Raw genomic sequence first — 57,671 nt, 5'->3', positions numbered from 1 at the left:
ATCTCCTTTGCTTTATCAACTGAAGCTACGATTAAGCGGATTTTAATCGTTAATAACTCTACATCCGCTATCCCAACTCGAATATCTCCAGCGATCACAACACCTTTATCCAGTACGGTTTCCAATACATCTACAATACTATTTCCTCGAGTGGAATGTTCGATGCCATTGTTGTCGATAGCCATTGTTGGTCACTCTCCTTTCTTATAGCAGATTTCCGAGTGGACCTAGATCTATATTTAAGTCTTCATCTTTCAGGTCAAAGATGTCCTTTAACTCATCCATTTTTATCTCTAAATTCATGAGTGCAACACCAAGATTCTCGATTTCTTCTTCTGTAAGGGTTCCACCATCAACACGGCGTATGGCATGACGTTCCACCAGCTGCCTTAACAACTCAATCACCGTTAAAACGAGCTGAGCTAGTCCCTGCTCTGCCCCTTCTGGATCTAAGTTAATCCGCCCGCTTTGAGGTGGTTGATGTTTAAGATCGCTCTGTGGCATAGGTTAACTCCTCCTTCTCTTGATCGAATCGTTCGGATGATAATTTCTGTGAATCCATGTTCGACTGCACGAGCGTCTCAACAGCTGAAATGAGCACACGTAAATCGAGATACACTAAATCGATCCCTGCAATCGAGATAATGATGTCTCCCTTAATGGCGACACCTTTATCCAAAACGGTATCCAGAATATCGATCAATCCTATTTCTTTGTTTTCATAGGTCTCTCTATGTGACATCGCTGACGCCTCGCTTTATTATAATTTTGCAAAATGATAAGCCGGCCATGGACCCGTTGCTTCAAATATCCATCCTGCCTCCTGGTGGGTTTTTTTAGCCTCTGTCACTAACGCTAAGAAGCTCTCCACCTTCTCAATGGGGACGAGATAAGCACTGTTCCAGCACATTTCTTCATCTCTTCCTGTCACATCACGATTCCAGTTTTTCTTAACCGTGTCATCCACGCTGTATTCTGTGAGTTGATCATGGATCTTAGAAGAAAACTGTTCTTGCTCCTTTTCAACTTCTTGCTGGATATATTGGTCTAACTTTCTTGATTCTAAATATTGCCGGCCTTTCGACAGTTGAGCAATTTCTTCTTTTTTCTTTTTTATATTTAAATTGTGATCACCAACATTTTCAGTAAGCTTGTCGCGATCGCAATATATTTTCAAGTTCCATTCTTCCTTACCTTCCAGCTGCTGAAGGAGATCCTTCATCTGTTGATGGTAGGAATCAATCATGCTTTGAAGATTTTGTTCCGTTTTATAAATTGTGCAAAATTTCATCGGAATAATGGTTGCATTTTCACGCAGCTTTATAAGCATCTCATGATGATGAAATGCTTTTTCCTGCACCCATTCCATCTGATTTGTTTTTTCTTCAAGGACCTCTTCCCCAAATTCTTCTTCATCGACATAACAGAACACAGCTGATAGTTCACCGTATTCTTTTACTTCAAGTTCATGTTTTTTATCTATCCCTTGATAAGATGAGAAGAGGTTCTTTTGATCATTAGATGAAGAAATGATTCCGTATAAATAAAATAATTGACTCATCGTAAAAGTCTCCCCTGTTTTACCGCTTCGTTAGTTCTTCCCACTGCTCCATTTCGAGTTTCTTAGCTGTCTCATATCTCATGAGCAGTTCTTCCTCTTGTTTCTTATACACTTCCTCTGAGACCTCATCCAATTCGTACATCATTTGAAGGTGGATGAGCTTTTGTTGGATGTGCTCCAAGTCATAATATTCCTTATCCACTTCTTCCTTGACGTGCTCACCAATTTTTACAATCATGTCAATCGGAAAAGTGAATAGTTTTTGTATCATGTGCTTTCCTCCACTTTTAATTTAATATTAATAAAGTTATAAGCTGGCCAAGGACCTGTGTACTTAAAATCGACTTTATCTAGCCATTTATCGTGAAGTTCATTCACCTTATTATCAAACTGTTCCTCTTTACTTCGATCGATTAGGTAAGAGCCATTGAGTAACATCTTCTCACCAATAGGATCATTCGATTTAGCAGAAGCAGAAAGTTTAACTAACGGATCATGAATGTCTTGTTCAATTTCTTTCTGTAACGATTGAAAGAACTTCTGTGCCATTTCACCCAGCTTCATGCGATCGAAATAGCCGGCGTCTTCCGACTTCTTCGCTACTGTACTTTTTTGTTCCATTACTTTAGAATTTTTAGAAATTTGACTTTCCAACCATTCTTTCTTCCCAACGACTTTTAAGCCTACTTCAATTTTCCCTTTGATCTGCGGGAACAATTTAGATAGTTGTGGGTAAAGGTTTTTTAATAAAACTTCTACATCTTCCTCTGATTGAAACACGTTCCCAAAGCTGATAGGTACTACGGTATCTTCATTAGCCATTACGTTTGAAATCACCTGCTGATGAAGCATGAGGTTCTCTTTATTGGGATGGTAAATTTTCATCGGTACTTCTGCAGCAACCATGGCCGCATCTTGATAATGAATCGTAAATGTTTGACGATCTTCTCCTTCAAAATGAATCGTGCCAAATTCTTTCTTCTCATTCGTTTGAATACTGCAAAATATATAAATACCGGTTTCTTGTTCCACTTTAGCTCCCCCTATACTTCCTTACATTCAACTAAAATTTTCTCTTTTAACTCTTCCAATGATTCTGTTTCGTCTGAACATGCTTGTAATGGAAATAAAGTAATATCCGTGCAGACATCCTGAAATTCAGAGTTATCACCTTTAACTTTTATATTGTAACGCTCTACGACTTGAGCAATCATAATGGAGGATCGTAAACTTAAGCTTGCCACGTCATTCTCACATAAACCTCTGACCCGATTAACAAAACCAACGATGGCTGAAGCTTTTTTCTCGCTGATTTTTGTTTTCTTCATGACAATGGCAGTTTCCGCTTCCTCATCCATATACTCAACGGGCAGCGTCACCATTCGATCTAACAATGCATCTTGAGACTGATAGACGCCCGCATACTCCGCCGGATTACTTGTAAAAATGATGGAGAAATCCGGGTGAACATCAATAAAAGATTCTGTGCGTTTCGTTCCATACAGCGGGAGAATCTTTTCCTCTAAGATTGATAAAAATAAATTGTTGGTTTCTGGCTGAGACCGAGTAAATTCATCATAAACTACGGTATAACCTTCCTTAACTGCTTCATACAAACGCCCGTTGACCCATTCCTCTGAGATATTTTCCTCTATTTTATGAACGGTACGAACAAAGTTATCATTGAGCTTTTTCCGTCTATAACCGGTATAAGCACCAATAAGATCCTCATTCGATAAATCCTTATTTCCGTTTATTAGGAGGACGGGTCTTTTTCGCTGTTTTGCGATATGGAGAGCAAGGGTGGTTTTCCCAATCCCTGAAGGTCCGGTAAAATGAACAGGATAGCCAGTGGAAAGATAGCGTAAGGAACGTTTAATTAAACTTTTAAAATAGGGATCGTTATAGACGTCCTGCTGTGATTGAGGTTTGATGCTTCCTGTTAAACTCGTCATTCTCTGCCCTCCCTGCTCTATTCAGCTTGCTGCTCTTCAAGATCACTGCGGAAACGAAGGCTTATTCGTGTGAATTCTGTCACTTCTTTATCGTTATCCACCGTCACTTCATATAGCCCGATCATTTCGTCATGGGCATATCTCCGCATGTATTCTCGTTCTTCAATCACTTCTACAAGCACTCTCCAGCCTTCATTTTCTTCCTGTTTTTTAACAGATATAATCTTATGAGGCGGAGCGATATGCTCTTTAAAAAACTGCGTGACATTGTCCATAATTTTCATCTTTTCCAACACCTTCCGAAATAGTAAATAAGAAGGCTAGAGCTTCTCCTCTAGCCCTCCTTTACTTTAAATGTTAAATTGCGCTCGTTCATTCTCCTGTGAATTCGACTCGGAGTAGTCCTGATCAGCTAAGCGCCCGCCCAGGCCTTCTTCTTCTACCTCATCGCGAAGCAATCCAACTGCTTCTGCATAACGAAGCCATGTGTCAACACTTGCCACTACTACACGAGCCTCTACAGTGATAAGTTCGATTCCCACTACGTTAATTCGAACAAATGCATCGATTACAATTCCTTTATCTAGAATACGGTCAATTACTTCTGCTAAGCTTGAACTATCTGTTGATTTTTGAATAGCCATAATTGTTCTCCTCTCTCCTTTTTAAAAATAAGTTTTTATATTTTCAATTCCTTTTACATCTTTAGGGCCTTTCACTTCATCGTAACTTTTAACATTAGAAACGCCTTTAATATCGTTCGTACCTTTGACTTGATCGTACCCTTTAATATTAGAAACGCCTTTGATATCCTGAGCGCCTTTTAGCTTATTGTTACTATTAGAATTACTTGATTTTTTATTCTCGTCTATTTTTTCCTGCAGTTCTTCCCCGGATTCTTTAAATGAAGCTAATCCCTCTCGAACTTCTAATAAATTTTCCTGCATTTTACCTTGAGCTTCTTCAGCTTTTTCGTGGACTTTTTCAGCATTCTCTTCTTTCTTCTCTTGCAGGTTTTCACTTAGTTTATTAGCTTTCGATTGCAATTGCTTTTTAAATTGCTCACGAATTTGATCGCTCATTTCGTCTTTTACTTCTTCTTCAGCATATTCTTTGGCTTCAATTGGATCATCGGATTTTTTTACAACTCTAGAAACGCGGGGCCACTTGTTTTTAACAGCTCTTGCTGTCTTCTTCATACCCCCTTCAACTTTGCTCAACATCCCTTTTGATTCGTTGTTCTCGTTTCCATTTTGGGTCAAATTCCACCATCCTTTATGACACCATAGTAATTGATCTACATAGGGTCTCTTCCCATAAGTAAAAACTTAAAAACCTACTTCCCGGTGCTTTTTTCAGAAATTGGAATATTATTCATGTATTGTTACAGGGCACCACAGATACCATCTTAATTAAATGCAATGACGTTCTCACTTTTTAAGAGCATTGTTACAAATATTACTAAAATATTTTATTTTAAAATAATGTTTCTCCAATAAGTTTTAGTTTGAAAATTGAACGACGTGGAATCAATGTAAAAGAATAGCAATTCAACCAAGGAGGAATAAGAAATGGATCGTATGGATCGACAAACACAAGGTCAGCCAGGACAAGAACAGGAGAGACAGCCTGGCGTAGAACCCAAGATGGATCCCTTGCCGCTGCAAGCTGACGATGATTATCGTAGTGGAAATAAACTCGTAAATAAAATTGCACTAATTACGGGAGGAGACAGCGGCATTGGCCGTTCAGTTGCCATTGGTTATGCAAAAGAAGGGGCCGACGTAGCCATTTCCTATCTCGATGAACACGAAGACGCTGAATATACGAAGGAAAAGGTTGAAGCTGAAGGAAGACGGGCGATTTTAATTCCTGGGGATGTTGGTGAAGAATCCGTCTGTCGAGATGCGGTGGAGCGTACCGTAAATGAGTTAGGCGGTTTAGACATTTTAGTGAATAATGCAGCTGAACAACACCCGACGGAAGATATTATGAACATCTCTACAGAACAGCTGGAAAGTACCTTTAAAACGAATATTTATTCCATGTTCCACTTAACGAAAGCTGCCCTTCCTCACTTGAAGAGCGGAAGTGCGATTATTAACACGGCGTCTGTGAACCCTTATAAAGGAAACGCTCAGTTAGTCGATTACACAGCAACGAAAGGCGCTGTTGTTGCTTTTACACGATCAATGGCTGAGCAGTTAGTAGATAAAGGGATACGTGTAAATGGAGTAGCGCCAGGACCAATTTGGACGCCGCTTATCCCGGCTACATTCCCTGAAGATAAAGTAGAAAAATTCGGAACCAATACGCCGATGGGACGACCGGGTCAGCCGGTTGAACATGTTGGAAGCTACGTTCTGCTCGCTTCTGATGATTCCACTTACATCACCGGCCAGTTTATTCATATTAACGGCGGAATGATTATGACAAGCTAATTAGTGGTAGTGAAATGGAACCTGATACGCTTCAGGTTCCTTCATTTTTGATTGAAGAAAAGGAACTAGAAAAAAGCGCCGCTTTCAGCGAGGCATGACGAAAGCCTCCTCAATCACTTCGAGAGGCCACTGAAAAAGTTCTTTCTAATCTATAGGAGCTTTCAAAGTATGTCGTGATTCAACGGATCGCTTGTCGGTGGATGCTTGCCGCGGGCGTCACCACCGACCGCTCATCGTGAAATCAACAGAGTCCTATCTAGCTTTCTGTTTAGTTCTCAATAGCTACTATTGAAAAAGGGTTAAAGGAAACGGCGAGACTCCTAAGGGTGATACGAATAAGGTGTGACCCCTGAAGGCGCAGCCTGAAGAGGCACACCATTCGCCCTTGGAAAGCAAGTCGTTTCCTTCCAGGAATAAATGAAGGATCTTTTATGAACTTAACCTATTACCGCGATTAAGTTAAAAGGTTTAGGGAAGTAGAAAAAGAAATGATGTGAAGGAGAACACGCTTATGCCTGAAGGACCAGAGATACGACAAGCGGCAGATCAAGTTGAAAAAGCTTTAAAAGATCGAACCGTGCTTGATCTTCATTTTGCTTTTTCACATTTACAAGATTACGAAGATTTATTAAAAGGGCAAAAAGTAACCCATGTCGATACAAAAGGAAAAGCCATGCTCATTCAATTTTCGAATGACTATACCATCTATTCCCACAATCAGTTGTACGGAAAATGGTATGTTCGCAATGCCTACAATTATCCAAAGACCAACCGGCAATTACGCTTAGCGATCCACAACGAAAAGAAATCGGCCTTGCTATACAGTGCTTCAGATATAGAAGTGCTGCGTCATGATGAGGTCGAGCACCACCCTTTTATTGCAAAAATAGGACCAGATTTATTAAGCGAACCGATTACGGCTAATGAACTTGTAAAATGCTTTGAAAGTGATCGTTTTCGACGAAGAAGATGGACCGCTCTCTTACTAAACCAGGCTTTTATAGCGGGGATTGGCAACTATTTACGCAGCGAGATCTTATTTACAGCTGGCATTCACCCCGACCTCAGACCGATGGATTGCACCCCTTTTCAGCTCGAAAAGGCTGCTAAGGCAAGTCTTGACCTTATGTGGCGTTCCTATCAGCACAAAGGGGTAACTAATGATTTGCAATTAGCTGAACGTCTAAAAGCACAAGGGGCTAAGCGCTACCAATATCGTCATTGGGTGTTTAACCGTGAAGGAGATCCTTGTCGAATTTGCGGAACCGAGATTGTAAAATTCAGAGCTAGTTCAAGACGATGTTATTACTGCCCCCACTGTCAAAGTAAAGAGGAATAAAAATGATGGGAGGCACGCATTTCATCCTTAATGGTTAGTTTACCAAAAGAATAATAAGGCAAGCGCCGCTTATCTGTAGCCGATCCAGGATTGAACAGCATCGTCTTTTTTACGAAACGAAGCAGTGGAAGGTGAGAATGACCGAAAATAATCAGGTCTACTTCTTCATCTTCGAATTCCTCGATCACCCGCTTCTCTGTCGTTTTCTTTTCCCCATGACCATGCACAACTCCGATGGTAAAACCATTAATTTGCAACATTTCTTTTCTGGGTACGAGATCCTTCATCTCAGTGCCATCTACATTTCCATAAACACCAACTAGTTCACCAAATTGCTGAAATTGTTCATATACTTCAGGCGTTTGCCAATCACCGGCATGAATGACTAAGTCCGCCTTTTTCATTTCATTTTTAAGTACAGTGGGCACACCTTTGTTCTTTTTAGGTAAATGAGTATCCGATACAACGATAATTTCCATTACAGCCTGCCTCCTCTATCCTTTATTTCATTAAGAATACATAAAAGTTTACCATTCGCAAAGCAGGGAAGATTAATATGGAAGAATTTATAAAAGGAGTTTGATGGGATGTCACATTCAATAGAAGTCGATCACCACGTTGAATTGTTCGTACAAGATATTGGAGAAGGTCAACCCATTGTGTTTATTCACGGTTGGCCCGTCAATCACCAAATGTTTGAATATCAAATGAATGAACTGCCGAAGAAAGGCTATCGTTTTATTGGAATTGATCTACGAGGATTCGGCCAATCGGACAAGCCGGCTTTTGGCTATGATTACGATACGCTCGCGCATGATATTAAAGTAGTAGTAGAATATTTACAGTTGAAAGATTTTTATTTAGCTGGATTCTCTATGGGAGGTCCGATCTCAATAAGGTATGCGACAAAATACGCCAATGACGAATTAGCTAAATTGATTTTAATTGGTGCGGCTGCCCCCAGTTTTACGCAACGAGAAGGGTACAACTATGGCATGCCAAAAGAAGAAGTCACTGGACTGATCCATGCGATTAAGCAGGACCGTCCCGCTGCACTTACAGAATTCGGCAGCAACTTTTATGAAACGACGATCTCAGAAGCGCTGCAGGAATGGTTCCTTGGTTTAGGGCTTCAGGCTGCTGCGCACGCTACGATTGCCTGTGCAGAATCTCTAAGAGACGAGGATTTACGGGGAGAACTTGATCAAATTAATGTCCCAACCTTACTCATGCATGGGAAAAAGGACGAAATTTGCGACTATCAATTTGCGCTGGAGCTGCAAAAAGGCATTCCAGACACCGAGTTAATTACGTTTGAAGAGAGCGGCCATGGTCTTGTGTATGATGAACGAGATAAGTTTAACGAAAAATTGCTGAAATTATTATAGTACGATAAAAAAGTCCAGGACATGGGCAAAGCAGTGGTTTCAAAAACAGACGATTGAATAAACGCAGATCATAGCGTAGTCAAAATACCGCAACAGTGGAGCAGCTCTATTTCAGCAAGGGAGCATAAGGGTACCAGGTTGCGAAAAGCTGTAAAAGAGCGAAGTGTCAAGTGTGAATTTCGGTACCTGGTACCCAGCGCGAGAGGAAGCTGAGGCCGTGCCCACGGAAAGCGAAGTATTTTGACGGAGCGATGGTATAAATGCTTTTAACAAAAAAATAATCCGAACGATTTTGTAGAAATCAGTTCGGATTATTTTTTTCTTTATTTAGTTTTGTTGCATCCTGAATTCATTTTATTCAATCGGTGCTTTATTTGGTGTTCCCGCTTTTCGCGGGTATTTTTTTGGCGTTTTGCGACGTTTTTCAATTAACGCAATATTACGCTCGCTGCCTTCCTCTGGAAGCTCAAACGTGTGGACGTCGATTAACTCACCGCCAACGGTTTGAATGGCTACTTTTGCATCCTGCAGTTCTTCTTCTAAGTTTGGCCCCTTCATCGCCATAAAGACGCCGCCTTTTTCCGTTAAAGGTAAGCAAAGCTCACTTAGGACTGACATGCGAGCAACAGCACGTCCCATCACGAGGTTGTAGCCTTCACGGAACTTCGGATTTTTGCCGAAGTTCTCTGCGCGATCGTGATAAAAGGCGACATCATTCAGCCCTAATTCATGGGCTAAGTGATTCAAAAAGGTGATTCGTTTCTTTAATGAATCGACAATCGTCACTTTTAAGTGAGGGAAAACGATTTTTAATGGAATACTAGGAAATCCAGCTCCCGCGCCAACATCACAAATGCGAAGCGGCTGAGTGAAATCATAATAGAACGCAGCGGTTAATGAATCGTAGAAGTGCTTTAAATACACGCCTTCCTCATCCGTGATCGCTGTTAAATTCATCTTTTCATTCCACTCCACCAGGATCTCAAAATAGTGCTGAAACTGTTTCTCCTGCTGCTCATTTAGTTCGATTCCTTGTTCTTTTAGTGCGGTTAGAAAGGTCTTCGTATCCATACAGTCATCCTTTCCTTATTCGCCGGAAACGCGGGCAATTTTTCCTTGCTCAATATAAACAAGCAGGATGGAAACGTCTGCTGGATTAACTCCAGACACACGAGAAGCCTGACCGACTGATAATGGGCGAACTTCTTTCAAACGCTCGCGTGCTTCCGTTGCTAAACCATGTACGTCATCGTAATCAATGTCTTCAGGTATTGTTTTTGTTTCCATTTTACGCATACGTTCAATCTGTTCAAGCGCCTTTTTAATATAGCCCGTGTATTTCACCTGTATTTCTACTTGTTCAGCTACATCGTCGCTTAAAGGTACTTCACTCGGCGTCAACTTTGCAATTACGTCATATTTCATTTCAGGACGACGAAGAAGATCCATGGCTCGAACGGCTTCTTTTAGCGGGCTCCCGCCTGAAGCTTCAATCGCTGCTTGTACGTCTTCGGTCGGTTTTAAAATAACGTTGTCTAAACGTTTTTTCTCATCTTCGATCAAACGCTTTTTCTTAAGGAAGCGTTCGTAGCGTTCATCTGAGATCGTTCCGATACGGTGACCAATCTCGGTTAGTCTTAGATCCGCATTATCGTGACGAAGCATTAAGCGGAACTCAGCGCGAGACGTAAGCAATCGATATGGCTCATCCGTTCCTTTTGTTACTAGGTCGTCGATCATAACGCCGATATAGCCTTGAGAACGGTCTAAGATTAAGGTCTCAAGATCAAGAGCTTTAGCTGCAGCATTAATTCCCGCCATTAAGCCTTGACCCGCTGCTTCTTCATAACCTGAGGTTCCATTAATTTGCCCTGCTGTAAACAGGCCGCTGATTTTCTTCGTTTCAAGCGTCGGCCACAATTTTGTTGGGACGACAGAATCATACTCAATGGCATACCCTGCACGCATGATTTCTGCTTTTTCTAAACCAGGTACCGTCTCCATCATTTGCTTTTGAATATACTCAGGCAGTGATGTGGAAAGCCCTTGAACGTACACTTCTTCCGTGTCACGCCCTTCTGGTTCAAGGAAAATTTGGTGACGCGGCTTATCGTTAAAGCGTACAATTTTATCTTCAATGGATGGGCAGTAACGAGGCCCTGTTCCTTTAATCATTCCAGAATACATGGCGGATAATCCAAGATTATCGTTAATGATTTTATGCGTTTCTTCGTTTGTATACGTCAGCCAGCAAGGGATTTGATCGGTAATAAAGTCCGTCGTTTCATAAGAAAAGAAACGCGGCTCCTCTTCTCCTGGCTGAATTTCAGTTTTAGAATAATCAATCGTACGGCTGTTTACACGCATTGGCGTTCCTGTTTTAAAGCGTACCATTTCAATGCCAAGCTCTTCTAATTGCTCAGAAAGAGATACAGACGTACGCTGGTTGTTTGGTCCACTTTCATAAGAAAGGTCACCAATGATGACACGTCCGCGCATAAATGTACCTGTTGTAACGATAACAGTTGGCGCGTAATACGCAGCTTTTGTTTCAGTTACGACCCCTTTAATTTGGTCGTCTTCAACGAGCAGTTTCTCCACCATCCCTTGACGAAGCGTCAAGTTCTCCTGGCTTTCTAGTACTCGTTTCATTTCTTTAATATATAAAGGCTTATCTGCCTGCGCACGAAGCGCACGTACAGCTGGTCCTTTTCTTGTATTTAAAAGACGCATTTGAATATGCGTTTTATCAATTACCTTGCCCATTGCACCGCCTAAAGCGTCGATTTCACGGACGACAACACCTTTTGCCGGTCCGCCAATGGACGGGTTACACGGCATAAAAGCAACCAAATCTAAGTTTAGTGTCAGCATAAGCGTTTTTGCACCGCGTTTAGCAGCGGCAAGCCCAGCTTCCACTCCAGCATGACCGGCACCAATTACAATTACATCATAATGCCCTGCATCGTAAGTCATTTTGGTCGTCTCTCCTTTTATAAATTTATTTCCCTAAGCAAAACTGTGAAAACAGTTGATCAATTAAACTTTCGTGAACGGCATCTCCAATGATCTCTCCGAGCAGCTCCCACGTTCGCGTGACATCAATCTGCACGACATCAATAGGAACACCCATATCCATACCGTTTTGAGCATCTTCTAAAGCCTGCTTGGCTTGCTTCAACAATTGGACGTGACGAACGTTGGAGACATACGTCATATCGCCGGCATCCAAATCGCCTTCGAAAAACGTGTTTGCGATGGCGTTTTCGAGCTGATCGATGCCTTCTTCACGAATGAGTGCTGTCGAAATGACGGGGTGATCAGCCGCTAACCTTTTAACTTCATCAAGATCCAGCTTCTGATCAAGGTCCATTTTATTAACGATAACGATCACGTTCATATCGTGAACCGCTTCAAAAAGCTTTCGATCTTCTTCGGTCAATTCATCTCCATAGTTTAACACGAGAAGAATGAGGTCTGCTTCTTTTAATACTTGTCTTGAACGTTCAACGCCGATTCGTTCGACAATATCTTCCGTTTCACGAATTCCCGCTGTATCTACTAATCGCAACGGCACACCGCGGACGTTGACGTATTCTTCAATAACGTCTCGCGTTGTCCCCGGAATCTCCGTTACGATGGCTTTATTTTCGTGGACGAGTGCGTTCATAAGAGAAGATTTACCAACGTTCGGTCTGCCAATGATAGCTGTCCCGAGTCCTTCTCTTAAAATTTTACCTTGGCGAGCCGTTTCCAGGAGGTTGTCTACTTCTTCTAAAACTTCCTTCGTTTTCTCGCGCATCATGTCATTCGACATTTCTTCGACGTCATCATATTCAGGGTAATCGATATTAACCTCCACGTGAGCGAGTGTTTCAAGCAGCTTTTGGCGAAGGTCTTGAATAAGATGGGATAATCGGCCATCCATCTGCTTTAAAGCGACGTTCATCGCGCGATCTGTTTTCGCACGGATCAGATCCATAACGGCTTCCGCCTGGGAAAGGTCGATTCGGCCGTTCATGAAGGCACGTTTCGTAAATTCTCCAGGCTCAGCTAAGCGGGCTCCGCTGGCTAATGCTATTTCTAATACACGATTGACGGAAACAAGTCCACCATGACAGTTGATTTCAACAACATCTTCTCGTGTAAAAGTTTTCGGGGCCCTCATAATTGAAACCATGACTTCTTCAGCCACTTCATCCGTTTGTGGATCAATTAATTTTCCATAGTGCATCGTATGGGAATCCACTTGATTTAAATCTTTTCCTCGAAATAGAGTATCTGCAATGGGTACAGCCTCAGGACCGCTTAATCGAACGATAGCGATAGCGCCTTCTCCCATTGGTGTTGATATCGCCGTAATCGTATCCATTTCCACACGCGGTCACCTCCTTTAATTTTTATCATCTATCATTATCCACATGGGGATAAAAGCAGGTAAAGAACTGCTACTATTTAAACTCACTAACATAATAGATTATCACATCAAGGGGTATTTTGGGAAGACTTAAGAAGAATTATCCACATGGGGATAACTTTCTATACCACTAATCCTTGGCAAGAACAAAGGCGCAAGCGCACTGGTAGACACGAAACGCATAAGCAAAACGGTCGGAGGAAGCCGGCCTTCCCTTCCGCAGGGTGGATTGCTTATGACGTGAGTGTCTGGGCGCTGAAGCTGGATGTCGCTCTGTTAAAAAAGATACCCACAGTTTGGAATTTTATAATTTCCTACAACAATAAAAAATACTTCTGCCAATTTTGACAGAAGTATTTCTATTAAACCGGACGGATCACAATATGCCGCTTCGGTTCATTTCCTGCAGAATCCGTTTCTACTTTATCGTTATCTTGCAATGCAGCATGAATAATCTTTCTTTCATAGGACGGCATTGGTTCTAACTTTACGTCTTCTCCGATCCGAAGCGCCTTATCCGCTAATCGATGAGCTAAGTTTTCAAGTGTTTCTTTACGTCTAGCTCGATAGTTTTCTGCGTCGAGTACGATCGTATAATACTGATCTGTTTCTCGGTTGACGGCTAATTGAGCTAGATATTGCAGTGAATTAAGAGTTTGTCCACGTTTACCGATCAACATGGCGATTTTCTCACCTGTCATCTCAATAAATATGTCTCGCCCGCTTGTCTCTGATTTCACTTGAACAGGGGCCCCCATTTGTTCTGCTACTTCTAAGATGAATGACTCGGCGTCCTGCACAGGATCCTTCTGAATGGCGACTTTAACGATCGCTGGCTTTGTTCCAAATACTCCAAAAAATCCTTTTTTACCTTCATCAATGACTTCAACATTTACTTGGTCCTTTGATGTTTGTAATTGTTCTAGTGCTGATTGGACCGCTTCTTCAACTGTAGTTCCAGTAGCAGTCAGCTGCTTCACTTGGCAGTGCCTCCCGTCGTATCTTTCATCATTGGCTTACGTATAAATAATGTTTGTAAGATCATAACGATGTTACCGACGATCCAGTATAACGCTAGTGCGGATGGGAAGAAGAATGCAAACGTACCGATCATTAACGGCATAATATAAAGCATCATTTGCATTTGCGGGTTTTGCGCCGCCGCTCCTCCGGCCATCATTAGTTTTTGCTGTAAGAATGTAGTGGCAGCTGTCAATATCGCTAAGAATGGATCAGCTGTCCCTAGCTGTAACCACAAGAAATCATGCGTTTGAATCGTCTCAGTCCGCATAATCGCATGATAAAACCCAATTAGTACCGGCATTTGCACCACAATTGGTAAACACCCAGCCAGCGGGTTTACTCCATTTTTCTGGAATAACTGCATGGTTTCCTGCTGAAGCTGCTGTTGAGTTTTTTGGTCTTTCGAACTATATTTTTGGCGTAATTCTTGAAGCTGAGGTTGTATTTCCTGCATTGCTTTTGAACTTTTCAGCTGCTTTACGTTTAGTGGAAGTAATACTAATCGAATAATGATCGTTACAATAATGATCGACAATCCATAGCTTCCGTTTGTCGAATCTGCAAAGAATTGTAGTGTTTGAGATAGTGGATAAACGATATATTCATTCCAAAAACCTGAACTATCCTCGGTGATTTCCTGATTAATTTCGGTACACCCGGATAAGAACGTAAGCACACCTGTCATCGCAAGTAATGCTATCCATTTGTTACGCAACGTCCTTCCTCCTTATACATTCACTGTCACTATAAGATAGTGTAGCACTTTTTAATAGGTAATGACTATATAAAAATGTCAGTTTCGCGACTTCTTCTTTAGCAGCCTGGATTTATGAAGAACATGTGTCAAGCTGCTCTTTATTTCATGAAACCCCATTTGATGAGTTGGTTTTCTTGCAATAATAACGAGGTCATATTCGGATTGAATTTGATCCTCCAATTCATGAAAGGCTTGTCTTAAGTATCTTTTAATTTGGTTCCTCATAACGGCATGTCCAATTTTTTTACTTACCGATAGACCAATTCGAAAATGGGACTGATCCTTTTTCTTTAAATAATAAAGGACAAGCTGCCGATTTGCGAATGACTGACCATGGTGAAAGACTTGTTGAAATTCTTTATTTTTTTTAATTCGGTAAGTTTTCTTCATGATCTCATGCCCCTCCGTAAAGAAAAGCGCTCTCGCCCTCATCTAAACTTTAACTAGAAAAAAAGACCACTGAGGATTTCAGTGGCCTATGCTGATAATACTTTTCTTCCTTTGCTGCGGCGACGAGCAAGAACTCTACGACCATTCTTCGTGCTCATGCGGCTGCGGAAGCCATGTACTTTCTTGCGTTTACGGTTATTTGGTTGAAATGTGCGTTTCATTATATATACACCTCCTGAGGAAAATTCCAATTACATTACATACATCTAAAAGGCAGTCCCGATAATTATAATCAATTGCTATTTTTATGTCAATCCTAAATCAGGAGAATTCGAAGCATATGAAATAGAAACAGTTATATAACAGCAGCTGTTACATAACAATGATTAGTGTGAAAAATGGACTGATTTAGAGAACATTCACACCCGTTGTGCATAAGTTTTTTGACCAAATTAGAGTATCCACAACAAATATCGACAAGATAATCACAAAATCTAGTATTGTGGAAGAACATTATCTACAAGTTGTGGGGCTTGTGGATAAGTTTGTCCAAAGCATTGCATGAAGTGATTTTATCTGGTATTATATTTGTGTTTAACCGTGAATTAATTTCATGAACCTAAAAAACTATACACAGACTGTGGATAACGTGTGGACATTTATTAACACACTTGTTTAAACACTTATCAACAACCGTGTGGATAATGAAAATAACATGGATTATCCTGCTTGGTGCAAGTATAAAAGCATCCACACTTTTTACTAAGTAAGAGTCATTTACACATTAAACAAACATTGTACAATAGCCTTTCGATCTTTTGGTGTCGTTCGAAAAAGAGAACGGAAGGCTTTTTTGTTTTCTTTAAACGGAAGAAAGGGGTGAAATCTTGGAGAATATACACGAATTATGGGACAACACGTTAGAGAAAATGAAAGAAAAGATTAGTAAACCGAGCTTCGAAACTTGGTTGAAAGCTACAAAAGCAGATTCTCTCAGTGATAATACCTTAACGATTGTAGCTCCAAATGAGTTCGCACGGGATTGGCTGGAAAATCAATATGAAGGTCTAATCGTCGAGACGTTACATGAAGTAACTGGAGCTGAACTATCTACTAAATTCATTATTCCAGAGACCAAAGATGATAGTCTGGATGATGTGAAGTTAGCAGATAAAAAAGTACCTGATGTTAGAAATTCAGGAAATGATGAATCAACACAAAGCATGCTTAATTCGAAGTATACGTTTGACACATTCGTGATTGGTTCGGGCAACCGATTCGCACATGCCGCTTCGTTAGCCGTAGCCGAAGCGCCAGCAAAGGCCTATAACCCATTGTTCATCTACGGGGGCGTAGGACTTGGGAAAACTCACTTGATGCATGCGATTGGTCATTATGTATTGGATCACAACCCCAATGCGAAGGTTGTTTATCTATCGTCTGAGAAATTTACGAATGAGTTTATTAATTCGATTCGAGACAACAAAGCCGTCAATTTTCGAAATAAATACCGAAGTGTCGACGTTCTATTAATTGATGATATTCAATTCTTAGCTGGAAAAGAACAAACCCAGGAAGAATTTTTCCATACATTTAATACGCTTCATGAAGAAAGTAAACAAATTGTGATCTCTAGTGACCGTCCTCCTAAAGAGATCCCAACTTTAGAAGATCGTTTACGTTCAAGGTTTGAATGGGGCTTAATCACGGATATTACCCCTCCGGATCTTGAAACAAGGATCGCCATCCTAAGGAAAAAAGCAAAAGCTGAAGGTCTTGATATTCCTAATGAAGTCATGCTTTATATTGCGAATCAAATCGATACAAACATTCGTGAGCTTGAAGGTGCACTCATACGCGTTGTCGCTTATTCATCCTTAATTAATCATGATATAAACGCTTCGTTAGCAGCAGAAGCTTTAAAAGATATCATTCCAAGCTCTAAACCTCGTGTGATTACGATTGAAGCCATTCAGGAAATGGTAGGAGAAAAATATAATATACGGTTGGAAGATTTCCCAGCTAAAAAACGAACGAAATCAGTGGCGTTTCCACGTCAAATAGCTATGTATCTATCAAGAGAATTGACAGACTTCTCTCTACCTAAAATAGGGGAAGAGTTTGGGGGAAGAGATCATACAACAGTCATCCATGCCCATGAAAAAATCTCTAAGATGATTGCAACGGATCAACAATTACAACGAGAACTTGATGAAATTACTGAACAATTAAAATCTCACTAGCTGAATAGTGTGAATAAGTGAGTCACATTGATCAACAACCTATCCACATGTGGATAGGTGCGCGTGACTTATAAGAATATAGGTTATCCACAAATCCACAGCGCCTATTACTTCTATTACTACTTTTTTAAATAATAATTAATATATACAGGAGGAGTTTCTCCCATGAAATTTTCAATACAAAGAGAACAATTAATGGAGAGCGTTCAAAATGTAATGAAAGCTATTTCTTCTCGAACGACAATCCCGATTCTTACAGGAATTAAATTAGAAGCTACAACCAGCGGAGTAAAATTAACAGGTAGTGATTCTGATATTTCGATAGAATCATTTATCCCAGCTGAAGAAGATGGAATTGTATATGTAGAAAACATCGAACCCGGAAGTATTGTTTTACAAGCTAAATATTTTCCTGATATCGTACGTAAACTGCCTCAAAAGAACGTAGATATTGAGAGTGATGATAAAAGAAACGTAACGATTCGATCAGGAAAAGCAGAATTCCACTTAAATGGCCAGGATGCCGAAGAATATCCACAACTTCCTCAATTACATACTGAGGACAGTTTTGAGCTGCCGATTGATTTATTAAAAAGTTTAATTCGTCAAACGGTATTTGCCGTTTCCTCATCTGAAACAAGACCGATCTTGACCGGGGTCCACGTGAAGATTGCAGATGAAGAGCTGCACTTTACAGCTACAGACAGCCACCGATTGGCTGCCCGTAAAATTCCTTTAGAAAAAAGAGAAGGTCAAGGCGATATTCCTGCGGTAGTCATTCCTGGGAAAAGCTTAAATGAATTAAATAAGATCTTAGCGGACTCTGAAGAGACGATTGAAATCAGTGTCACAGAAAACCAAGTGTTATTTAGAACGAAACACTTATATTTTCTATCACGACTGCTGGAAGGAAATTATCCTGAAACTTCACGTCTGATTCCTGATCAAAGTAAAACCATCGTTAAAATTGATACAAAAGAGTTACTGCAATCGATTGATCGTGCTTCTTTATTAGCGAAAGAAAACCGCAATAATGTCGTCAGACTGATTACCAAAGAAGGCAATCAAATTGAAATCAACGGAAACTCTCCAGAGGTTGGAAATGTAGTGGAAGAAGTCGTAGCAGATGAAATTGATGGAGAAGAATTAAAGATTTCATTCAGCGCTAAATATATGATGGATGCTTTAAAAGCTGTGAATTATGATCAAGTAAAAGTAGAATTTACAGGTGCTATGCGTCCTTTCTTAATACGTCCTGTGGATGACGAACAAATTTTACAACTGATTTTGCCGGTTCGAACGTATTAATATGGAAGATCAACCGTTATGATGTGAAAATCATGACGGTTTTTTTATTTTTAGTATGAAATAACGGACAATTTAGCTATTTTCTGTTATATTCTTCGGTTTGCTTTTCTTAATGCCATATCTTTAGTAAAATAGATAATAAGACAAACCATGAAAAATAGGGTGAATTTATGAGCGAACGTATTGAAATATCTACTGAATATATACCTCTTGGTCAATTTCTGAAATTGACCAATGTAGTAGAATCAGGTGGGATGGTCAAAATTTTTCTAGCGGAATTTGAAGTCTACGTAAATGGTGAAAGAGAGCAGCGCCGTGGACGAAAACTTTACCTGGGAGATATTGTAAGCATTCCAGAGTTTGGAGATTTCGAGGTTGTCCGGGAAGAGTAACCGGAAATAACCTTTTATGTATATACATGAACTATCTATGCGGTCCTATCGAAACTATGACCAGCTCTCACTGACTTTTGATGATAAAATCAACGTGATTATTGGAGAAAATGCTCAAGGGAAAACAAATTTAATGGAAGCGATCTACGCTTTAGCGTTTACTCGTTCCCACAGAACTCCCCGTGATAAGGAACTCATACAGTGGGACGAAGAGTATGCTAAAATAAAAGGTAGTATATTTAAACGCAATCGGCGGTTTCCTCTTGAAATCATTTTTTCGAAGAAAGGGAAAAAAGCAAAGCTTAACCATATTGAGCAAAAAAGATTGAGCGATTATATTGGTGCGTTAAATGTCGTAATGTTTGCACCTGAGGATTTAAACCTTGTAAAGGGGAGCCCTCAGGTGCGTCGTCGGTTTATTGACATGGAAATTGGACAAATTCAGCCTCGTTACATCTATCATTTAGGCCAATTTCAAAAGGTTCTTAAGCAGCGAAACCACTTATTGAAAGAACTGCAAAGAAAACCGTCTGCTGATCGGACGATGCTCCAAGTGTTGACAGATCAGCTGATTGAGCATGCCGTTACAATTGTGGAGCGGAGGTTTAAGTTTCTTCATCTGTTGAGAACGTGGGCTGTACCTATTCATGAAGGAATCAGCCGCCAGCTTGAATCTTTAGAAATTGCTTATGATGCTAGTGTTCAAGTATCAGAGGAAATGGATTTGGAAACAATAAAGATAAACTTTGAAAAAAAGTTTCAAGATATAGAAGCAAAAGAGATTGAACGTGGAACAACACTTGCTGGGCCACACCGTGATGATTTAGTGTTTTACGTCAACGGAAAAGATGTGCAGACGTTTGGCTCGCAGGGTCAGCAGCGGACGACCGCCCTCTCTTTGAAACTTGCAGAGATTGAATTGATTCATAGCGAGGTTGGTGAATACCCAATTCTTTTGTTAGATGACGTGTTAAGTGAACTTGATGATTATAGACAATCGCATTTACTTCATACCATTCAAGGTAAAGTACAAACGTTTGTATCGACAACGAGCATCGATGGGATTGAACATGAAGCGCTCAAAGAAGCGGAAATTTTTCATGTCTCAGCTGGTACAATCGAAGTTCAGAAATGAGGTGACAAGTTGTTCATTCATATTGGGGATGACCACGTGATCCAGTCGAAAGATGTTGTTAGTATTATTGATCATACTTTACTATCTTCTTCGTCTATTATCGAAGAGATGATCTTTAATCAACGCAAAAATAAACGAGTCGTAGAAACAGATGAAAATGAAGCAAAGTCTATTGTTATCACGAAAGATTATATATATTTTAGTCCGCTGTCTGTTTATACCTTAAAAAAACGAGCGAACATGATGACGAGTTTGAATAGATTAGAAGACTTTACGGATGAGACGGAAGCTTAAGCATATATCACTTGAGAAATGTAGGTGAAAGTACCATGAAGGAAGAGATTTTAGAAGAACACCAAGCGTATGATGAGAATCAGATACAGGTGCTTGAAGGGTTAGAAGCTGTACGTAAACGCCCTGGTATGTATATTGGTTCAACGAACGAGAAAGGCCTTCACCACTTAGTGTGGGAAATCGTTGATAATAGTATAGATGAAGCAATGGCCGGTTTTTGTGATCATATCCAAGTGATCATAGAAGAAGACAATAGCATTACCGTTATCGATAATGGACGCGGTGTCCCAGTTGGTATGCACGAAAAAGCTGGACGTCCAGCGGTAGAAGTTATTATGACGGTCCTCCACGCCGGAGGAAAATTCGGCGGCGGGGGCTATAAAGTATCAGGAGGTCTCCACGGTGTGGGTGCTTCTGTAGTAAATGCCCTTTCTTCTAAACTTGAAATTTTTGTGCACCGTGATGGAAAGGTCCATTACCAGGAGTACCACCGCGGTGTTCCTCAGGAAGATTTAAAAGTAATTGGCGATACGGATATTACAGGGACCCGTATTCAATTTAAGCCAGATGTAGAAATCTTCTCAGAGACGCAAGAATATAACTACGAGACGCTTGCGAACCGAATTCGTGAGCTGGCTTTCTTAAATAAAGGACTTACGATCACAATTGAAGATAAGCGTGATGAAGAAAAAGAAAAGCAGAACTTCTACTATGAGGGCGGTATTGTATCTTACGTTGAGCATATGAACCGTACGCGCGATCCTCTTCATGAAGCGTTCTTTATTGAAGATGAACAGGACGGCATTTCTATTGAGATCGCTATGCAGTATAACGATGGATTTGCGAGCAACCTTTATTCATATGCCAATAACATTCATACGTACGAAGGCGGTACTCACGAGTCTGGTTTTAAGACAGGCTTAACGCGTGTCATTAATGACTATGCTCGTAAAAACAATATGTTTAAAGAGACGGATCCAAACTTAACAGGAGATGACGTTCGTGAGGGCTTAACGGCGATTATCTCAATCAAACACCCAGATCCGCAGTTCGAAGGACAAACGAAAACCAAACTAGGCAACAGTGAAGCTCGTACCATTACGGATGGTCTTTTTTCAGAAGGATTATCTAAATTCTTATTTGAGAATCCAGATGTGGCTAAGAAAGTCGTTGAAAAAGGACTTATGGCTTCAAGAGCCCGTATGGCTGCCAAAAAAGCCCGTGAATTGACGCGCCGTAAGAACGCGTTGGAGGTCTCCAATTTACCTGGGAAGCTCGCTGACTGTTCCTCTAAAGATGCGAACATCTCTGAACTATATGTCGTTGAGGGTGACTCAGCTGGTGGATCAGCTAAACAAGGGCGAGACCGTCATTTTCAGGCCATCTTACCGCTTCGAGGGAAGATTATTAACGTTGAAAAAGCCCGCCTAGATAAAATTTTATCCAATAATGAAGTGCGAACGATCATTACGGCACTAGGTACAGGGATTGGAGAAGAATTCGATATCTCTAAAGCCCGTTATCATAAAATTGTCATCATGACCGATGCTGACGTCGATGGTGCTCACATCCGAACGCTGCTGTTAACGTTCTTCTATCGTTATATGCGCCCGTTGATCGAGTACGGCTATATTTACATTGCTCAGCCGCCGCTTTATAAGATCCAGCAAGGAAAATCAATCTATTACACCTATAGTGATAAACAGCTCGATAAATTATATGCTGAACTTCCTGCTTCTCCTAAACCAAGCGTACAGCGTTACAAAGGTCTTGGAGAGATGAACCCGGAACAGCTATGGGAAACGACAATGGATCCTGAAACACGGACGCTGCTCCAAGTAAATCTTGAAGATGCCATTAGTGCGGATGAAACGTTTGACATATTAATGGGCGATAAAGTAGAGCCTCGTCGTAACTTTATTCAAGAAAATGCCCAATATGTTAAGAATTTAGATATTTAATAAACGCTGCTCCTTTAACTGAGTAAGCATGAACACCCTACAGGTAACTAGGAGGTAATGAAATGGTCGATCAACCAGAACGCCCACGCGTAGAGGAAGTTAATATAAGTAATGAAATGAGAACTTCATTCCTTGATTACGCGATGAGTGTTATCGTCGCGCGTGCCCTTCCTGACGTTCGCGATGGTTTAAAGCCAGTACACCGAAGAATATTATATGCCATGCACGACTTAGGCATGCATTCCGATAAAGCTTATAAGAAATCAGCTCGTATTGTAGGGGAAGTTATTGGTAAGTATCACCCCCACGGTGACTCCGCCGTGTATGACACGATGGTTCGAATGGCGCAAGACTTCGCGTATCGAAACATGTTGGTCGATGGTCACGGTAACTTCGGATCCGTAGACGGTGATGCAGCCGCTGCGATGCGTTATACCGAAGCACGCATGTCCAAGATTTCGATGGAAATTTTACGAGACATCAATAAAGATACGATCGATTATGATGATAACTATGACGGTACGGAACGAGAGCCCGTTGTACTGCCCGCAAGATTTCCAAACTTGCTCGTAAACGGCGGGGCCGGGATTGCAGTTGGAATGGCAACGAACATTCCTCCTCACCAATTGGGGGAAGTTATCGACGGGGTACTTGCCTTAAGTAAAGACCCAGAGATCACAATCCAAGAATTAATGGAAGAGTATATTTATGGACCTGATTTCCCTACTCATGGTCAAATCCTTGGACTGAGCGGCATTCGAAAAGCCTATGAAACTGGGAAAGGATCCATTACGATCCGAGCGAAAGTCGATATTGAAGAGCAGGCCAACGGAAAATCCAAATTAATCGTCACAGAGCTTCCTTATCAAGTAAACAAAGCCCGTCTTGTAGAAAAAGTAGCGGAATTGGCACGTGATAAGAAAATTGATGGCATTACAGATTTGCGTGATGAGTCTGACCGTAACGGGATGAGAGTCGTGATTGAATTACGCAGGGATGCAAATCCGAACGTATTGCTTAACAATCTTTACAAAATGACAGCTCTTCAAACGTCCTTCGGCATCAATATGCTTGCCCTTGTTGATGGACAGCCTAAAGTTCTTAATTTAAAACAATGCTTAGAGCACTATTTAGAGCACCAGAAAGTAGTTATTAAGCGTCGTACAGCTTACGAGTTAAGAAAAGCTGAGGCACGTGCTCACATCTTAGAAGGCTTGCGTATTGCCCTGGATCACTTAGACGAAGTCATTCAATTGATCCGTGGTTCTCAGACAACTGAAATTGCCAGAAATGGATTAATCGAACGTTTTGGTTTATCCGAAAAGCAGGCTCAAGCCATTTTAGACATGCGTCTACAGCGATTAACTGGATTAGAACGTGAAAAAATTGAAGAAGAGTATCAAGAACTCGTGAAACTTATTGCTGAACTGAAAGCCATTTTAGCTGACGAGGAGAAAGTTCTTGAAATCATTCGTGAAGAGCTGCTTGAAATTAAAGAGCGCTTTAACGATGAACGCCGCACAGAAATTTTATTAGGCGGTACAGACTTTATTGAAGATGAAGACTTAATTCCTGAAGAGACTGTAATTGTGACCTTAACTCACCAAGGTTACGTGAAAAGGCTGCCGGCCAGCACCTACCGTTCACAGCGCCGGGGTGGCCGAGGCGTGCAAGGTATGGGGACACACGAAGAAGATTTCGTAGAGCATCTGTTATCCACTTCGACCCACAACACGCTGCTATTCTTCTCAAATAAAGGAAAAGTCTATAAAGCCAAAGGGTATGAAGTGCCTGAATTCAGCCGAACGGCTAAAGGAATTCCAATCATTAATATGTTAAATATTGAACGAGATGAATGGATCAATGCCGTTATTGCGGTGGAAGACTTTGTCGATGACTGGTACTTTATCTTTACGACTAAGAATGGGATTACAAAGCGCACGAGTATTTCTCAGTTTGCTAATATTCGCCGCGGAGGTTTAATCGCTCTTGGTCTTAGAGACGATGATGAATTAATTTCCGTAAAATTGACAGACGGCACCCAAGATATAATGATCGGAACGAAAAACGGTTATGTGATCCGTTTTAATGAAGATCAAATTCGTACGATGGGACGTACAGCAGCGGGAGTAAAAGGGATTTCCTTACGTGAAGACGATAAAGTCGTTTCTATGGAAATCATTAGTAACGACTTACAAGTCCTGACCGTAACAAGCAAAGGCTTTGGTAAACGTACACCAGCTGAAGATTATCGAATTACCAATCGAGGCGGTAAAGGAATCATTACGTGTAACCTGACAGATAAGAACGGCTATGTCGTAGCAACTAAAGCTGTGACAGGAGAAGAAGACGCTATGATCATTACCGCTCAAGGTGTCCTTATTCGTATGCCGGTAGAAAGTATTTCCGAGACAGGAAGAAATACACAAGGTGTCCGCTTGATTCGTCTACAGGACGAAGAAGAGGTAGCGACAGTTGCTCGGATTGAATCTGAAAAAGAAGAAGAAGAAATGATTGAAGAAGCGATCGAAGCAGATGAATCTCAAGCCGCAGAAGCGCAAACAGAAGAAACGAAAGACTTAGAATCCGATGATTCCTCGGAACAATAATTAATTGTAAAAAAGTCGCCTGTCGCTCTTAGGCAGTGCGGCTTTTTTATACATATAAAGAGGTGTGAGCGTATTGAAAGTACATCCATCCCAGTTACAAAAAGGCTGCATTATTACAAAAGAGGTTATGGCAAAAACAAAAAAACCGATTATTCCTAAACATACTGTCGTTCAGCCTATCCATCTATCTGTATTACACAAGTTTAGTATTCAACAGGTTGAAGTAGGACCAAGGTTATCAAGTGGCGCACCATTCGTCCCAACGGAACAGGAACCACCCGAAAAAAAGGAAAACAACCTCCATGAACCTCCATCTAAAGAATTCCCCTTTCATGAACATTACTTAGAAGGTGTTAAACATTATCAAGAATGGTTTTTGCAGTGGCAAGGCGGGTCTGCGATCAACATGCATGAAGTACGTACATTTATGGTCCCTTTAATCGAAAAGGCGGTGCACTCTAAACGTGAACTTTTTCTTCTGCATCATTATTCCTCGGAGGACACGTATGCCGCTCATCATAGCGTAGCCATGGGATTAATTTCAGCCTATCTGGCGGCTAAATTAGGATACTCCCGCGGCGAATGGATTCAAGCAGGACTGGCTGGTTTATTAAGTGACAGCGGGATGGCTCGCATTGACTCGACCATTACCCAAAAGAGAGGCCCATTAACTGAGAAAGAGTATGAAGAAGTGAAAAAGCATGCAACCTATTCGTATCGTTTAGTTGAAAATATTGCTTCATTAGGTGGCCAAGCGAAACTAGGGGTGCTGCAGCATCATGAGCGACTAGATGGCACTGGTTATCCATTAGGTTTAAGGAAGGGGAAGATTCACCGTTTCAGCCAAATTATTGCAGTAAGCGATATGTATCACGCCATGACGTCTGAACGGTTTTATCGTAAAAAACAATCTCCCTTTAAAGTACTGGAAGAAATGAAGCAAGAACAATTCGGGCGTTATGATCATGAAGTAATTCAAGTGTTTATAAAAGAAATGACGAATTACTCTACAGGAACGAAGGTTAGATTAACGACAAATCAAATGGCGGAGGTAGTTTTTATGGAACCCTCTCATCCTACGAGACCTATGGTGAGGCTGAAAGAGTCCGGGCAAATTATATCTCTTAAAGATCGAACAGATCTGCATATTGATGAAGTATATGAGGCTTAAAAACAGCCACTTAGCTGACTATGGCTGTAGAGAACGATTGCACGCATGGAAACAGGGTGCCCCATCGTCCGTTCTATTTGAATTCACACGTAAATTAGCCAAGTAAATCACACACAAATAGCTCTGAGCTCAGCTTGTAGAGAAACCCCGTGTTTTTCTACAAGCTTTTTTTGGGCGCCCGTGCGTATAAATACCACTCGCTTTCCGCGGACGAACGCCCGAGCCTCCTCGTGAAACCCCACTGCGGGGTCTCGGATCGCCCGTTTTTCCGCAGGAGTCTCCTGGTATTTGACCGCCCTTCACCGAAAAGTACTCTCCTTTACCTAACTCACCTTGGTTAGGTGAAGGGCAATCTTTTTCATGTTCTGGCAGGCAGTCGTCAGTAACGCCTGCTCCCGAACTTTTTCTCTTCCGCGCAAGCGACAATAACACAGCCCATGCAGTTCTTTTAAATCTGCGAAGCTATGCTCAACTTTCTCGACAGCCTGAGCTCAGAGTATATAGTTCTGAGCTTTATTTGTGTAGATGGCTTATTTAATTAAAGCCATCTGATTGAGGAATAAAGGCCCGTGATTGTACCCTATCGCGGAGCCTCTTATATTCACACTACAATCTAGAATCCAAGTCTTTTAGTACACGTTTAAAAAGGTGACTGATTTTTCAGCCAGGAGGAGGTTAGATCATACACTTGCTCCGGCATGGAATCAAGAAAGTGATGAATAAATACAAAATCTTCTCGGTCTCTCAGCTGCACCATCTCTCCCCACCATTCCCCTTCATAGCGAACAAGCATGCTTAAATTATAAAGAACGGCAAACGCCGCCACCAACTCTGGGAAAAGGGGAGAAGGTGTGTTTAGTTTTTCCTTAAAACTATATATTGGTCTCATAAAACCTAAAGGCTGAAGCAGCTGGTCCATAGAAACCTTATTTGGAAAGGTGGTAATCTGAAACAAGCTTTGTGCTGCGTAGGGAAAGAGACCATGCGGTTGAATGCGAATTTCATCTTCTAGAAATCGGTAATGCTGTTTCTTTCTTTTTCGCGTCGACAGCCCATGAGCGAGTACCTTAGAGGTAGCTGGGTAGTCGGGATCCACTGTGACGATACAGCTTTTTAAATAGTGGGTTAAACTATAGTAATAAAGTAAAGGCTTAACGGTAAAGGGAGTTTCTTTTGCGGCAAGTAAGAATTCTTCTCCGAATTGGAGGCCATAACTAAACCGTTCCGCATTTTGATAAGCCAATAGCTTTGCCTGATCTTCACCCTTATGACGATAACAATAACTTAAGTATTCTCTAGTATGTGCGGTTGATTTTAAGTACGTAAGAAATGCCAGGCGCTTGTGAGTCAAAGTTGTTCTCCTTTCCTATTATTTCAAGGTGTACAGCTGATTTTATTCTTGAAAAAGCAAGTTTATTGTCGTATTGTAATTAACAATAAGAAAGTGATAATACCATTACCCACTTACTTTACCCATATTTACCCAAACTATTTAAGGAGAGGATCAAGCATGCGTGAGGATAAATTTACAAAAGAAGGATTAACGTTTGATGATGTTCTTTTGCTGCCCGCCAAATCAGATGTTCTGCCAAAAGACGTGTCGTTAGCGACTGAATTATCACCGACGTTAAAGTTGAACACGCCGATTATGAGTGCTGGTATGGATACGGTCACAGAAGCTCCAATGGCCATTGGAATGGCGCGCCAGGGAGGAATCGGCGTCATTCATAAAAATATGTCCATCGAAGAACAGGCCGAGCAAGTCGATCGCGTGAAACGATCTGAAAGTGGAGTCATTACGAATCCGTTCTTCTTAACGCCTGAACATCAAGTGTTCGATGCAGAACATTTAATGGGCAAATTTAGAATCTCAGGCGTACCGATCGTTAATAATGAGGACGATCAGAAGCTTGTGGGCATTATTACCAACCGTGACCTGCGTTTTATGGATGATTATTCCCGCGCCATCAGCGAAGTAATGACAAGTGAAGACCTTGTGACAGCCCCGGTTGGAACGACGTTGGATGAAGCAGAAAAAATCCTTCAGAAATATAAAATTGAAAAGCTTCCAATGGTAGATGGTGAAGGCGTTCTTAAAGGTCTTATCACGATAAAAGACATTGAAAAAGTCATCGAATTTCCATTTGCAGCGAAAGATGAGCAAGGAAGGCTGTTAGTTGCCGCTGCTGTTGGAGTGACGGCTGATGCGATGACCAGAATTGATAAGCTTGTTGAAGCCCAAGTGGATGCCTTAGTCGTAGATACGGCTCACGGACACTCTCAAGGTGTAATCGATCAGGTGAAGCGTATCCGTGCGAAATATCCAGACATCAATATCATCGCAGGTAACGTAGCTACAGCTGAAGCAACACGGGAACTAGCCGAAGCAGGTGCGGATGTTGTAAAAGTGGGTATTGGACCAGGATCCATTTGTACGACTCGAGTGGTAGCTGGAGTAGGAGTTCCACAGATTACGGCAGTAAATGACTGTGCAGAGGAAGCGGCTAAACATGGCGTTTCCATTATTGCTGACGGCGGTATTAAGTATTCGGGTGATATTGTAAAAGCTATTGCTGCCGGAGGTCATGCTGTTATGCTCGGAAGTCTTCTAGCAGGCGTTTCAGAAAGTCCTGGAGAGACTGAAATTTTTCAAGGACGCCGCTTTAAAGTGTATCGTGGAATGGGTTCTGTAGGCGCGATGGAATCAGGCTCAAAAGACCGTTATTTCCAAAACGAATCAGAATCGAAAAAGCTTGTGCCAGAGGGCATCGAAGGGCGCATGCCTTATAAAGGACCTCTAGCAGATTCTATTCATCAATTACTAGGCGGACTGCGTGCAGGCATGGGTTATTGTGGAGCCAGGGGAATTGATGAGCTTCGCAACGATGCCAAATTTACTAGAATTACAGGAGCAGGTCTGAGAGAAAGTCATCCTCATGACGTTCAAATCACCAAAGAATCGCCAAACTACTCCGTTTGACCCTTAAAATAAATGATAGACAGGGACTATTCCCTGTCTATTTTTTTATGGTTGCATGTGGTAAACTAACAAAGATGCATATTATTTATATTCCGTGGAGGTTGAGAGAGTTGAAACAAAGATTACAAGCATCGATGGCCCTGGGGATGGCCTTTATTTTGAGTGTCGTTACGGTTTTTGGAAATCCTGAGCCTACATACGCAGACACAGTAGATGTTGAAGCAGATTCAGCAATACTAGTAGACGCAGAATCAGGTAAAATATTATACGAGAAGGATTCTGATCTAACATTACCTCCGGCCAGTATGACGAAGATGATGACAGAATATCTCGTACTAGAGGCTATAGAAGAAGGCGACATAGAATGGGAAACAACTACTCAAATAAGTGATTATCCATATAGTATTTCGGCTAACGCTACGTTTTCTGGAGTTGGCTTAACACAGAGTCAAGATTACACAGTTCGTGAACTTTATGAAGCTATGGCGATTAATTCTGATAACGCAACATCGATTGCTTTAGCAGAATTAGTGGCAGGTTCAGAAGGCGAATTTGTAAAAATGATGAATGAAAAAGCAGAAGAATTAGGGATGACAGATTACCAATTTGTAAACGCAACGGGTCTTGAAAATGAAGATTTAGGTGAAAATTATCCTGAAGGTACAGAAAAAGAAGATACAAATCTACTATCAGCTCGTTCTTCAGCTATTTTAGCCTATCACCTTGTAAATGATTACCCTGAATCTCTTGAAATTTCGTCTGTTCCAACGACAGAATTCGATGGACAGGAAATCATCAACTGGAACCGTATGCTTCCCGGCATGCCAGGACAGTTGGCAGCTGGGAGTTATGAAGGTGTGGATGGACTGAAAACAGGGTTTACGGATCTTGCCGGATTCAGTTTCACTGGAACTGCCGAGCGTGACGATCGTCGTCTAATCTCTGTCGTCATGAAAACAGATAGTGAAGAAGCACGATTTGAAGAAACAAAGAAGCTTTTTGAATATGGATTTAATGAATTTGAGCAAAAAGAATTGTTTCAGGCAGGACATCAAGTAGATGGTCAGTCTGAAGTTGAAGTTTCCAAAGGAAAAGAAAATGCAGTAGAGCTTGAAACGGCTGAACCTATTTCAGCTCCTGTTAAAAACGGGGAAGAAGAGCTATATGAAGTTGAAGTCAACTTATCAGACGAAGCATTAGATAAGAACGGTAAACTTGAAGCTCCTTTTGAAGCGGGTGAAAAAGTAGGAACCGCAGAGCTTGTCTACAATGGGGAAGAAACCTATAGTGACTTGCAAACAGGGGAACCGCTTCGCACTGAAGTTGATATCGTCACATCTTCAGGTGTAGAAAAAGCAAACTGGTTTATGCTAACGATAGGTGGAGTTGGAGACTTTTTCAGTGATATCTTCTCCAGCGCTGTAAGTGTAGTGAAGGGTTGGTTTTAAGCGGTGAAAAATCCAATTTATCTAGTAGGATTTAAAGCTCGTATGCGTTACAATAGACTTTAGGAAAAAGCAATTCTGATCATTATGATCGACGATTATAGATTACTCAGGGAGGAATTATCATGGCTCAAACAGGTACAGATCGCGTAAAACGTGGAATGGCAGAAATGCAAAAAGGTGGCGTCATCATGGACGTCGTAAATGCAGAACAAGCAAAAATCGCTGAAGAAGCGGGTGCTGTAGCGGTTATGGCACTAGAACGTGTTCCATCTGATATTCGTGCAGCAGGCGGAGTTGCTCGTATGGCAGATCCTACAATCGTGGAAGAAGTAATGGGAGCAGTGTCTATTCCCGTTATGGCTAAAGCACGTATTGGTCACATTACGGAAGCTCGCGTACTAGAATCAATGGGTGTAGATTATATCGACGAGAGTGAAGTTTTAACTCCTGCTGATGAAATTTATCACATTAAGAAAGATGATTACACGGTACCATTTGTATGTGGATGTCGTAACCTTGGCGAAGCTACTCGTCGTATCCGTGAAGGAGCGTCTATGCTTCGTACAAAAGGTGAACCAGGTACAGGTAACATTGTAGAAGCTGTGAGCCATATGCGTCAGGTTCAATCTCAAATTCGTCAGCTGCAAAGCATGTCTGATGATGAAGTAATGGTTTATGCAAAAGAAAATGGTGCTCCATTTGATCTTCTTCTAGAGATTCGTGAAGAAGGACGTCTTCCTGTTGTAAACTTTGCTGCAGGTGGAATTGCGACACCGGCTGATGCATCTCTTATGATGCAGTTAGGCGCAGATGGCGTTTTCGTTGGATCAGGAATCTTTAAGTCAGATAACCCTGCGAAATTTGCTCGCGCGATTGTTGAAGCCACAACTCACTACGATGACTATAAATTAATCGCTGAAATCTCTAAAGGTCTAGGTACAGCTATGAAAGGCCTGGAAATGAGCACTCTTACTGACGATCAACGCATGCAAGATAGAAGTCAGTAAGGAAGAAAAGCGAAAGCGGACGGGTAAGACCGTGCGCTTACGAACAAAAAGGAGACATGCATCATGACTACAATTGGTGTGTTAGGGCTCCAAGGAGCTTTTCGTGAACACATCCGTTCTGTAGAAGCATCTGGAGCAAAAGGCATTGTCGTTAAAAAAATTGAACAATTAGACGAAATCGATGGCCTCATCATCCCTGGAGGAGAGAGTACCACGATTCGCCGCTTAATTGATAAATACAATTTCCTTGAACCTATTCGTCAATTTGGTAAACAAGGAAAGCCTATTTTCGGCACATGTGCAGGGCTTATTCTTTTAGCTTCCGAGATTGATGGATCGTATGATGTCCACTTAGGATTAATGGACATTCGGGTACGTCGTAATGCCTTCGGTCGTCAGCGGGAAAGCTTTGAAGCCGCCCTGGATATCGATGGGATTGCAGAACAGTATAATGCAGTCTTTATCCGTGCACCATATATTGAAGGGGTAGGAGAAGGAACGTCTGTATTAGCTACCTACGAAGGAAACATTGTAGCAGCTAAGCAGGCTAACTTTTTAGCATGTTCTTTCCATCCCGAACTCACGGATGATCACCGATTGACTGAGCACTTCGTTCAAATGGTGGAAGAAGCTAAAAAATCACTTGCATCTTAAGTAAGAATCCGCTATTCTTATTGAAAAGATCGTCCTATATGCAGATACAGTGACAGGAAGCAGTACTAGATCCATTTTTCTTAAAGAGAGTCAGTGGCTGGTGGGAACTGATGAAAAATGACTAGGAATCCATCCTCGAGTAGTTTACCTGAAAGCAGTAGGGTAAACCGGCGCCTCACCGTTATGAGAGTTAAGCCGGAAGGTTCGTGTACCTTCAACCAGGGTGGTATCGCGGGAACTTATAACCAAGCTCTCGTCCCTTTTTCCATAAAAGGGGCGGGGGTTTTTTATTTTTTATTAAAAGGAGGAAATACAATGTTAGACATGAAGTATTTGCGTCAAAACTTTGAGGAAGTGAAACAAAAGCTCCAAAAACGAGGAGAAGATTTGTCTGAGCTTGATACATTTGAAGAATTAGACAGCCGTCGTCGTGAGTTAATTCAGGAGACCGAAGAACTAAAGGCTAAACGAAATGAAGTATCTAAAGAGATTTCTTTATTGAAAAAAGAAAAACAAGATGCCGACGATAAAATAAAAGAAATGCGCCAAGTAGGAGATCGAATTAAGGAACTGGATACAGAACTTAAGGAAGTTGAAGAGCGTCTTCATACCATGCTCTTGTCTATTCCTAATATTCCTCATGAAAGTGTCCCTGTCGGAGAAGACGAAGATGATAATATCGAAGATCGTAAATGGGGGGAAGTGCCTCAGTTCGGATTTGAAGCAAAACCTCATTGGGACGTAGCGACGGACTTAGGCATTCTTGATTTTGAAAGAGCTTCTAAAGTAACAGGAAGCCGCTTCGTTTTCTATAAAGGACTTGGTGCGCGTTTAGAAAGAGCCTTACTGAATTTCATGATGGATCTTCATGCGGATGAGCATGGCTATCACGAAATGCTTCCTCCCCAGCTGGTCAACCGTACATCTATGACTGGAACCGGCCAGCTGCCGAAGTTTGAAGAAGATGCCTTTAAGATCGAGGATTGGGATTATTTCCTTGTGCCAACCGCAGAAGTACCTGTTACAAACTATCATCGAGAAGAGATTTTAAATGTGGAACAGCTTCCGCAAAAGTTTGTCGCTTTTAGCACAAACTTCCGCTCTGAAGCAGGATCTGCTGGACGCGATACACGTGGTCTGATCCGTCAGCATCAATTCAACAAAGTAGAACTTGTACAGTTTGCGAAACCTGAAGACTCTTACGAAGTGCTTGAAGAGCTTACAGGACACGCAGAGAAAGTATTACAGCTGCTTAAACTTCCATACCGTGTCATGAGCATGTGTACCGGAGATTTAGGATTCACAGCGGCTAAAAAGTACGATATTGAAGTATGGATTCCAAGCAATGATACGTATCGTGAAATCAGCTCTTGCTCTAACTTCGAAGATTTCCAGGCGCGCCGCGCAGGCATTCGCTTCCGTCGTGAAGAAAAAGGAAAGCCTGAATTTGTTCATACGCTAAACGGTTCTGGCTTAGCGATTGGACGTACAGTTGCTGCGATTCTTGAGAATTATCAGCAGGAAGATGGAGCTGTTGTCATTCCAGAGGTGCTTCGACCTTATATGGGCGGCAAGGAAATCATTCAATAACTGTTTCGGAAAAACTGGCTCCATTCGGGGAGTCAGTTTTCTTTTGGAAAAAGACTTCGCTGCCTGTTAGTCAGGAGTGGAGATGCTCTGTCATTATTGACTTGCGCCTGGTTGATTAGTATAATAATCAAGCAGTGACAGTGAAAAGATCTTTTTTTACAAAAAAATCGACAAAATGATTGACGGATATTTATAGCCATGATATATTATTTATTGTCGGTCACACGGAGGAGTACCCAAGTTCGGCTGAAGGGAGCGGTCTTGAAAACCGCCAGGGGCTTCACGGCCCGCGGGGGTTCGAATCCCTCCTCCTCCGCCATTTTTATCAACAATAGCGCATAAATATTGGAGATTATACAGAACAAAAACCGTTGCCTCGTGCAACGGTTTTTTCTTTTACATTAATCTAAAGAGCTACACGTTTCCGTTACTGGAGATAGAGTAAGGAGGTCGGGGAAATCACTCCCTTTCCGTGGGCATGCGCTGAGCCTCCTTGGACTTCGTCCTTCGGGGTCTCACCTGACATGCTCATCCCACAGGAGTCTCGCAATTTCCCCGACCTCCTTGCGTTAGTGAGAAAAGCTTCGGTTACAATTCTATAAACGATCATAAGACTTCTTAAAGCCTTCCGTGACGTGGTCTCCACCATTTCATACTAGAGTATTTTTTGAACATAGACACTGTGTCAGTATATGGGTCTGTAAAACTTACTAACAGATGGGGGGCTGGGAAATGGTGAGACTCCCGTGGGAGAAGGAGCTAGACGAGACCCCTCAGGGAGTGAAAACGACCGAGGAGGCTCGTCAGTTCCCCCACAGGAAAGCGAACCGTTCCCAGCCTCCCATACTCCTGACTCTGCAACAGACACAACTTAATGACCTTCCTTCCTGGTTACTGTTCCATAAATGATGTGGTTCTATTGGAAATTAAACGATCAAAAAAAGCCCAAGCTGTAAATCGCTTGGGCTTCTTCTATAGATTACGTTAATAGGTGGCTGGAGCGCCATTTACGTGACTGTTGGATGAAATGCCCGATCTTCTCGAGTACAGGTTCAATACTTGATTCATCGTTCAGCACATCATAATCAGCAATATTAAGCCGTAAAACTGGACAAGAATTAAAGTTATCAATCCAATTCTCATAACGCTTAAACATCTCTTCCCAGTACTCAACAGGCGTCTGCTGTTCCATTTCTCGTCCACGCTCTTGAATACGGCTGAGAATATCGTCAAAAGATCCCTCAAGATAAATCAGTAAATCTGGGTGAGGAAAGTAAGGCGTCATCACCATGGCATCAAATAAATTGGTGTAGGTGTTGTAATCCGTTTCTGACATCGTACCTTTTTCATAATGCATGCGTGCAAAAATTCCTGTATCTTCGTAAATCGAGCGATCTTGTATAAAACCGCCGCCATATTCAAAGATTTTCTTTTGCTCTTTAAAGCGCTCAGCAAGGAAATAAATTTGCAGATGGAAACTCCAACGTTCGAAATCATTGTAAAATTTGTCGAGATAAGGATTCGTTTCGACTTTTTCGAATGAAGTTCTAAAATTGAGAGCGTCCGATAATGCATTTGTCATTGTAGACTTCCCTACTCCAACAGTACCAGCTATAGTGATGACACTGTCATGTGGAATTCCGTAACGTTCTCGTGCATTCATTTCATAACTTCTCCTTTATTCAAGTGGTGCTGCACTTGTTCAACGATATAGTGTAAATCATCTTGATGCTTCACAAAATCCAGATCGTCCCCGTTTAATCGAATAACTGGTATCTCTGGGTGAGCAGCTTCAAAATGGGTCATAAAATCCTCATAATCTTGAGAGAGCTGTTTTAAATAGGATGGCTGAATGTTTGCTTCGACATCCCTATTTCTCATGCGAATTCGATCTAGCAGCGTATCTAAACTGGCATGTAAGTACACAACCATATTAGGTTTAGGCATATCATGAGTGAGTATATCGAAGATTTGGGAATATTTATGGAATTGTTCTTCTCGCAATGTGCGGCGGGCAAATATCATATTTTTAGAAATGTGATAATCGGCCACGACAGGCTTTCCTTGTTTTAAATAATCTCGATCAATGTCTTCCAATTGTTTGACCCGATTGCATAGGAAAAACATTTCCGTTTGGAAACTCCATTCATCAATATTCTCGTAAAACTTGCCTAAAAACGGATTCTCCTCAACGATTTCCTTAAGCAAATGAAAATCAAACTGGGAGGCGAGCTTTTTAGACAGAGACGTTTTACCAACCCCTATTGGGCCTTCCACGGCAATGAAAGGTAATTGTCCCATCTCTTTTCCTCCTTATTTCCGATGAAAAAACAAAATTCGATACGTTCAGACAGACAAGTACCATTTTACCACACCGAAGAAAGTGAAGTAACAGGTTTCGATGATTTATCAAAGAAAAGCGCTTTTCAATTTTATCTTATTTTTGTATAATATGAATCACGTGCCCCCGTAGCTCAGGGGATAGAGCATCGGTTTCCTAAACCGTGTGCCGCAGGTTCGAATCCTGCCGGGGGCGTTACCTACTTTTCAACCTCTCGTTTTTCCTCTTTCATTTCTTCCATAAGGACAGTAAGCTGTTTCATTTCATCTAATGTTAAATCTTCATAGCGACTCAGCTGATGGCGAATAAAAGAGACAGTAGGATGCTGTGACTTCTGTTCTTTCACAAAAAAAGTTGTGATCGATCCTGTAAGCATTCCAATTAATCCGATTCCGATTAACATTAAAATGACGGCAATTAATCTTCCAACCATAGTGGAAGGAGAAATGTCTCCATAGCCTACAGTAGTCGCGGTTACTATAGACCACCACACCCCATCAGAGAAAGAGTCAATTCCTGGTTCGACCATTTTTATAATAATAGCTGCGCCAAATATGAGTAGAAACGAAAAGGTAAGCACTCGATCAAGTCCATTGGTGCGCAGAATTTTAAAGAAGGGTTTTAAATGCTGCTTTGAAATAGATAACATTCGAATGATTTTAATTAAACGAGCGAATCGAGCGAGTTGAAAAATACTATCGAGTGGAAGAGCTGCAATGAAATCAAACGGATTGTGTTTGATAAACCTCCATTTATCTTTCGCTTTAAACAGACGGATAAGAACATCGATTAAAAAGATAATCCAGATAAAGTTATCAATATAGCTAAGTGCCGTATTTTCTGTCCATATGAATAATACCGACAGTAATGCTAACGTGATTAAAAGGACTTCATAAGCGATGAATAAAGTCGTAGTTTTGTTGTTTTTTGTAGACATAGAGACCTCCTTAACCATCCGATTCTTTGCCCTATAAATTAATAATAGCAAAGGGTGACAATCGTGCTCACACCTGATTTTTTTCTGCGTACTATATCACTATAAGACGGGAAAAGAAACTACTTTTAGTTTACTAGAATAGTTTTACAGATCTAGTCTTTGTTTTTCATAGGGGGGTGAGTCCCTTAGAACATGAAATTATGCATCAAGTGTTGTTCTTTACGACCGTGTTAAGCCCTTTTGTAGTCGGTAGTGTAGAAGTAATTAAACGGACCATCAACCTTCCTAAAAATTACGTTCCATTGCTAAGCGTCGGGACAGGTTTGTTACTTGGAAGTTTAGCATACCCGTTGACTGAAATGGAATTAGTACTTCGGCTGTGGGCAGGAGCAGGAGCGGGTTTATCAGGTACCGGATTATTTGAAATTGTGAACCGAAGAGAAGGCTTTACTAAAACCTCTAAAAAAGAACAAAAGAGAAAATCACAAGGGAAAAGTCCGAGAAGAGAAGAATGAAAAAGCTGAATCCAGCTGTGATTCAGCTTTTTTATTGTCTAGGAAATTATAAAATTCCAGCTGTGGATATATAGGTTTGAAAGAGCAACATCCAGCGCCTTTGTTCTTGAACTCATTCATGATGGTTAATGATATCCCATACCTTCTTCAATTTACGTAGATCTTCTATATTTGTTTGAGGCAGCTCTTCATACCATCGCTGAAGTTCTGGATCCTGTATATGGGGCTTAGATTGGTTTGGTTGGTGTTGGGCAGGTTGATCGGTGACGCCCATAAGCCAGTCAGTGGAAACATGATAGAGAGAAGCTAACGTAGTCAGCATCTTTGTGTCAGGCTCCCGGTAGTTTCTCTCATAGCCAGACAGCCTCGAATTAGAGATCTTTAATTGATCACAGACATAGGTTTGGCTCCATCCTTTCGCTTGGCGAGCTTTTTTAAGACGTTCTCCTAATGATTTCATATCGTTCACCTTCACCATCCATTGTTTATTCCATGATTATACTATATTTACGCAAAACGTGAAAATATTTACGCGTTTTGTTTATTATTTATTGACTTATGCAAAATGTGAACGTATTATAAACATTAAGTTACGCGTAACGCGCAAAACTAGTCATACATTAAAATTTTATAGGAGAGTGAAAGACATGAGTATTTTAATCGCGCTAGATGATGGACATGGAATAAATACACCTACAAAGCGAACGCCTTTTATTAGCAGTATAGGAAGAACAATAAAAGAAAATGAGTTTAATCGCGAAGTCGTTCGTCGATTAAACAATTTGTTAAAAACTTGTGGCTTTCACACGCTGCTTGTTGCACCCGAGGATAAGGATATTCCGCTTTCCATACGAACGAATCGAGCGAATCGAGCAGGAGCTGACGCGTATATTTCTATTCATTACAATGCGTATGACGGACAGTTCAGCGGTGATAATCCGAGTGGAATTGAACTTTACGTGTACCCAGGACATCTTAACAAAGATGCAGGTCGGCTGGCCCATTCCATTGGAGGATACTTAAAGCAAGGGACAAAACAGCACTACAGAGGGGTAAAGGAAGCTGATTTTCATGTATTACGAGAGACATCGATGATCGCTGTGTTAACAGAAAGCGGTTTTATGGATCATCCTAAAGAAGCGTTACTCATGAGAGAGCCAATGTTTCAAAACGAAGTGGCTGTTGAGCATGCAAAAGGGATATGTGATTTTTTTAATATTCCTTTTAAAGCTTCAAGTAAACGGCCCTGGTATGTAGGGAGAAGGGTAGAATCAATATATGAAGGTGAACTGAGATTTTATAGTCAACCGTCCTGGGACAGTCAAGCGGTAGCAGGTTATGTACAGAAAGGATACGGATTTCCACGCATTGTCGATCGGGTGATGGTCGAAGGACACAACCAGTACAAAGTAGAGAATTCAAAAGGTCTCCCGTTTTATATTACGGCTAGTGAAACGTATGTAAAGGTCACTTAATTAAAAAAGAGCCCTGGGCTTTAGGCTCAACTTTTCTATATTCGTCACAAAATCACGGACTAACATAAGCCTGTATTATGGGCTCATTTTCACGTATTGATCTATTTCTACATTTATTGGCATGGAGACCTCTCCATTTTCATTGAAATCATCTTTTTCTTCTTCATATAACATGTCGGCGATAAAGAGATAAGCTACGATGATCCCGACTAAAATCATGGCCAAAATCAAAGCGAGAAGGACCCATTTCAGAATGGAACGTATGTATTTATTAGACGGTTTCATACCAGTCACTCCCGTATTCGAGTAGTAAAAACTCTACCATGTAAATCGTATCGAATAAGTTTTGAGGTTACAATACTTTTCCATCATTAAGAAAGTTGTTAGGTTATTCAAGCTTCCCTTTTTCTATAGAAAGTATACGATCCCCTAATTGTTCGGCTTCTTTACTATCATGGGTGACGAGGATAATAGGGATATTCCATTCTTGCTTTAGTCTTAAAAGTTCGCTGTGGCATTCGTATTTCGTCCTCTCATCAAGGGAGGAGAATGGCTCATCGAGCAATAAAACGTCAGGTTTTGCGGCTAGAGCACGAGCTAAGGCCAATCGCTGCTTTTCGCCTCCGGAAATTTGATGGGGGTACTGTGAACGTAAGTGATCAATTTTCAAAATCGTAAGCAGGTGATTAATAAGAGAGTCATCGCTGGATCCATATTTAATATTTTCCAAAATCGTCTTATGCGGGAACAAGGCATAGTCTTGAAAAACGTATCCTACCTGCCGTTTTGGAGTGGAAGTAATCAGTTGTTTATCTTTCGTTAGAACGACTTTGTTCAGTTCAATCTTTCCTTGATCAGGTGCATCTAAACCAGCAATGCAATTCAGTATAGTCGTTTTCCCTGATCCGGATGGACCGAACAAAATCACGGTCTCGTTCCCCACTTGAAAATCAACATCCAAGGTGAAGTGAGACAATTTTTTTCTGAGTTGAACATAAAGCATAGGACTTTTCTCCTTATTTAGAGTTTCTGAAACTTAGAATATTACGTTTACTCCACCAATTTAACCAGAGAATAGAGCTGAAACCGAGGATTAGTATGACGATTACCCACAGCCGCGCCTCCTCCATTTTACCTGATTCGACAGCAAAATAGATAGCTAAGGGAATGGTATCTGTTTTTCCAGGAATATAACCAGCAAGCATTAATGTAGCACCAAACTCTCCTAATGCCCGAGCAAACGTTAAGACAGTACCAGCTAAAAGACCAGGCCAGGCTAAGGGGAAAGAAATCGTAAAGAATACCTTCCACCTTGATGCGCCTAACGTAAGGGCAGCTTTTTCAATTTGGGGATCGTAATTTTGGAAAGAGGCTGAGGCACTTTGATACATAAGTGGAAACGACACTACAATTGCAGCTATGACAACTCCTAACCAAGAAAATACAATTTGTATACCAAACCAATCGGCTAATAGTTGGCCAATTGGACCGTTATTTCCGAATAAATATAGAAGGCCGAAACCAATAACGGTCGGGGGAAGCACCATAGGCAGCAAAAGAATGGATTCTATGATACTTTTCCCGGGAAATAATTTGCGGCTGATTAATCTTGCTAAAGCAATTCCTGTTACAAAAACAATAAGGGTAGCTATACTTGCTGTTTGTAAAGATAGTAGTAACGGGGAAGAATTCATCCTGTTATCATTCCTGTTCTAACTTAAATCCATAAGATTTAAATATTTCTTGTGTCTCTTCTGATTGCAGGGAATCGAGAAATGCTTCTGCTTCATCCGGGTTTGTGCTTTGACTCGTTACGGCTGCTGGATAAACAATGGTGTCGTGAGTATTTGCTCCTACCTCATTAATTACTTTAACCTGTTCAGACACCATAGCGTCACTTGTATATACAAGCCCGAAATCGGCGTTATTCGATTCTACATAAGTAAGGACTTGTCTAGCATCATTTGCGTACACTAGATGATCTTCAATATCTTCCCAAATTCCGGCCTGTTGCAACGATTGTCTCGCGTATTTGCCTGCAGGCACACTATCCGGATCTCCTATAACGATAGATGCATCATCTTTTATCGACAGTTGTGCTAAATGCTCGATTGATTTGTTATTACCTTCTGAGGCAATTAATACGAGCGTGTTTTCGACGATCGCTTGCTGTGTATCTGTATGAATATGTTCGCCTTCAGCTAATCGGTTTGTCCACTGCTCATCTGCCGAAATAATAGCATCAACGGGGGCGCCTTGTTGAATTTGTTGAGCAATTTTCCCAGAACTTCCAGCATTTAAAGTAATTGAAACGCTATGTTCTTTCTCGTAATCTTCAGCTATTTCTTCCATTACATCTATTAAACTAGCTGCTGTTGAGATCGTAAGTTCTACCTCTTGTCCCTCGGATTGTTGGCAGCCGGTGAAAATTAGTAATGGAATGAAACATATGACGATGATTTTCGTATACATGGTTAGGTCTCCTCAAGGTTTTCATTACTTCCATTATACGAATGGTAAAAATACAAGTAAAATAGATTCTAATCCATTGGTTGTCACTGAAAGGAGTGGCCAAATGAAATTACAAATTATCATTAGTTTGATTTTAGCGTTCTTGCTCACTCAAGCTCCGCTCATCGGGAAATATTTCGCTATGATTAATACGATGATCCATGAAACTGGTCATTCATTAGTGGCGTTATTAACCGGCGGTGAGGTACGAACTATTTCTTTATTTCCTAATACATCCGGGGTCACAATGACTGGGCACTCATCGTGGGTAAGCCAGTTGCTAACTAGTTTATCTGGCTATGTATTTGCTTCTTTTATAGGGTATTTCTTTTTCTACCTTATCATAAAAGGACATTATCGTTGGATGGTCTATATATTATTGGCTTTGTTATTGATCAACGTCTTGTTTTGGGTTCGAAATCTATATGGAGTTTTTTGGCTGGTGACTTTTGGAGCAGGGTTTATTTGGCTTTTGCGTACAGGCCATCAAACGATTATTCAATATGTTCTCGTATTCATAGCTTGCTTAGTTATGGTAGAAGCAGTAAGCAGTGCATTCGAAATTATGCTCCTCAGTTTATTTTCTCCTTCTCAAGCAGGCGATGCAGCTAACCTGGCCAGGATCGTTCCGTTTGTACCTGCGCCAATATTTGGTTTGATGTTTTTCGGACAAGCCGCTTACTTTTTCTGGCTTGCGTTTCGGAAAGTATTCCTCATCTGATCGATTAACAAATGGGCAATTCCTTAAAATCTTATAAAAACTCCGCAAACGCCCTTACCTGATTTTCTTATTCACATAATGTAGTAAAGAAAGTATGGAGAGGGGGTACTCAATATGAGCGGAGGATATGGTGGCGGATTTGCGCTATTGGTTGTGCTGTTTATTTTATTAATTATTATTGGTGCAGCATACGTTGGCGGTGGATACGGCTGTTAATGAAAAGCGGGGAATGACCCCGCTTCTTACATATAGAATAACAGTAGTTTTAGTGCTGTAATTTAGGGTATATAAGTAGTAGATGAATATGAGACTTTTGGGGGAATCGTGTATGGATTTAAAAGATCGGCTGATTAGTCATGGCTACGATCAAATTGATATCTTATTAATTGATGAAGACAATAAGCAGGAGACGGTGGCTGATATTACTCTTCATAAAGTGACAGACTTAGAGTTCAAGCTATATTTAGAACCTGAGTCTATTGATTATGAGCTGCAAGCGGAGAACCCTTACTTTGTTGCCCTTCAAAAACAAGAAAATGACGAGTCTAAAGAAGTGAAAGGGTTTATTTTAGAATGGTAAGTATGGATAGGAGAAAAGGGATTAAGAACTCCCTTTTCTTTTTTTTCGCTCTTTTTTATCAGCTATTCCACCAACAATAAGTAACCCCCCAGAAACAATGAGCAAGCCTGAGACCAGGAAGTTCTCAACGGTAAAAAGAAGGATGATGGCTGCAATGATATTCGCTATGCCAATAAAGCTAAGAATGATTAACATTTGATTTTCTTTATTCAACACAGGACCTCCCTTGATTTTTACTTTAGTATAACGAAATTTAATCCGTGTAGGAATTAACATATCCGTTTGTTTAGTGTTAGGGAAAAAGTGGAATTAATGTCGTAAATGCAAGGAGGAGGATGTTGTGTGATTGAACATAAACTTTATATAAATGGTGAATATACAAACTCTAGCAGCGATGAATGGATTGATATTATCAATCCAGCGACGGAAGAGGCGATTTCCAAAACACCGAAAGGAACAACAGAAGACGTTAATCGTGCGGTAGAAGCAGCATTTGAGGCACAAAAGGAATGGGAGCTGACCCCTAATATTGAAAGGGGAAAAATTGTACGCAAGCTCGGTGATCAAATTGAAGAGAACAGAGCTACGTTTATTGAATTATTGCAAGAAGAACAGGGCAAAGATCATGAATTGGCGAGTGGAGAAGTTGATTTAGCCATTGATTATTTTAGATACATGTCTGAATGGGCCCGACGTATTGAAGGAGAAATCGTACCGAGCGACCGGCCAAATGAAAACATCTATATTTACAAAAAACCAATAGGGGTTGTTGCTGGCATTGTGCCTTGGAACTTCCCGGTATTTATTTTGGCCAGAAAAGTGGCTACCGCTTTAGTGACTGGGTGCTCAATCGTATTAAAACCAAGCCAGCAAACTCCAAATACCGCCATGGAGTTTACTAAGATTATAGATTCAATGGAAGAAATCCCTAAAGGCGTGTATAACGTAGTAACAGGTACAGGTTCTGAAATAGGAAATGCTTTGGCCACACATGAAAAAGTGCACATGGTGTCTATGACGGGCAGTGTGCCTGCAGGAACGAAAGTGATGGAAGCTGCTGCTCAAAACATTACAAAAGTAAACCTTGAACTTGGTGGAAAAGCACCAGCCATAGTAACTGAAAATGCAGATCTCGATGTAGCTGTAGAAAGCATTCAAACTTCACGTTTAGCAAACAATGGACAGGCCTGTACGAATGCTGAGCGCGTGTATGTGCATGAAAGTGTAGCAGAAGAATTAATAGACAAGTTAAAACATTCTTTTGAACAACTTACTATTGACGACCCACGTGAAAACAAAGAGGCGGATGTAGGACCGCTGGTAAGTAAAGATCGGTTAGAAGAAGTAGAAGGAATGGTGAATGATGCAATAGAAGCTGGAGCTCAAGTGGTCATTGGCGGTGAGCGCGCTTCTAAGGAAAAAGGTTATTTTTATAAGCCGACGATCCTAACGAATGTTCAGCATGATTCTCCTATTATGCAGGAAGAAATATTTGGACCTGTTATTCCAATCACAACCTATCAAACATTAGATGAAGCGATAGAGAAAGGGAATGATACGGAGTTTGGTTTATCTTCTTCCGTTTATACAGAAGACCTAAATCAAGCCATGCGTGTAGTGAATGAACTCAAATTTGGAGAAACTTTTGTAAACCGTGAAAACTTTGAAGCGGTTCAAGGATATCATGCAGGCATGCGCAAATCAGGACTTGGAGGAGCGGATGGTAAACACGGAATGGAAGACTTCCTTGTGACCCAAGTCGTTTATATGCAATATAAAAATGATAAGCAATAAAAAATTCTCCCTTGAAAAAGGGAGAATTTTTTTATTGCAGTTCCGTTAGAGAGAATAAAGGGTTTTAGAAACGACTCCCTTTCCGCGGGAGAATGGTGTGCCTGCTCGAGCGCTCGTCCGCGGAAAGGGAAGGGACCTCGCTCCTGGCTGCAAGAAAAAAGCTTGCGGAAAACCAGGGGTTTCTCCACGAGCTAGAGATCTTTTTTAACGGTTATCAATTTTTTCAGGATAAAGGTCGTGGTTCATTAATCGGTGAGAAGCCATATCTTCGTACTTTGTGTCAGGCTTTCCATAATTACAATAAGGATCAATGGAAATCCCGCCTCTTGGGGTGAATTTCCCCCAAACTTCTATATAACGAGGGTCCATTAGATCGATTAAATCATTCATAATCGTATTTACGCTATCCTCGTGAAAGTCTCCATGATTTCTGAAACTAAACAAATATAATTTCAAAGATTTACTTTCTACCATTTTTACGTCAGGAATGTAGCTAATATAAATGGTAGCAAAATCAGGCTGGCCTGTTTTTGGGCAAAGGGTCGTAAATTCCGGGCAATTAAATTTTACAAAATAATCGCGATTTGGATGCTGATTATCAAATGTTTCTAATACATCAGGGTCGTATTCAAACGAATAATCGTTGTTTTGATTACCTAGGAGCGTTAAATCTGTTAAATGTTCATCTTTACGTCCAGCCAAGGGAATCCTCCTTTATTTAAAAAGTTATACGTATTTCTATCATGATAAGCATGTCTATTATAGGGATCGCTATCTCGTAAGTCAATGAACCAAAGGGTGATTAAGACCTAATTATGTAAATCTTTGGGCGTTTCCCTTTAAAAATGAATCGCTTTCTACTAAAATAGTAAGTAATTCACGAAATTTTTTGAAAATGTCATGAAATCAGCTCTGTTTCAACATAAAATTTAAGCAGAGCTTTTTTCAGAGGTAAAAAGAAACCGTTTACAAAAATTCATTCTATGAGGTGATATTATGGACATGCAACCAATCAAAGCAAGATCAGGAAATCACAACTTAGAAAACTATGAACAAACGTACAACAACTTTAAATGGGATGAAGCGAAAGCTAATTTTACTTGGAGTGAAACAGGAAAAGTAAACATCGCTTATGAAACCATTGATAAGCATGCTGCGGATCCTGCTAAAAAAGATAAAGCTGCTCTTATTTATTCTTCTCCTGATCGTGAAGAATCATTAACATTTGAGCAACTAAAGAAAAAGAGTAATCAATTTGCCAACGTTCTTAAGAATCAAGGCATTGAAAAAGGGGATCGTGTTTTCTTGTTCATGCACCGCAGCCCTGAATTTTATGCTTCTTTTTTAGGCATTTTAAAAACCGGTGCGATTGCTGGTCCTTTATTTGAAGCATTTATGGAACAAGCGGTTCGGGACAGACTTGAAGACAGTGAAGCGAAAATGCTGATTACGACGCCAGATCTGTTGGATCGTGTACCTCAGGATGAACTTCCTAACCTGGAGAAGATTATATTAGTAGGTGGAGATGATGACAGCCGCTATATCAGTTTTGAAAAGGAAATGGAAAACGCCTCTGAGGATTTCGAAATTGAATGGGTCGATTTAGAGGATGGCATGCTGCTTCACTATACGTCTGGGTCAACTGGTAAACCTAAAGGGGTTTATCACGTGCATAATGCGATGATTCAGCATTACCAAACAGGAAAATGGGTATTAGACCTTAAGGAAGACGATGTCTATTGGTGTACAGCTGACCCTGGCTGGGTAACTGGAACGAGCTATGGAATCTTTGCTCCATGGTTAAACGGCGTAACAAATGTGATCAGAGGCGGTCGATTTAGTCCAGATGATTGGTATGGGACTATTGCTGAGCAGAACGTGAGTGTTTGGTACTCTGCGCCTACAGCATTCCGAAAATTATTAAGTGCTGGGGAAGAAACGGCTAAGAAACACGATCTTTCTTCTCTTCGTCATATTTTAAGTGTAGGAGAGCCATTGAATCCAGAAGTTATCACTTGGGGGCTTAAAGCCTTTGATCTCCGCATTCATGATACGTGGTGGATGACTGAAACCGGGGCTATGCTTATTTGTAACTATCCATCTGTCGACATGAGACCTGGTTCCATGGGTAAACCGTTCCCGGGTGTTGAAGCAGCGATTGTCGATAATGAAGGAAATAAATTACCGGCTAATCAAATGGGGAACCTGGCAATACGAGAGGGATGGCCATCTATGATGAGAGCTATCTGGAATAACCCTGGAAAATATGAAAGCTACTTTATTAATGGCTGGTATGTGTCCGGCGATAGTGCTTATCAGGATGAAGACGGGTACTTCTGGTTCCAAGGCCGTTTGGATGATGTCATTAATACATCAGGAGAACGAGTCGGACCTTTTGAAGTGGAAAGTAAATTAATTGAGCATGAAGCCGTAGCGGAAGCTGGCGTTATTGGGAAGCCGGATCCAGAACGAGGCGAAATTATTAAAGCGTTCATAACGTTACGAGAAGGCTATAGCGAATCAGATGAATTGCGCGAGGATATTCGACAGTTCGTGAAGAAAGGTCTAAGTGCACACGCAGCCCCTCGTGAAATAGAGATTAAGGATACCATTCCTAAAACGCGAAGCGGGAAAATTATGAGACGTCTTCTTAAATCATGGGAACTTGGGTTACCGACTGGAGATACGTCTACTTTAGAAGAATAATGAAGATGGAGCACACAGTGTTGTACTGTGTGCTCAGCTTGTAGAGAAACCTAAAAGAGTGTAAATTTCCTTGTGTTAAAGAGAGTGAAGCGTTGTAGGAAACGACTCCCTTTCCGCGGGCGAATGGTGTGCCTCCTCGGGCTTTATCAGCCCTCCGGGGTCACACCTTATTCACATTTCCCGCAGGAGTCTCGCCGTTTCCTACAACCCTTTTTCGAAATAGATCACTGGCAAAATCATTTACTCAAGCTGTGCCCTTATGAAAACAGCGTTTGCAAAAGGGTATTCACATTACGAAGGTTTCAAGATTCCTTTCTCCATACTTATATGAAGTACGTCTTAGCTTTTTCGACAGCATGAGCACACAGTTTGGTACTGTGTGCTCTTCTCTGTCTAAAATTGTTTCACGTGAAACAATTGTCTTTTATCGCCGATTCATAAGCTTATATGCACCCGGTTTAGGGAATAGATAAAGGATAGAATAAGGGTCCTTCAGGGGCTTTTTATATTGGATAAAAATACATAATCTTTTGCTCGTAATAGAAAGGTTTATTAATTCGAAGGAAGTGAAGATCTTGTCGAAGCCATTGTATGATGTGATAGGAATTGGAATTGGTCCTTATAATCTAGGGTTAGCTGCTTTGCTGGAGGAAACAGACTTATCATCAGCCTTTTTTGACGACACTCCAAAATTTGAATGGCACCCCGGCATGCTTATTGACGGGATGGATTTACAAGTGCCTTTTTTAGCTGATCTTACAACATTTGCAGACCCAAAGAATCCCTACACATTTATGAATTATTTACATGAACATAACCGAATGTTTCCTTTTTTCTTTCATCAGCAATTCAAAATTCCGCGTCAGGAATACAATCATTATTTACAATGGGTAGCTGAACAATTAAAAGGTTTATATTTTAATCATCTCATTACAGATGTTATTGACCACAGCGATCATTATGAAGTTATAGCTTTTGATAAGGACAACAATCAAAAAGAGAGCTACCTAACCAAACATGTTGTTTTAGGGACAGGGAGTAAACCGCTGATTTTAGATGGAATGGATGACCTGCCGCGTGAAGATGTGATTCATACAAGCAGGTATTTGTTTGAAAAGGAAAGCCTTCTTGATTCAAAGCATGTAACAGTGGTTGGCTCTGGGCAAAGTGCGCTCGAGGTGTTCCTTGACTTATTAGAAGAACAGAAGCGCAATGATATGAAGCTGACGCTGCTTTCAAGGACAGGGGGGCTATTTCAGCTCGATCAGGCAAAATTTGCGCAAGAGTTTTTTACCCCTGAATACGTAGATTATTTTCATGCTTTAACCTTTGACCAGCGGCAAAAGAATTTAGAAACGCTTGGTGCTCTAAGAAAGGGGATTGACCCTGACACGCTTACTCGGCTTTATACTCAGCTTTACCATAAAACAGCGGGAGGACAAAAAAGTCATGTGCTTATTAACCCGATGACTGAAGTGAAATCAATCGAACGTAAGGAAAAGGGTTATTTGCTGGAATGTGAGCAATCGCAGGAGGAAAAAACATTTCATTATCAAACGGATAAAGTTATCTTAGCCACAGGCTATAAGCCAAATTTGCCAAGTTGGTTTTTGGATCGATTTCAAGAGAAAATTAAATGGGAAGATGAAAAAAGCTTTGAAGTTTCGAGAGACTACCAACTTGTCTTTAAAGACCAGCGTGAGCATCACTTTTTTACTTTAACAAATCTCGTTCATTCCCACGGGGCAGGGGCTACGAATCTAGGTTTGTCTGTTCATCGGAACATTCATATTATTAATCAAATAGCTGGTAAAAAAGTGTACAAAAATCAGCAGGATACTGCTTTTCAAACATTTTCAATGACCGATTTCTCATAATTGAATATCCATTATCTTGAAGAAATGAGTTTAATTTTAACAAATAGGGGAACATAAAATTTGTGACTTCATTAAACAACATTCAAGGAGTGGTAACGATATGAGTAAGATTGCATGTGTCATGACATCCCTGTTTGAAGACGTAGAATATACACAGCCAGTTGATGCTTTTTCAAAAGAAGGACATGAAGTAACTACGATTGAGTGGGAAGCTGGAAAAGAAGTTACTGGGAAACAAGGACAAACGACAGTAACGATTGATACTTCTATTGATGATGTAAAGCCTGAAGACTTTGATGCTTTATTCATTCCTGGAGGCTTTTCTCCAGATCAGCTGCGTGGCGATGAGAAATTTGTTGCATTCGCTAAGCATTTTATGGATGAAAAGAAACCAGTTTTTGCTATTTGCCATGGTCCACAGCTGCTTATTACAGCAAAATCGTTAGAAGGACGCACAGCTACTGGCTTTAAATCCATTGCTGTAGATATGGAATATGCAGGTGTTACATTTAAAGATGAAGAAGTAGTAGTGTGTGGAAATCAGTTGGTGACGAGTCGTCAGCCAGATGACCTTCCCGCTTTCAATAAAGAAGCGAATAAGCTTTTAAACTAAAGGTACGATTGAAAAGGAAGCCGCTGAGGATCGTTTCTCCTTGGCGGCTTTCTTATATATTCAAAAGTCGTATAGTGTATGATCGTCGAATAAACTATAATAAGAAATAAGAAGGACTTAGAGAAAGGGGGGGAATGACGTGATTGTTATCGAAAGAGAAGAAGATTTTTTATTGATTGCTCAGCATGAACATGCTTTAGTGTCGGGAGAAATTGTATTGCACTGGAAGCAAAAATTTCTTCTTCGATCTAAGCTTCGTGAGGAAGCGGACTGGGCGGTGTCTCAGCATGATCGGGCATGGATTCCGTTAGATGAACATCCATCTTGGAATGAAGAGAAAGAACGACCTTATTCGTTTATCGATTATCCGTTAAAGGAAAAACTACAAGCCTATCAAAGAGGAATTAAGGAAGTCTCTGATCGTTCTTCCTATGCTGGAATGCTATGTAGTTCTCACTATCAATCATTTTTTTCTAAGGATAGTGGAGATCCACTGATCGAGAAATTTATTGCAGAAGAAGAGAAGCGGCGTCAGGAATTAGCTTTTCATATGAAGATGGAGGTTCCTTCTGACATTTATCAACTTCATTTCGAACGGCTGCAATTTTGTGATGATCTCTCTTTATATGTTTGTATGCAAGAACCCGGAATTCCTAAAGAGGAAGAAGTTTCCTGGTTCCGAGATGGTTTTAGACAGCAGTTTGATGTAGCTCCACAAGGGGTTATGCCGAGATGGGAAGATAAAAAAAGAGTTTCTCTTGATCCGTTCCCTTTTGAGCATGAATTTGAAGTCAGAATTCCTTATCGAGGGGTGTCTAAGCGAGCCATTGAAGAGGTAGGTTTGGAGAAAGCTTATCATCAAGCAGAAATTCACCATCGCACGGTGGCATTTGTTAAATGAAGGAGGCAGCCTTACGAGCTGCCTTCAGCTTGTAGAGAAACTTTAGTTTTTAATGCACGGGAAAAATTCTTTCGTTCGATAGAATAAAGGGTTCCAGGAAACGACTCCCTTTTCATGGCCCTACACGAGGTGGGCTCGTTCGATGTTGGCACACCCGAACTTAATCGAACTTCCTATTTAAAACCTTCTCAGGCTTGTGGTATTAGCAGGTCCGCCTACTTTGATAAAAGGGACGGAAAAAAGTGACGACTCCTGCGGGATGAGCAGACAGGAGAGGCCCCGCAGGTCGCAGACCGAGGAGACTTTCCGTCTTGCCCCGCGGAAAGCGGCGCTTTTTTTCTGTTCCTTTTCTCCAGGCAAAAATGAAGGAACTACCATAGGGATATCATATTATATCCATCTAAGCTTTTTAAACAGCCTAAAGGCAGCCTTATGAGCTGCCTTCTTTTTTACTGGTTTTTCTCAATATTAAAATCATTGTTTAGGATCTCCCAGTTTTGAGGGAAAGAGAGTCCTAATTTCCAGTAGCTGATGCCTTTTAAATTCAATTCTTTAATTAAATCAAATTTCTCTTGGATCGAGCGAGCATCTTCAAACCAAACTTCGTGTTCATTACCTTCCCCGTCGGTATACGTGAAATAAGGAGCTTGAGCTTCTTCATCATATGAAATGGCGGCATTATTTTCACGTGCCAGCTGTATCGCTTGCTGAGGGCTGATGGCTTTGGCGAATTCTCCTCCTGGTTCAAAAGGCAAGGTCCAATCATATCCGTATAAATTTTGACCTAGTAATATTTTCTCCGCAGGCATTTCTGTTAACGCATAGTCGACGACTTCTCTCACTTTATTGATCGGCGATACAGCCATAGGCGGACCGCCGCTATATCCCCACTCATATGTCATTAACACGACAAAGTCGACAATCTCACCATGGGCTTTATAATCATGGGCTTCATACCACTCTCCCTGCTGCTCTGCACTTGTTTTTGGAGCGAGAGCTGTGGAGATTAATAATCCTTCATTGGACAGCCTCTGTTTCGCTTTTCGTAAAAATTGATTGTACTGCTCCCCTAATTCTGGAGGCAAAAATTCCAAATCAAAGTGGATATCTTGATAGCCAACCTCTTGAGCGGTTTGTATAATGTTATCTAATAATGTATCTTGGAGCTGTTCATTTGTAAGAATGGTACGTCCTAGTTCATCACTAAAGCCCTCATCCGTTAAATTTGTAACCACCATCATTAATGCAGCGTTGTTATTTCGGGCAATGGCTGGAAAGTTATCAAGTGGCGGAGCCTCAAGAGACCCATCCTCTTGAATGCGATAACTAAAGGGTGCTAAATACGTAAGTAAAGCCGATCGTCTCTCAGCAGCATTTCTTAAATTCTCTGATACTTGACCTCCTGTTGGCTCAATATAAGCATTAACAGTAATATCACTCTTCGGTTTTTGAGGGATATAAAGGCGGAATCCCACCGGAAGCATAGCACCCGGCTGTAGCTGGTTTACTTGGATTAGCTCTTCAACAGTTGTATTAAAGAGCTGGGCGATTTCAAAAAGACTATCGCCGGGCTGAACAAAATAAAATTCCCCATCAATAGGAATAACGAGCGCTTGACCGATCACTAAGTCTCCTGGAGTTTCTAACTCATTCGCTTCTATAATCCTATTTGGCGGGGTTTCATATAGGGCTGCAATGGAATAGACGGAATCCCCCTGTGAGACAACATGAATTTGCATGTTAAAGACACTCCTTCCTCAACTACAATGAATATATGAGAGAACTTGGTTCATTTATACGAAAATATGATTAAAAAGGAGAGGATTTTTTGACTACAGATGAATACTACATGAGCCTGGCTCTGGAACAGGCAAATATAGCGGAAGCGATGGGAGAAGTTCCAATCGGAGCAGTGATTGTACATAACGATGAAGTCATTGCCTCAGGATATAATAAACGTGAAACGTCGCAGCTGGCTTCCTCGCATGCTGAATTTATTGCGATAGAAAAAGCCAATCAAGTGTTAGGAAGCTGGAGGCTGGAAGATTGCACTTTATATGTAACCCTTGAGCCATGTCCGATGTGTGCAGGAGCGATTGTTCAATCGAGAGTTCCTCGAGTCGTCTATGGAGCTGCTGATCCTAAAGCAGGTTGTGCGGGAACATTAATGAACCTTTTGCAAGAAGAACGATTTAACCATCAGTGTGAAGTGGAAAGCGATGTACTGGGAGCTCAATGCGGGCAAATTCTATCTCAGTTCTTTAGAGAATTAAGAGAAAACCGAAAAAAGAAATAAAATGGAAACAATTATCTGCACGTAAGCATTGCATTTTTTGATAAAACTCGCTATACTTGAAAATACCGTGCTAAGCGGGGAGGTAGCGGTGCCCTGTACTCGCAATCCGCTATAGCGAGGCCGAATCCCCACTCCAGGTGGTTCGAATTCAAGGTCTGCCTCATGAGAGTGGTGTTGACACCCAGGTCCTGCGCAACGGGAACCAGTGAACCCTGTCAGATCCGGAAGGAAGCAGCAGTAAGCTGATCATCTCGTGTGCCGCGGGAGTGCCTGGGTCGAGCCATGAACATGAGTAACGCTTGGGTTCGAGCCATCGAAAGTGGGTGCACGGTATACATATACCAAATGAAGAGCCGTTATGAGGAATGATCATAGCGGCTCTTTTTTTACGCAATAAAACGGGGGGAGAAGCCTTTCTTAATAAGGTTCACATACGCTCCTTAAATCAGTTATAATAGACGAGAGACTAAAAAGGGAGCGCGGTTGAATGAGTTATCAGGCACTGTACCGTGTTTGGCGGCCTAGAAACTTTGAAGATGTAGTTGGACAAACCCATATTACGCGAACGCTGCAAAATGCGATCGCCCAAGATAAATTTTCTCACGCTTATTTATTCTCAGGTCCTCGTGGTACAGGGAAGACTAGTGCTGCAAAGATTTTTGCTAAAGCCGTAAACTGTGAGAATGCTCCGGCGAAAGAGCCGTGTAATGAGTGCTCTGCTTGTCTTGGAATCCAAGACGGATCCATTTCAGATGTCATTGAAATTGATGCGGCTTCTAATAACGGAGTTGAGCAAATAAGAGAAATTCGAGACAAAGTAAAGTACGCTCCAAGCGCTGTCTCTTACAAAGTTTATATTATTGATGAAGTACACATGCTTTCTATGGGAGCATTTAACGCTTTATTAAAAACGTTAGAAGAACCTCCGGAGCATGTGATCTTTATATTAGCAACGACTGAGCCTCACAAAATTCCACTGACGATTATTTCTCGCTGTCAACGCTTTGATTTTAAGAGGATTACCCAGCAGGCTATGGTCGACCGCATGGAGAAAATCATTGGAGCAGAAGAAGTTTCTATTGAACGAGAGGCATTAGAAATTGTAGCGCTCTCGGCAGAAGGTGGTATGAGGGATGCGTTAAGCTTACTCGATCAATCCATTTCCTACAGTGAAGAGGAAGTAACGGTGGATGATGTTTTGGCGGTCACAGGTTCTGTATCTCAACGTAAACTCTCAGAAGTTATCCAAGCATTAAATGACAAGCAAATTAATGAATCGTTAAGTATAGTGGATCAGCTGATTCAGCAAGGGAAAGACCCTGGACGTTTTGTGTTTGATCTTATTTATTACCTTCGTGATCTCTTACTATATCAAAGTGCTCCAGATTTACAGCATAATCTTGAGCGAGCGATCCCAGACGAAGCCTTTAAAAATTTAGCTGATCTCTTGCACCCTCAGTGGGTTCAACAAACGATTCGAGAATTAAATAAATGCCAACAGGAAATGAAATGGACGACTAGTCCTAAAGTGTTTATCGAAATTGCGATATTAAATATAGTGGATAAACAACCAGCCGATCCGGTTAATCCTGATTCTGATGCGGTGACGAAGCTTTCACAAAAGCTAGAGAAAATGGAAAAAGAACTCGCTCAACTTAAGGCGAATCCGCCCGTTCACTCAGGAAGCAGCGCAGCATCTGCGCAGCCTCAAAAGCGCACACCTGCAAGATCGAATAAAAACGGTTATAATGTTCCATATGATCGTATTCGTATCGTTTTGAGCGAAGCTTCTAAAGAAGAGTTGAAGCAAGTCCAAAGTCAGTGGCCTCAGTTTATGGATCGTTTAAAGCAAAGTAATGCACCTGCGCATGCTACGCTATTAAATAGTAAGCCGAGTGCTGCTTCATCGAAAGCCCTTATCTTAGCTTTTCGATATGACATTCATTGTTCGTTAGCACTTGAGCATCAAAAAACGATCGAACCTTTACTTACCGAGTTTACAGGTAAACCGTTAACGGTTATTCCGATCCCGGTTGAAAAGTGGAAAGAACTTCGCGAAGAATATGTGCGCAAACAGAAGGATAGTAGTGGCGAAGATGGCAGTCAGTCAGCTCCTGAAGAAGGTGGACAGGAAGAAGATCCACTTATTTCAGAAGCCAGAAAATTAGCAGGCGACGAGCTTATTGACATTCAAGATTAAAGTGAAAGATTAAAAGGAGGAGTTTTACCATGCGTGGTGGAGGAAACATGAACAATATGATGAAACAAATGCAAAAAATGCAAAAGAAAATGATGAAGGCTCAAGAAGAGCTTTATGAAATGACATTTGAAGCAACGGCTGGCGGCGGAATGGTGAAAGTCGTGGCTAACGGTAAAAAAGAAATTACGGATGTCGAAATTAATGAAGAAGTTGTAGATCCAGATGACGTTGAGATGCTTCAGGATCTAATTATTGCGGCAACGAACGATGTCATCAAGCAAGTCGACGATAAAACGAATGATACGATGGGTGAGTTCACGAAAGGCATGCCTGGTGGAATGTTCTAGGAGGAGTTTCCATGTATTATCCAGAACCAATATCAAAACTGATTGACAGTTTTACGAAGCTTCCAGGGATAGGCCCTAAGACGGCTGTCCGCCTGGCTTTTTTCGTCCTTGAAATGGAAGAAGATGATGTCCTTGATTTCGGGAAAGCTCTTGTCAACGCGAAAAGAGAGCTGACTCATTGTACCACTTGCGGTCACATCACGGATCAAGATCCATGCTCCATTTGTCAGGATGAATCTCGTGATTCTTCTATTATATGCGTTGTCCAAGATCCAAAGGACGTCATTGCCATGGAAAAAATGAAAGAATTCAGCGGTAAATACCATGTGCTCCATGGAGCGATCTCACCAATGGATGGGATCGGACCCGAAGACATTAACGTTCCAAGTCTTATTAACCGTTTGAAGGATGAAGGGGTGGAAGAGCTCATTTTAGCGACCAACCCTAACATTGAAGGAGAGGCAACGGCTATGTATATCTCAAGGCTGGTTAAGCCCTCAGGTATACGTATGACTAGAATTGCCCACGGGCTTCCTGTCGGCGGCGACTTGGAATATGCAGATGAAGTTACGTTATCTAAAGCGCTTGAAGGTCGCAGAGACCTTTAAATAGAAACTTCCTATAAGGAAGTTTCTATTCTCTTGTTGAGAAATCATTTCATATGAACATTGATAGGTAGTGGTCTTCTTCCTTTATCCTTTAGAATTAAAAAAGGAAAGCGTGCTGTTTGTTAATGTATATAAAGGGTGGATCATCTTGTTAACAAAGAAAAAGGCTAAAAAGAAAGCCATGGATCAGCAGTTATTAGCGGATATTAAACGGTTGAAACATGAGTGGGAAACACTTGAAAACATCATCGAACATAGTATTGAGCCGAGTGAAGAAGGTTTGTTGGATTTATCATTAGCCAAATCTAAATATTTCTACTTATTAAGAGAAGCGAGACATCGAAAGATTAATGCTCTTTCTTAAACAAAAGGCATACCCCCTTGTGCACACACATAACTTGAAGTAAGAAAAGTTATTTGCACAGGGGGATTACTATGGATCCAGTATTAGTTATTCTTTTATTAGGACTAGCCATACCTTTATTGTTGATTGTAGGAATGCCAGCTTCGCCCATTAAGTGGATTGGACGAGCTTTAATGAGAGTAGTTATTGCGGTCGTTCTATTATTTTTCGTTAATCTCTTTGGCGCTCAGTTTGGTCTCCACATACCCATTAACGTGTTTACAACGGCCGCATCAGCGCTGCTTGGACTGCCTGGAGTTCTATCACTAGTAGCCATTCATATTTGGGTGTTGTAAGAAGGTTGAGTCCTAAACTCGACCTTCTTCTTTTAATTTTTCTGTGTTGAACAATTATAATAATCGTGTACATCACAGAATCCATGCCATTGTATATTAGATGGGAAACAGCAGTGATCCTCTTTTTATTAGGAAAGGGTTACGGAGCTGGTAGAGAGTCGTCTTCCTTAGCTCTTTTGTTCCTTTCCCAAGCAACGGAACCTTTCTATTCTATAGAACAATACCAACACTGAAAGTTAACAAGTCCTTGCTTATAAAAAAATATAATGTTTTTTTGAAAAAAGTATTGCAATGTTGTTGAGTAGCGTGGTATATTATTACTTGTCGCGTTAAGAGAGCGGCAGCGGCGAACGAAGCCGAAATAAAAATCATGAAAAAAGTTGTTGACTTCAACTTAAACACATGATATATTTATTAAGTCGCCATTTTGAGGCGGCGAACGAATTTGATCTTTGAAAACTGAACGAACCAACCAGTACGTCAAGAT

At 41.1% G+C, this 57,671-nt stretch carries 62 protein-coding genes, 2 tRNA genes, 1 other RNA gene, 1 pseudogene and 1 other annotated feature (1 of these 67 running past the window's edge); of the genes and pseudogenes, 35 read left to right on the top strand and 31 right to left on the bottom strand.

Annotation, left to right across the window (positions count from 1 at the left end; genetic code table 11):
* The 10 genes in view from IEV27_RS07745 to gvpQ are tightly spaced (at most 57 nt apart) and all read right to left on the bottom strand, a layout consistent with a single transcriptional unit that may run on beyond the window.
* Positions 1-185: the 5' portion of a gas vesicle protein gene (locus IEV27_RS07745; RefSeq protein ID WP_188376906.1), read on the bottom strand. Its footprint begins 148 nt before the window's first position; 185 of the gene's 333 nt are visible here — the first part of the coding sequence; its start codon is at positions 183-185; the stop codon falls past the left edge of the window.
* A 19-nt stretch (positions 186-204) separates the two neighbouring features.
* Positions 205-504, bottom strand: coding sequence for a gas vesicle protein K (locus IEV27_RS07740; protein ID WP_188376905.1), 300 nt, complete (start codon positions 502-504; stop codon positions 205-207).
* Complete coding sequence (locus tag IEV27_RS07735; RefSeq protein ID WP_188376904.1) at positions 485-742, bottom strand: gas vesicle protein; 258 nt, start codon at positions 740-742, stop codon at positions 485-487. The genes IEV27_RS07740 and IEV27_RS07735 overlap by 20 nt, the downstream gene beginning before the upstream one ends.
* Before the next feature lie 18 nt (positions 743-760).
* Positions 761-1,561 carry a GvpL/GvpF family gas vesicle protein gene (locus tag IEV27_RS07730; RefSeq protein WP_188376903.1) on the bottom strand — a complete coding sequence of 267 codons (801 nt, stop codon included), beginning with the start codon at positions 1,559-1,561 and terminating at the stop codon, positions 761-763.
* Between the two features lie 19 nt (positions 1,562-1,580).
* Entirely contained in the window at positions 1,581-1,832 is a 252-nt protein-coding gene (locus tag IEV27_RS07725) for a gas vesicle protein GvpG (RefSeq protein WP_188376902.1), read from the bottom strand.
* Complete coding sequence (locus IEV27_RS07720; RefSeq protein ID WP_188376901.1) at positions 1,829-2,593, bottom strand: GvpL/GvpF family gas vesicle protein; 765 nt, start codon at positions 2,591-2,593, stop codon at positions 1,829-1,831. Before IEV27_RS07720 ends, IEV27_RS07725 begins: the two co-directional genes overlap by 4 nt.
* An 11-nt stretch (positions 2,594-2,604) precedes the next feature.
* Positions 2,605-3,516, bottom strand: coding sequence for a gas vesicle protein GvpN (gene gvpN, locus IEV27_RS07715; protein ID WP_188376900.1), 912 nt, complete (start codon positions 3,514-3,516; stop codon positions 2,605-2,607).
* Positions 3,517-3,533: 17 nt separating this feature from the next.
* Complete coding sequence (gvpO, locus tag IEV27_RS07710; RefSeq protein WP_188376899.1) at positions 3,534-3,809, bottom strand: gas vesicle protein GvpO; 276 nt, start codon at positions 3,807-3,809, stop codon at positions 3,534-3,536.
* 57 nt (positions 3,810-3,866) lie between these two features.
* Complete coding sequence (gvpA, locus tag IEV27_RS07705) at positions 3,867-4,160, bottom strand: gas vesicle structural protein GvpA (protein WP_188376898.1); 294 nt, start codon at positions 4,158-4,160, stop codon at positions 3,867-3,869.
* 21 nt (positions 4,161-4,181) lie between these two features.
* Positions 4,182-4,778 (bottom strand): gas vesicle protein GvpQ, encoded by a 597-nt coding sequence (gene gvpQ, locus IEV27_RS07700; RefSeq protein ID WP_188376897.1) that lies wholly within the window; start codon positions 4,776-4,778, stop codon positions 4,182-4,184.
* A 309-nt stretch (positions 4,779-5,087) separates the two neighbouring features.
* Between gvpQ and IEV27_RS07695 the strand changes: the two genes are divergently transcribed.
* Positions 5,088-5,957 (top strand): SDR family oxidoreductase, encoded by an 870-nt coding sequence (locus IEV27_RS07695; protein WP_188376896.1) that lies wholly within the window; start codon positions 5,088-5,090, stop codon positions 5,955-5,957.
* Between the two features lie 511 nt (positions 5,958-6,468).
* Positions 6,469-7,296 (top strand): endonuclease VIII, encoded by an 828-nt coding sequence (gene nei, locus IEV27_RS07690; protein WP_188376895.1) that lies wholly within the window; start codon positions 6,469-6,471, stop codon positions 7,294-7,296.
* On the opposite strand, the gene IEV27_RS07685 is transcribed toward nei, so the two are convergent.
* On the bottom strand, positions 7,278-7,775 hold the full coding sequence (locus IEV27_RS07685; protein ID WP_188376894.1) for a metallophosphoesterase family protein: 498 nt from the start codon (positions 7,773-7,775) through the stop codon (positions 7,278-7,280). The two genes, nei and IEV27_RS07685, sit on opposite strands and share 19 nt — an antisense overlap.
* Positions 7,776-7,883: 108 nt before the next feature.
* Between IEV27_RS07685 and IEV27_RS07680 the strand changes: the two genes are divergently transcribed.
* Positions 7,884-8,684, top strand: a complete 801-nt coding sequence (locus IEV27_RS07680) for an alpha/beta fold hydrolase (protein WP_188376893.1) — start codon at positions 7,884-7,886, stop codon at positions 8,682-8,684.
* A gap of 354 nt (positions 8,685-9,038) precedes the next feature.
* Here the strand turns inward: IEV27_RS07680 and rsmG are convergent, their stop codons facing one another.
* The 7 genes from rsmG to rpmH all read right to left on the bottom strand — a co-directional run bounded on the left by rsmG (position 9,039) and on the right by rpmH (position 15,492).
* On the bottom strand, positions 9,039-9,755 hold the full coding sequence (rsmG, locus tag IEV27_RS07675) for a 16S rRNA (guanine(527)-N(7))-methyltransferase RsmG (protein WP_188376892.1): 717 nt from the start codon (positions 9,753-9,755) through the stop codon (positions 9,039-9,041).
* Between the two features lie 15 nt (positions 9,756-9,770).
* On the bottom strand, positions 9,771-11,660 hold the full coding sequence (gene mnmG, locus IEV27_RS07670; RefSeq protein WP_188376891.1) for a tRNA uridine-5-carboxymethylaminomethyl(34) synthesis enzyme MnmG: 1,890 nt from the start codon (positions 11,658-11,660) through the stop codon (positions 9,771-9,773).
* 25 nt (positions 11,661-11,685) lie between these two features.
* Complete coding sequence (gene mnmE / locus IEV27_RS07665; RefSeq protein ID WP_188376890.1) at positions 11,686-13,062, bottom strand: tRNA uridine-5-carboxymethylaminomethyl(34) synthesis GTPase MnmE; 1,377 nt, start codon at positions 13,060-13,062, stop codon at positions 11,686-11,688.
* Positions 13,063-13,463: 401 nt separating this feature from the next.
* Complete coding sequence (gene jag / locus IEV27_RS07660; protein ID WP_188376889.1) at positions 13,464-14,081, bottom strand: RNA-binding cell elongation regulator Jag/EloR; 618 nt, start codon at positions 14,079-14,081, stop codon at positions 13,464-13,466.
* Positions 14,078-14,839, bottom strand: a complete 762-nt coding sequence (gene spoIIIJ / locus IEV27_RS07655; RefSeq protein ID WP_188376888.1) for a YidC family membrane integrase SpoIIIJ — start codon at positions 14,837-14,839, stop codon at positions 14,078-14,080. Before spoIIIJ ends, jag begins: the two co-directional genes overlap by 4 nt.
* A 78-nt stretch (positions 14,840-14,917) precedes the next feature.
* Positions 14,918-15,271 carry a ribonuclease P protein component gene (rnpA, locus tag IEV27_RS07650; RefSeq protein ID WP_188376887.1) on the bottom strand — a complete coding sequence of 118 codons (354 nt, stop codon included), beginning with the start codon at positions 15,269-15,271 and terminating at the stop codon, positions 14,918-14,920.
* An 86-nt stretch (positions 15,272-15,357) separates the two neighbouring features.
* The gene (gene rpmH, locus IEV27_RS07645; RefSeq protein ID WP_188376886.1) at positions 15,358-15,492 is read right to left on the bottom strand and encodes a 50S ribosomal protein L34; all 135 of its coding nucleotides are present in this window, start codon (positions 15,490-15,492) and stop codon (positions 15,358-15,360) included.
* Positions 15,493-16,158: 666 nt separating this feature from the next.
* Here rpmH and dnaA point away from each other — a divergent pair.
* The 8 genes from dnaA (at position 16,159) to IEV27_RS07605 (ending at position 26,384) form a co-directional block, all read left to right on the top strand.
* Positions 16,159-17,514 carry a chromosomal replication initiator protein DnaA gene (gene dnaA, locus IEV27_RS07640; RefSeq protein WP_188376885.1) on the top strand — a complete coding sequence of 452 codons (1,356 nt, stop codon included), beginning with the start codon at positions 16,159-16,161 and terminating at the stop codon, positions 17,512-17,514.
* Between the two features lie 165 nt (positions 17,515-17,679).
* Positions 17,680-18,822: a DNA polymerase III subunit beta gene (dnaN, locus tag IEV27_RS07635; protein WP_188376884.1), complete on the top strand. Its 1,143-nt coding sequence runs from the start codon at positions 17,680-17,682 to the stop codon at positions 18,820-18,822.
* 170 nt (positions 18,823-18,992) lie between these two features.
* Positions 18,993-19,214: a S4 domain-containing protein YaaA gene (yaaA, locus tag IEV27_RS07630; RefSeq protein ID WP_188376883.1), complete on the top strand. Its 222-nt coding sequence runs from the start codon at positions 18,993-18,995 to the stop codon at positions 19,212-19,214.
* A 16-nt stretch (positions 19,215-19,230) separates the two neighbouring features.
* Positions 19,231-20,349 carry a DNA replication/repair protein RecF gene (recF, locus tag IEV27_RS07625; RefSeq protein ID WP_188376882.1) on the top strand — a complete coding sequence of 373 codons (1,119 nt, stop codon included), beginning with the start codon at positions 19,231-19,233 and terminating at the stop codon, positions 20,347-20,349.
* Positions 20,350-20,358: 9 nt separating this feature from the next.
* Positions 20,359-20,643 (top strand): extracellular matrix regulator RemB, encoded by a 285-nt coding sequence (gene remB, locus IEV27_RS07620; protein WP_188376881.1) that lies wholly within the window; start codon positions 20,359-20,361, stop codon positions 20,641-20,643.
* Positions 20,644-20,678: 35 nt separating this feature from the next.
* On the top strand, positions 20,679-22,604 hold the full coding sequence (gene gyrB, locus IEV27_RS07615) for a DNA topoisomerase (ATP-hydrolyzing) subunit B (RefSeq protein WP_188376880.1): 1,926 nt from the start codon (positions 20,679-20,681) through the stop codon (positions 22,602-22,604).
* Between the two features lie 62 nt (positions 22,605-22,666).
* Positions 22,667-25,213 (top strand): DNA gyrase subunit A, encoded by a 2,547-nt coding sequence (gene gyrA, locus IEV27_RS07610; RefSeq protein ID WP_188376879.1) that lies wholly within the window; start codon positions 22,667-22,669, stop codon positions 25,211-25,213.
* 73 nt (positions 25,214-25,286) lie between these two features.
* A complete protein-coding gene (locus IEV27_RS07605; RefSeq protein ID WP_188376878.1) occupies positions 25,287-26,384 on the top strand; it encodes an HD-GYP domain-containing protein in 1,098 nt (365 codons plus the stop codon).
* A gap of 323 nt (positions 26,385-26,707) precedes the next feature.
* On the opposite strand, the pseudogene IEV27_RS07600 reads toward IEV27_RS07605, so the two are convergent.
* Together IEV27_RS07600 and IEV27_RS07595 are read right to left on the bottom strand one after the other, a co-directional pair.
* A pseudogene (locus IEV27_RS07600) lies at positions 26,708-26,863 on the bottom strand (transposase); the annotation flags it as partial.
* 161 nt (positions 26,864-27,024) lie between these two features.
* Positions 27,025-27,735, bottom strand: coding sequence for a YaaC family protein (locus IEV27_RS07595; protein ID WP_229734984.1), 711 nt, complete (start codon positions 27,733-27,735; stop codon positions 27,025-27,027).
* A 159-nt stretch (positions 27,736-27,894) separates the two neighbouring features.
* On the opposite strand from IEV27_RS07595, the gene guaB reads away from it, so the two are divergent.
* The 6 genes from guaB (at position 27,895) to IEV27_RS07565 (ending at position 34,382) form a co-directional block, all read left to right on the top strand.
* Positions 27,895-29,364 (top strand): IMP dehydrogenase, encoded by a 1,470-nt coding sequence (guaB, locus tag IEV27_RS07590; protein ID WP_188376877.1) that lies wholly within the window; start codon positions 27,895-27,897, stop codon positions 29,362-29,364.
* Positions 29,365-29,474: 110 nt separating this feature from the next.
* Entirely contained in the window at positions 29,475-30,812 is a 1,338-nt protein-coding gene (locus tag IEV27_RS07585; RefSeq protein ID WP_373868078.1) for a serine hydrolase, read from the top strand.
* Positions 30,813-30,934: 122 nt separating this feature from the next.
* Entirely contained in the window at positions 30,935-31,819 is an 885-nt protein-coding gene (gene pdxS, locus IEV27_RS07580) for a pyridoxal 5'-phosphate synthase lyase subunit PdxS (RefSeq protein ID WP_188376876.1), read from the top strand.
* Between the two features lie 63 nt (positions 31,820-31,882).
* Complete coding sequence (gene pdxT / locus IEV27_RS07575) at positions 31,883-32,473, top strand: pyridoxal 5'-phosphate synthase glutaminase subunit PdxT (protein ID WP_188376875.1); 591 nt, start codon at positions 31,883-31,885, stop codon at positions 32,471-32,473.
* Positions 32,474-32,513: 40 nt separating this feature from the next.
* Positions 32,514-32,737: a binding site (T-box leader), on the top strand.
* A gap of 51 nt (positions 32,738-32,788) precedes the next feature.
* Positions 32,789-34,063: a serine--tRNA ligase gene (serS, locus tag IEV27_RS07570; RefSeq protein WP_188376874.1), complete on the top strand. Its 1,275-nt coding sequence runs from the start codon at positions 32,789-32,791 to the stop codon at positions 34,061-34,063.
* 226 nt (positions 34,064-34,289) lie between these two features.
* A tRNA-Ser gene (locus tag IEV27_RS07565) sits at positions 34,290-34,382 on the top strand.
* Between the two features lie 660 nt (positions 34,383-35,042).
* On the opposite strand, the gene IEV27_RS07560 is transcribed toward IEV27_RS07565, so the two are convergent.
* Together IEV27_RS07560 and IEV27_RS07555 are read right to left on the bottom strand one after the other, a co-directional pair.
* Positions 35,043-35,726 carry a deoxynucleoside kinase gene (locus IEV27_RS07560; protein WP_188376873.1) on the bottom strand — a complete coding sequence of 228 codons (684 nt, stop codon included), beginning with the start codon at positions 35,724-35,726 and terminating at the stop codon, positions 35,043-35,045.
* Positions 35,723-36,364 (bottom strand): deoxynucleoside kinase, encoded by a 642-nt coding sequence (locus tag IEV27_RS07555; protein WP_188376872.1) that lies wholly within the window; start codon positions 36,362-36,364, stop codon positions 35,723-35,725. Before IEV27_RS07555 ends, IEV27_RS07560 begins: the two co-directional genes overlap by 4 nt.
* Before the next feature lie 162 nt (positions 36,365-36,526).
* Here IEV27_RS07555 and IEV27_RS07550 point away from each other — a divergent pair.
* Positions 36,527-36,599, top strand: a tRNA-Arg gene (locus IEV27_RS07550).
* A 4-nt stretch (positions 36,600-36,603) separates the two neighbouring features.
* Here the strand turns inward: IEV27_RS07550 and IEV27_RS07545 are convergent.
* A complete protein-coding gene (locus tag IEV27_RS07545) occupies positions 36,604-37,341 on the bottom strand; it encodes a potassium channel family protein (RefSeq protein WP_188376871.1) in 738 nt (245 codons plus the stop codon).
* 176 nt (positions 37,342-37,517) lie between these two features.
* Between IEV27_RS07545 and IEV27_RS07540 the strand changes: the two genes are divergently transcribed.
* A complete protein-coding gene (locus IEV27_RS07540; protein ID WP_373868077.1) occupies positions 37,518-37,856 on the top strand; it encodes a holin in 339 nt (112 codons plus the stop codon).
* Positions 37,857-37,968: 112 nt separating this feature from the next.
* Here IEV27_RS07540 and IEV27_RS07535 read toward each other — a convergent pair whose 3' ends face one another.
* A complete protein-coding gene (locus tag IEV27_RS07535; protein ID WP_188376870.1) occupies positions 37,969-38,316 on the bottom strand; it encodes a helix-turn-helix domain-containing protein in 348 nt (115 codons plus the stop codon).
* Positions 38,317-38,503: 187 nt separating this feature from the next.
* Here IEV27_RS07535 and IEV27_RS07530 point away from each other — a divergent pair, with 187 nt between their 5' ends.
* Complete coding sequence (locus IEV27_RS07530; RefSeq protein ID WP_188376869.1) at positions 38,504-39,331, top strand: N-acetylmuramoyl-L-alanine amidase family protein; 828 nt, start codon at positions 38,504-38,506, stop codon at positions 39,329-39,331.
* A 75-nt stretch (positions 39,332-39,406) separates the two neighbouring features.
* Here the strand turns inward: IEV27_RS07530 and IEV27_RS07525 are convergent, their stop codons facing one another.
* From IEV27_RS07525 to modA, 4 genes are all read right to left on the bottom strand, one after another.
* Entirely contained in the window at positions 39,407-39,616 is a 210-nt protein-coding gene (locus IEV27_RS07525; protein ID WP_188376868.1) for a hypothetical protein, read from the bottom strand.
* A gap of 103 nt (positions 39,617-39,719) precedes the next feature.
* Positions 39,720-40,334, bottom strand: a complete 615-nt coding sequence (locus IEV27_RS07520; RefSeq protein WP_188376867.1) for an ATP-binding cassette domain-containing protein — start codon at positions 40,332-40,334, stop codon at positions 39,720-39,722.
* 13 nt (positions 40,335-40,347) lie between these two features.
* The gene (gene modB / locus IEV27_RS07515; protein ID WP_188376866.1) at positions 40,348-41,025 is read right to left on the bottom strand and encodes a molybdate ABC transporter permease subunit; all 678 of its coding nucleotides are present in this window, start codon (positions 41,023-41,025) and stop codon (positions 40,348-40,350) included.
* 7 nt (positions 41,026-41,032) lie between these two features.
* Complete coding sequence (gene modA, locus IEV27_RS07510; protein ID WP_188376865.1) at positions 41,033-41,803, bottom strand: molybdate ABC transporter substrate-binding protein; 771 nt, start codon at positions 41,801-41,803, stop codon at positions 41,033-41,035.
* 103 nt (positions 41,804-41,906) lie between these two features.
* Between modA and IEV27_RS07505 the strand changes: the two genes are divergently transcribed.
* The 3 genes from IEV27_RS07505 (at position 41,907) to IEV27_RS07495 (ending at position 43,143) form a co-directional block, all read left to right on the top strand.
* Positions 41,907-42,563 carry a M50 family metallopeptidase gene (locus tag IEV27_RS07505; protein ID WP_188376864.1) on the top strand — a complete coding sequence of 219 codons (657 nt, stop codon included), beginning with the start codon at positions 41,907-41,909 and terminating at the stop codon, positions 42,561-42,563.
* 114 nt (positions 42,564-42,677) lie between these two features.
* Positions 42,678-42,779 carry a YjcZ family sporulation protein gene (locus IEV27_RS07500; RefSeq protein ID WP_188376863.1) on the top strand — a complete coding sequence of 34 codons (102 nt, stop codon included), beginning with the start codon at positions 42,678-42,680 and terminating at the stop codon, positions 42,777-42,779.
* A gap of 112 nt (positions 42,780-42,891) precedes the next feature.
* Positions 42,892-43,143 carry a hypothetical protein gene (locus IEV27_RS07495; RefSeq protein WP_188376862.1) on the top strand — a complete coding sequence of 84 codons (252 nt, stop codon included), beginning with the start codon at positions 42,892-42,894 and terminating at the stop codon, positions 43,141-43,143.
* Between the two features lie 21 nt (positions 43,144-43,164).
* Here the strand turns inward: IEV27_RS07495 and IEV27_RS07490 are convergent, their stop codons facing one another.
* Positions 43,165-43,356 (bottom strand): hypothetical protein, encoded by a 192-nt coding sequence (locus IEV27_RS07490; protein ID WP_188376861.1) that lies wholly within the window; start codon positions 43,354-43,356, stop codon positions 43,165-43,167.
* Between the two features lie 129 nt (positions 43,357-43,485).
* Between IEV27_RS07490 and aldA the strand changes: the two genes are divergently transcribed.
* Positions 43,486-44,937: an aldehyde dehydrogenase gene (aldA, locus tag IEV27_RS07485; protein WP_188376860.1), complete on the top strand. Its 1,452-nt coding sequence runs from the start codon at positions 43,486-43,488 to the stop codon at positions 44,935-44,937.
* 204 nt (positions 44,938-45,141) lie between these two features.
* Here aldA and queF read toward each other — a convergent pair whose 3' ends face one another.
* Entirely contained in the window at positions 45,142-45,639 is a 498-nt protein-coding gene (gene queF, locus IEV27_RS07480) for a preQ(1) synthase (protein WP_188376859.1), read from the bottom strand.
* A gap of 294 nt (positions 45,640-45,933) precedes the next feature.
* Here queF and acsA point away from each other — a divergent pair, with 294 nt between their 5' ends.
* The 4 genes from acsA (at position 45,934) to IEV27_RS07460 (ending at position 51,034) form a co-directional block, all read left to right on the top strand.
* Positions 45,934-47,643, top strand: coding sequence for an acetate--CoA ligase (gene acsA, locus IEV27_RS07475; RefSeq protein ID WP_188376858.1), 1,710 nt, complete (start codon positions 45,934-45,936; stop codon positions 47,641-47,643).
* A gap of 575 nt (positions 47,644-48,218) precedes the next feature.
* On the top strand, positions 48,219-49,520 hold the full coding sequence (locus IEV27_RS07470; RefSeq protein WP_188376857.1) for a lysine N(6)-hydroxylase/L-ornithine N(5)-oxygenase family protein: 1,302 nt from the start codon (positions 48,219-48,221) through the stop codon (positions 49,518-49,520).
* A 100-nt stretch (positions 49,521-49,620) separates the two neighbouring features.
* The gene (locus IEV27_RS07465; RefSeq protein ID WP_188376856.1) at positions 49,621-50,133 is read left to right on the top strand and encodes a type 1 glutamine amidotransferase domain-containing protein; all 513 of its coding nucleotides are present in this window, start codon (positions 49,621-49,623) and stop codon (positions 50,131-50,133) included.
* Between the two features lie 139 nt (positions 50,134-50,272).
* On the top strand, positions 50,273-51,034 hold the full coding sequence (locus tag IEV27_RS07460) for a DUF3891 family protein (RefSeq protein WP_188376855.1): 762 nt from the start codon (positions 50,273-50,275) through the stop codon (positions 51,032-51,034).
* Between the two features lie 449 nt (positions 51,035-51,483).
* Here IEV27_RS07460 and IEV27_RS07455 read toward each other — a convergent pair whose 3' ends face one another.
* Complete coding sequence (locus tag IEV27_RS07455; RefSeq protein WP_188376854.1) at positions 51,484-52,773, bottom strand: glycoside hydrolase family 18 protein; 1,290 nt, start codon at positions 52,771-52,773, stop codon at positions 51,484-51,486.
* 89 nt (positions 52,774-52,862) lie between these two features.
* Between IEV27_RS07455 and tadA the strand changes: the two genes are divergently transcribed.
* The 7 genes from tadA to IEV27_RS07420 all read left to right on the top strand — a co-directional run bounded on the left by tadA (position 52,863) and on the right by IEV27_RS07420 (position 57,184).
* Entirely contained in the window at positions 52,863-53,330 is a 468-nt protein-coding gene (tadA, locus tag IEV27_RS07450) for a tRNA adenosine(34) deaminase TadA (RefSeq protein ID WP_209488403.1), read from the top strand.
* Between the two features lie 65 nt (positions 53,331-53,395).
* Positions 53,396-53,661: signal recognition particle sRNA large type (ffs, locus tag IEV27_RS07445), an RNA gene on the top strand.
* A 156-nt stretch (positions 53,662-53,817) separates the two neighbouring features.
* Positions 53,818-55,530, top strand: a complete 1,713-nt coding sequence (gene dnaX / locus IEV27_RS07440; protein WP_188376853.1) for a DNA polymerase III subunit gamma/tau — start codon at positions 53,818-53,820, stop codon at positions 55,528-55,530.
* Positions 55,531-55,559: 29 nt separating this feature from the next.
* Positions 55,560-55,877, top strand: coding sequence for a YbaB/EbfC family nucleoid-associated protein (locus IEV27_RS07435; RefSeq protein ID WP_188376852.1), 318 nt, complete (start codon positions 55,560-55,562; stop codon positions 55,875-55,877).
* Between the two features lie 11 nt (positions 55,878-55,888).
* Positions 55,889-56,485 (top strand): recombination mediator RecR, encoded by a 597-nt coding sequence (gene recR / locus IEV27_RS07430; protein ID WP_188376851.1) that lies wholly within the window; start codon positions 55,889-55,891, stop codon positions 56,483-56,485.
* 148 nt (positions 56,486-56,633) lie between these two features.
* Entirely contained in the window at positions 56,634-56,849 is a 216-nt protein-coding gene (locus tag IEV27_RS07425) for a YaaL family protein (protein ID WP_188376850.1), read from the top strand.
* A 71-nt stretch (positions 56,850-56,920) separates the two neighbouring features.
* Positions 56,921-57,184, top strand: a complete 264-nt coding sequence (locus tag IEV27_RS07420) for a pro-sigmaK processing inhibitor BofA family protein (RefSeq protein ID WP_188376849.1) — start codon at positions 56,921-56,923, stop codon at positions 57,182-57,184.
* Positions 57,185-57,671: the final 487 nt, after the last annotated feature.

Origin of the sequence: Halobacillus andaensis (genome assembly GCF_014636475.1) — a bacterium.
Classification (GTDB): Bacteria; Bacillota; Bacilli; order Bacillales; family Halobacillaceae; genus Halobacillus_A; species Halobacillus_A andaensis.
The sequence above is the reverse complement of the archived record's forward strand: the minus strand, read 5'-3'. Positions and strand labels throughout refer to the sequence as shown.

Excerpts from the sequence above, each read along its gene's own strand:
- IEV27_RS07740 (WP_188376905.1), bottom strand. The coding sequence starts at position 504 with ATGCCACAGAGCGATCTTAAACATCAACCACCTCAAAGCGGGCGGATT.
- IEV27_RS07735 (WP_188376904.1), bottom strand. The coding sequence starts at position 742 with ATGTCACATAGAGAGACCTATGAAAACAAAGAAATAGGATTGATCGAT.
- IEV27_RS07730 (WP_188376903.1), bottom strand. The coding sequence starts at position 1,561 with ATGAGTCAATTATTTTATTTATACGGAATCATTTCTTCATCTAATGAT.
- IEV27_RS07725 (WP_188376902.1), bottom strand. The coding sequence starts at position 1,832 with ATGATACAAAAACTATTCACTTTTCCGATTGACATGATTGTAAAAATT.
- gvpN (WP_188376900.1), bottom strand. The coding sequence starts at position 3,516 with ATGACGAGTTTAACAGGAAGCATCAAACCTCAATCACAGCAGGACGTC.
- gvpA (WP_188376898.1), bottom strand. The coding sequence starts at position 4,160 with ATGGCTATTCAAAAATCAACAGATAGTTCAAGCTTAGCAGAAGTAATT.
- IEV27_RS07695 (WP_188376896.1), top strand. The coding sequence starts at position 5,088 with ATGGATCGTATGGATCGACAAACACAAGGTCAGCCAGGACAAGAACAG.
- nei (WP_188376895.1), top strand. The coding sequence starts at position 6,469 with ATGCCTGAAGGACCAGAGATACGACAAGCGGCAGATCAAGTTGAAAAA.
- IEV27_RS07685 (WP_188376894.1), bottom strand. The coding sequence starts at position 7,775 with ATGGAAATTATCGTTGTATCGGATACTCATTTACCTAAAAAGAACAAA.
- IEV27_RS07680 (WP_188376893.1), top strand. The coding sequence starts at position 7,884 with ATGTCACATTCAATAGAAGTCGATCACCACGTTGAATTGTTCGTACAA.
- rsmG (WP_188376892.1), bottom strand. The coding sequence starts at position 9,755 with ATGGATACGAAGACCTTTCTAACCGCACTAAAAGAACAAGGAATCGAA.
- mnmG (WP_188376891.1), bottom strand. The coding sequence starts at position 11,660 with ATGACTTACGATGCAGGGCATTATGATGTAATTGTAATTGGTGCCGGT.
- rnpA (WP_188376887.1), bottom strand. The coding sequence starts at position 15,271 with ATGAAGAAAACTTACCGAATTAAAAAAAATAAAGAATTTCAACAAGTC.
- rpmH (WP_188376886.1), bottom strand. The coding sequence starts at position 15,492 with ATGAAACGCACATTTCAACCAAATAACCGTAAACGCAAGAAAGTACAT.
- dnaN (WP_188376884.1), top strand. The coding sequence starts at position 17,680 with ATGAAATTTTCAATACAAAGAGAACAATTAATGGAGAGCGTTCAAAAT.
- yaaA (WP_188376883.1), top strand. The coding sequence starts at position 18,993 with ATGAGCGAACGTATTGAAATATCTACTGAATATATACCTCTTGGTCAA.
- recF (WP_188376882.1), top strand. The coding sequence starts at position 19,231 with ATGTATATACATGAACTATCTATGCGGTCCTATCGAAACTATGACCAG.
- gyrB (WP_188376880.1), top strand. The coding sequence starts at position 20,679 with ATGAAGGAAGAGATTTTAGAAGAACACCAAGCGTATGATGAGAATCAG.
- gyrA (WP_188376879.1), top strand. The coding sequence starts at position 22,667 with ATGGTCGATCAACCAGAACGCCCACGCGTAGAGGAAGTTAATATAAGT.
- guaB (WP_188376877.1), top strand. The coding sequence starts at position 27,895 with ATGCGTGAGGATAAATTTACAAAAGAAGGATTAACGTTTGATGATGTT.
- pdxS (WP_188376876.1), top strand. The coding sequence starts at position 30,935 with ATGGCTCAAACAGGTACAGATCGCGTAAAACGTGGAATGGCAGAAATG.
- pdxT (WP_188376875.1), top strand. The coding sequence starts at position 31,883 with ATGACTACAATTGGTGTGTTAGGGCTCCAAGGAGCTTTTCGTGAACAC.
- serS (WP_188376874.1), top strand. The coding sequence starts at position 32,789 with ATGTTAGACATGAAGTATTTGCGTCAAAACTTTGAGGAAGTGAAACAA.
- IEV27_RS07560 (WP_188376873.1), bottom strand. The coding sequence starts at position 35,726 with ATGAATGCACGAGAACGTTACGGAATTCCACATGACAGTGTCATCACT.
- IEV27_RS07555 (WP_188376872.1), bottom strand. The coding sequence starts at position 36,364 with ATGGGACAATTACCTTTCATTGCCGTGGAAGGCCCAATAGGGGTTGGT.
- IEV27_RS07545 (WP_188376871.1), bottom strand. The coding sequence starts at position 37,341 with ATGTCTACAAAAAACAACAAAACTACGACTTTATTCATCGCTTATGAA.
- IEV27_RS07535 (WP_188376870.1), bottom strand. The coding sequence starts at position 38,316 with ATGAAATCATTAGGAGAACGTCTTAAAAAAGCTCGCCAAGCGAAAGGA.
- IEV27_RS07530 (WP_188376869.1), top strand. The coding sequence starts at position 38,504 with ATGAGTATTTTAATCGCGCTAGATGATGGACATGGAATAAATACACCT.
- IEV27_RS07525 (WP_188376868.1), bottom strand. The coding sequence starts at position 39,616 with ATGAAACCGTCTAATAAATACATACGTTCCATTCTGAAATGGGTCCTT.
- IEV27_RS07520 (WP_188376867.1), bottom strand. The coding sequence starts at position 40,334 with ATGCTTTATGTTCAACTCAGAAAAAAATTGTCTCACTTCACCTTGGAT.
- modB (WP_188376866.1), bottom strand. The coding sequence starts at position 41,025 with ATGAATTCTTCCCCGTTACTACTATCTTTACAAACAGCAAGTATAGCT.
- modA (WP_188376865.1), bottom strand. The coding sequence starts at position 41,803 with ATGTATACGAAAATCATCGTCATATGTTTCATTCCATTACTAATTTTC.
- IEV27_RS07505 (WP_188376864.1), top strand. The coding sequence starts at position 41,907 with ATGAAATTACAAATTATCATTAGTTTGATTTTAGCGTTCTTGCTCACT.
- IEV27_RS07500 (WP_188376863.1), top strand. The coding sequence starts at position 42,678 with ATGAGCGGAGGATATGGTGGCGGATTTGCGCTATTGGTTGTGCTGTTT.
- IEV27_RS07495 (WP_188376862.1), top strand. The coding sequence starts at position 42,892 with ATGGATTTAAAAGATCGGCTGATTAGTCATGGCTACGATCAAATTGAT.
- acsA (WP_188376858.1), top strand. The coding sequence starts at position 45,934 with ATGGACATGCAACCAATCAAAGCAAGATCAGGAAATCACAACTTAGAA.
- IEV27_RS07465 (WP_188376856.1), top strand. The coding sequence starts at position 49,621 with ATGAGTAAGATTGCATGTGTCATGACATCCCTGTTTGAAGACGTAGAA.
- IEV27_RS07455 (WP_188376854.1), bottom strand. The coding sequence starts at position 52,773 with ATGCAAATTCATGTTGTCTCACAGGGGGATTCCGTCTATTCCATTGCA.
- dnaX (WP_188376853.1), top strand. The coding sequence starts at position 53,818 with ATGAGTTATCAGGCACTGTACCGTGTTTGGCGGCCTAGAAACTTTGAA.
- IEV27_RS07435 (WP_188376852.1), top strand. The coding sequence starts at position 55,560 with ATGCGTGGTGGAGGAAACATGAACAATATGATGAAACAAATGCAAAAA.
- recR (WP_188376851.1), top strand. The coding sequence starts at position 55,889 with ATGTATTATCCAGAACCAATATCAAAACTGATTGACAGTTTTACGAAG.
- IEV27_RS07420 (WP_188376849.1), top strand. The coding sequence starts at position 56,921 with ATGGATCCAGTATTAGTTATTCTTTTATTAGGACTAGCCATACCTTTA.